Source organism: Synechococcus sp. N26, from assembly GCF_900473975.1.
In the GTDB taxonomy this organism is placed as follows: Bacteria; Cyanobacteriota; Cyanobacteriia; order PCC-6307; family Cyanobiaceae; genus Parasynechococcus.
In genome coordinates, this window is record NZ_UCNM01000010.1 from 1 (window position 1) to 52115 (window position 52115).

68 protein-coding genes and 1 tRNA gene (1 of these 69 running past the window's edge) are annotated in these 52115 nt (G+C 60.7%); 27 read left to right on the forward strand and 42 right to left on the reverse strand.

The genetic code is table 11. The features are described 5' to 3' along the window. Positions 1 to 86 precede the first annotated feature (86 nt). Positions 87 to 248, reverse strand: coding sequence for a hypothetical protein (locus DXY33_RS12320; RefSeq protein WP_156915511.1), 162 nt, complete (start codon positions 246 to 248; stop codon positions 87 to 89). Between the two features lie 232 nt (positions 249 to 480). Between DXY33_RS12320 and DXY33_RS12010 the strand changes: the two genes are divergently transcribed. Both DXY33_RS12010 and DXY33_RS07590 read left to right on the forward strand, forming a co-directional pair. After that, complete coding sequence (locus tag DXY33_RS12010; RefSeq protein ID WP_170950989.1) at positions 481 to 768, forward strand: hypothetical protein; 288 nt, start codon at positions 481 to 483, stop codon at positions 766 to 768. A gap of 78 nt (positions 769 to 846) precedes the next feature. Then, positions 847 to 927, forward strand: a complete 81-nt coding sequence (locus DXY33_RS07590; protein WP_244276022.1) for a DUF1651 domain-containing protein — start codon at positions 847 to 849, stop codon at positions 925 to 927. Positions 928 to 931: 4 nt separating this feature from the next. Here DXY33_RS07590 and DXY33_RS07595 read toward each other — a convergent pair whose 3' ends face one another. Continuing rightward, a complete protein-coding gene (locus DXY33_RS07595; protein WP_115132395.1) occupies positions 932 to 1111 on the reverse strand; it encodes a hypothetical protein in 180 nt (59 codons plus the stop codon). A gap of 1400 nt (positions 1112 to 2511) precedes the next feature. Here DXY33_RS07595 and DXY33_RS07600 point away from each other — a divergent pair. Beyond that, complete coding sequence (locus DXY33_RS07600) at positions 2512 to 2688, forward strand: hypothetical protein (RefSeq protein ID WP_170950990.1); 177 nt, start codon at positions 2512 to 2514, stop codon at positions 2686 to 2688. Positions 2689 to 3902: 1214 nt separating this feature from the next. On the opposite strand, the gene DXY33_RS07605 is transcribed toward DXY33_RS07600, so the two are convergent. Next, the gene (locus tag DXY33_RS07605; protein ID WP_115132397.1) at positions 3903 to 4283 is read right to left on the reverse strand and encodes a hypothetical protein; all 381 of its coding nucleotides are present in this window, start codon (positions 4281 to 4283) and stop codon (positions 3903 to 3905) included. Positions 4284 to 4313: 30 nt separating this feature from the next. On the opposite strand from DXY33_RS07605, the gene DXY33_RS07610 reads away from it, so the two are divergent. Further along, the gene (locus DXY33_RS07610; protein ID WP_115132398.1) at positions 4314 to 4574 is read left to right on the forward strand and encodes a hypothetical protein; all 261 of its coding nucleotides are present in this window, start codon (positions 4314 to 4316) and stop codon (positions 4572 to 4574) included. A 5-nt stretch (positions 4575 to 4579) separates the two neighbouring features. Here DXY33_RS07610 and DXY33_RS07615 read toward each other — a convergent pair whose 3' ends face one another. Both DXY33_RS07615 and DXY33_RS12020 read right to left on the reverse strand, forming a co-directional pair. Further along, on the reverse strand, positions 4580 to 4759 hold the full coding sequence (locus tag DXY33_RS07615; protein WP_136975440.1) for a hypothetical protein: 180 nt from the start codon (positions 4757 to 4759) through the stop codon (positions 4580 to 4582). 3 nt (positions 4760 to 4762) lie between these two features. Next, positions 4763 to 4975 carry a hypothetical protein gene (locus tag DXY33_RS12020; RefSeq protein WP_136975441.1) on the reverse strand — a complete coding sequence of 71 codons (213 nt, stop codon included), beginning with the start codon at positions 4973 to 4975 and terminating at the stop codon, positions 4763 to 4765. 118 nt (positions 4976 to 5093) lie between these two features. On the opposite strand from DXY33_RS12020, the gene DXY33_RS07620 reads away from it, so the two are divergent. Continuing rightward, positions 5094 to 5285: a hypothetical protein gene (locus DXY33_RS07620; RefSeq protein WP_115132400.1), complete on the forward strand. Its 192-nt coding sequence runs from the start codon at positions 5094 to 5096 to the stop codon at positions 5283 to 5285. A 195-nt stretch (positions 5286 to 5480) separates the two neighbouring features. On the opposite strand, the gene DXY33_RS07630 is transcribed toward DXY33_RS07620, so the two are convergent. From DXY33_RS07630 to gloB, 5 genes are all read right to left on the reverse strand, one after another. Then, a complete protein-coding gene (locus DXY33_RS07630) occupies positions 5481 to 5723 on the reverse strand; it encodes a hypothetical protein (RefSeq protein WP_115132402.1) in 243 nt (80 codons plus the stop codon). A gap of 51 nt (positions 5724 to 5774) precedes the next feature. Further along, positions 5775 to 6035, reverse strand: coding sequence for a hypothetical protein (locus DXY33_RS12325; RefSeq protein WP_170950986.1), 261 nt, complete (start codon positions 6033 to 6035; stop codon positions 5775 to 5777). Between the two features lie 187 nt (positions 6036 to 6222). Then, positions 6223 to 6450 (reverse strand): DUF3136 domain-containing protein, encoded by a 228-nt coding sequence (locus tag DXY33_RS07635; protein WP_006850228.1) that lies wholly within the window; start codon positions 6448 to 6450, stop codon positions 6223 to 6225. A 45-nt stretch (positions 6451 to 6495) separates the two neighbouring features. Next, entirely contained in the window at positions 6496 to 6888 is a 393-nt protein-coding gene (locus DXY33_RS07640) for a RidA family protein (RefSeq protein WP_114988626.1), read from the reverse strand. A 64-nt stretch (positions 6889 to 6952) separates the two neighbouring features. Further along, a complete protein-coding gene (gloB, locus tag DXY33_RS07645; RefSeq protein ID WP_115132403.1) occupies positions 6953 to 7702 on the reverse strand; it encodes a hydroxyacylglutathione hydrolase in 750 nt (249 codons plus the stop codon). Between the two features lie 40 nt (positions 7703 to 7742). On the opposite strand from gloB, the gene hisG reads away from it, so the two are divergent. The 3 genes from hisG to DXY33_RS07660 are packed head-to-tail and all read left to right on the forward strand — an operon-like array spanning position 7743 to position 10671. Next, a complete protein-coding gene (gene hisG, locus DXY33_RS07650; protein ID WP_115132404.1) occupies positions 7743 to 8393 on the forward strand; it encodes an ATP phosphoribosyltransferase in 651 nt (216 codons plus the stop codon). Beyond that, positions 8393 to 10171, forward strand: coding sequence for an ABC transporter ATP-binding protein (locus DXY33_RS07655; RefSeq protein WP_115132405.1), 1779 nt, complete (start codon positions 8393 to 8395; stop codon positions 10169 to 10171). The genes hisG and DXY33_RS07655 overlap by 1 nt, the downstream gene beginning before the upstream one ends. 14 nt (positions 10172 to 10185) lie before the next feature. Beyond that, positions 10186 to 10671 carry a GNAT family N-acetyltransferase gene (locus DXY33_RS07660; protein WP_115009240.1) on the forward strand — a complete coding sequence of 162 codons (486 nt, stop codon included), beginning with the start codon at positions 10186 to 10188 and terminating at the stop codon, positions 10669 to 10671. Between the two features lie 9 nt (positions 10672 to 10680). Here the strand turns inward: DXY33_RS07660 and DXY33_RS07665 are convergent, their stop codons facing one another. Genes DXY33_RS07665 through DXY33_RS07675 form a run of 3 tightly spaced genes read right to left on the reverse strand, consistent with a single transcriptional unit; the run spans position 10681 to position 13128 of the window. Then, on the reverse strand, positions 10681 to 11370 hold the full coding sequence (locus tag DXY33_RS07665; protein WP_115132406.1) for a TIGR04283 family arsenosugar biosynthesis glycosyltransferase: 690 nt from the start codon (positions 11368 to 11370) through the stop codon (positions 10681 to 10683). Next, positions 11358 to 11999 carry a TIGR04282 family arsenosugar biosynthesis glycosyltransferase gene (locus DXY33_RS07670; RefSeq protein WP_115132407.1) on the reverse strand — a complete coding sequence of 214 codons (642 nt, stop codon included), beginning with the start codon at positions 11997 to 11999 and terminating at the stop codon, positions 11358 to 11360. Before DXY33_RS07670 ends, DXY33_RS07665 begins: the two co-directional genes overlap by 13 nt. Before the next feature lies 1 nt (position 12000). Continuing rightward, the gene (locus DXY33_RS07675) at positions 12001 to 13128 is read right to left on the reverse strand and encodes a trypsin-like peptidase domain-containing protein (RefSeq protein WP_115132408.1); all 1128 of its coding nucleotides are present in this window, start codon (positions 13126 to 13128) and stop codon (positions 12001 to 12003) included. Between the two features lie 83 nt (positions 13129 to 13211). Between DXY33_RS07675 and dnaA the strand changes: the two genes are divergently transcribed. Then, on the forward strand, positions 13212 to 14609 hold the full coding sequence (dnaA, locus tag DXY33_RS07680; protein WP_115132792.1) for a chromosomal replication initiator protein DnaA: 1398 nt from the start codon (positions 13212 to 13214) through the stop codon (positions 14607 to 14609). Here the strand turns inward: dnaA and DXY33_RS07685 are convergent, their stop codons facing one another. From DXY33_RS07685 to DXY33_RS07695, 3 genes are read right to left on the reverse strand one after another with little or no spacing between them, the layout of a single operon-like run. Next, positions 14610 to 15278: a ParB-like protein gene (locus DXY33_RS07685; RefSeq protein ID WP_115132409.1), complete on the reverse strand. Its 669-nt coding sequence runs from the start codon at positions 15276 to 15278 to the stop codon at positions 14610 to 14612. It lies immediately after the preceding gene. A 23-nt stretch (positions 15279 to 15301) separates the two neighbouring features. Then, positions 15302 to 16534 carry a glutathione S-transferase family protein gene (locus tag DXY33_RS07690; RefSeq protein ID WP_115132410.1) on the reverse strand — a complete coding sequence of 411 codons (1233 nt, stop codon included), beginning with the start codon at positions 16532 to 16534 and terminating at the stop codon, positions 15302 to 15304. Continuing rightward, positions 16509 to 16754: a hypothetical protein gene (locus tag DXY33_RS07695; RefSeq protein ID WP_244275935.1), complete on the reverse strand. Its 246-nt coding sequence runs from the start codon at positions 16752 to 16754 to the stop codon at positions 16509 to 16511. The genes DXY33_RS07690 and DXY33_RS07695 overlap by 26 nt, the downstream gene beginning before the upstream one ends. 115 nt (positions 16755 to 16869) lie before the next feature. On the opposite strand from DXY33_RS07695, the gene gorA reads away from it, so the two are divergent. Together gorA and DXY33_RS07705 are read left to right on the forward strand one after the other, a co-directional pair. Next, a complete protein-coding gene (gene gorA / locus DXY33_RS07700; protein WP_115132411.1) occupies positions 16870 to 18234 on the forward strand; it encodes a glutathione-disulfide reductase in 1365 nt (454 codons plus the stop codon). An 87-nt stretch (positions 18235 to 18321) separates the two neighbouring features. After that, a complete protein-coding gene (locus DXY33_RS07705) occupies positions 18322 to 18957 on the forward strand; it encodes an alternative oxidase (protein WP_115132412.1) in 636 nt (211 codons plus the stop codon). Here DXY33_RS07705 and DXY33_RS07710 read toward each other — a convergent pair. Further along, entirely contained in the window at positions 18954 to 20066 is a 1113-nt protein-coding gene (locus DXY33_RS07710) for a calcium/sodium antiporter (RefSeq protein WP_115132413.1), read from the reverse strand. The two genes, DXY33_RS07705 and DXY33_RS07710, sit on opposite strands and share 4 nt — an antisense overlap. 81 nt (positions 20067 to 20147) lie before the next feature. On the opposite strand from DXY33_RS07710, the gene DXY33_RS07715 reads away from it, so the two are divergent. From DXY33_RS07715 to DXY33_RS07725, 3 genes are read left to right on the forward strand one after another with little or no spacing between them, the layout of a single operon-like run. Next, positions 20148 to 21797 carry a SulP family inorganic anion transporter gene (locus DXY33_RS07715; RefSeq protein ID WP_115132414.1) on the forward strand — a complete coding sequence of 550 codons (1650 nt, stop codon included), beginning with the start codon at positions 20148 to 20150 and terminating at the stop codon, positions 21795 to 21797. After that, the gene (gene pyrC, locus DXY33_RS07720) at positions 21790 to 22836 is read left to right on the forward strand and encodes a dihydroorotase (protein ID WP_115132415.1); all 1047 of its coding nucleotides are present in this window, start codon (positions 21790 to 21792) and stop codon (positions 22834 to 22836) included. Before DXY33_RS07715 ends, pyrC begins: the two co-directional genes overlap by 8 nt. Continuing rightward, on the forward strand, positions 22811 to 23113 hold the full coding sequence (locus tag DXY33_RS07725; RefSeq protein ID WP_025362365.1) for a thioredoxin family protein: 303 nt from the start codon (positions 22811 to 22813) through the stop codon (positions 23111 to 23113). The genes pyrC and DXY33_RS07725 overlap by 26 nt, the downstream gene beginning before the upstream one ends. A 7-nt stretch (positions 23114 to 23120) precedes the next feature. Here DXY33_RS07725 and DXY33_RS07730 read toward each other — a convergent pair. Continuing rightward, positions 23121 to 23209 (reverse strand) — tRNA-Leu (locus tag DXY33_RS07730). A gap of 39 nt (positions 23210 to 23248) precedes the next feature. Between DXY33_RS07730 and DXY33_RS07735 the strand changes: the two genes are divergently transcribed. Genes DXY33_RS07735 through trpA form a run of 3 tightly spaced genes read left to right on the forward strand, consistent with a single transcriptional unit; the run spans position 23249 to position 24708 of the window. Then, positions 23249 to 23500 (forward strand): NAD(P)H-quinone oxidoreductase subunit L, encoded by a 252-nt coding sequence (locus DXY33_RS07735; RefSeq protein ID WP_115132416.1) that lies wholly within the window; start codon positions 23249 to 23251, stop codon positions 23498 to 23500. A 1-nt stretch (position 23501) separates the two neighbouring features. Further along, positions 23502 to 23858 (forward strand): DUF3007 family protein, encoded by a 357-nt coding sequence (locus tag DXY33_RS07740; RefSeq protein ID WP_115008825.1) that lies wholly within the window; start codon positions 23502 to 23504, stop codon positions 23856 to 23858. A gap of 34 nt (positions 23859 to 23892) precedes the next feature. Next, a complete protein-coding gene (gene trpA, locus DXY33_RS07745; RefSeq protein ID WP_115008826.1) occupies positions 23893 to 24708 on the forward strand; it encodes a tryptophan synthase subunit alpha in 816 nt (271 codons plus the stop codon). Positions 24709 to 24779: 71 nt separating this feature from the next. On the opposite strand, the gene DXY33_RS07750 is transcribed toward trpA, so the two are convergent. Then, positions 24780 to 25151, reverse strand: a complete 372-nt coding sequence (locus DXY33_RS07750) for an AbrB family transcriptional regulator (protein WP_115132417.1) — start codon at positions 25149 to 25151, stop codon at positions 24780 to 24782. A gap of 98 nt (positions 25152 to 25249) precedes the next feature. Here DXY33_RS07750 and DXY33_RS07755 point away from each other — a divergent pair, with 98 nt between their 5' ends. Continuing rightward, positions 25250 to 25519 (forward strand): YciI family protein, encoded by a 270-nt coding sequence (locus tag DXY33_RS07755; protein WP_115132418.1) that lies wholly within the window; start codon positions 25250 to 25252, stop codon positions 25517 to 25519. On the opposite strand, the gene DXY33_RS07760 is transcribed toward DXY33_RS07755, so the two are convergent. Both DXY33_RS07760 and DXY33_RS07765 read right to left on the reverse strand, forming a co-directional pair. Beyond that, positions 25495 to 25851, reverse strand: a complete 357-nt coding sequence (locus DXY33_RS07760) for a c-type cytochrome (RefSeq protein WP_115132419.1) — start codon at positions 25849 to 25851, stop codon at positions 25495 to 25497. The genes DXY33_RS07755 and DXY33_RS07760 overlap by 25 nt on opposite strands. Positions 25852 to 25870: 19 nt before the next feature. Beyond that, a complete protein-coding gene (locus DXY33_RS07765) occupies positions 25871 to 26104 on the reverse strand; it encodes a DUF3136 domain-containing protein (protein WP_114988622.1) in 234 nt (77 codons plus the stop codon). Between the two features lie 90 nt (positions 26105 to 26194). On the opposite strand from DXY33_RS07765, the gene DXY33_RS07770 reads away from it, so the two are divergent. After that, positions 26195 to 26716 carry a Nif11 domain/cupin domain-containing protein gene (locus DXY33_RS07770; protein ID WP_115132794.1) on the forward strand — a complete coding sequence of 174 codons (522 nt, stop codon included), beginning with the start codon at positions 26195 to 26197 and terminating at the stop codon, positions 26714 to 26716. A gap of 483 nt (positions 26717 to 27199) precedes the next feature. Here the strand turns inward: DXY33_RS07770 and DXY33_RS07775 are convergent, their stop codons facing one another. The 5 genes from DXY33_RS07775 to DXY33_RS07795 form a co-directional block, all read right to left on the reverse strand. Then, complete coding sequence (locus tag DXY33_RS07775; RefSeq protein ID WP_114988340.1) at positions 27200 to 27694, reverse strand: phosphate-starvation-inducible PsiE family protein; 495 nt, start codon at positions 27692 to 27694, stop codon at positions 27200 to 27202. A 5-nt stretch (positions 27695 to 27699) separates the two neighbouring features. Further along, positions 27700 to 27894 carry a hypothetical protein gene (locus tag DXY33_RS07780; RefSeq protein WP_115132420.1) on the reverse strand — a complete coding sequence of 65 codons (195 nt, stop codon included), beginning with the start codon at positions 27892 to 27894 and terminating at the stop codon, positions 27700 to 27702. Between the two features lie 86 nt (positions 27895 to 27980). After that, positions 27981 to 28301 carry a hypothetical protein gene (locus tag DXY33_RS07785; RefSeq protein ID WP_114988339.1) on the reverse strand — a complete coding sequence of 107 codons (321 nt, stop codon included), beginning with the start codon at positions 28299 to 28301 and terminating at the stop codon, positions 27981 to 27983. A 38-nt stretch (positions 28302 to 28339) separates the two neighbouring features. Then, positions 28340 to 28705: a YkvA family protein gene (locus DXY33_RS07790; RefSeq protein WP_115132421.1), complete on the reverse strand. Its 366-nt coding sequence runs from the start codon at positions 28703 to 28705 to the stop codon at positions 28340 to 28342. 68 nt (positions 28706 to 28773) lie between these two features. After that, complete coding sequence (locus tag DXY33_RS07795) at positions 28774 to 29700, reverse strand: sigma-70 family RNA polymerase sigma factor (protein ID WP_115132422.1); 927 nt, start codon at positions 29698 to 29700, stop codon at positions 28774 to 28776. A 180-nt stretch (positions 29701 to 29880) separates the two neighbouring features. Between DXY33_RS07795 and DXY33_RS07800 the strand changes: the two genes are divergently transcribed. The 3 genes from DXY33_RS07800 to DXY33_RS07810 are packed head-to-tail and all read left to right on the forward strand — an operon-like array spanning position 29881 to position 31740. Then, positions 29881 to 30372 (forward strand): DUF2214 family protein, encoded by a 492-nt coding sequence (locus tag DXY33_RS07800; RefSeq protein ID WP_011363983.1) that lies wholly within the window; start codon positions 29881 to 29883, stop codon positions 30370 to 30372. After that, entirely contained in the window at positions 30372 to 31037 is a 666-nt protein-coding gene (locus DXY33_RS07805) for a peptidase (protein WP_115132423.1), read from the forward strand. Before DXY33_RS07800 ends, DXY33_RS07805 begins: the two co-directional genes overlap by 1 nt. Positions 31038 to 31083: 46 nt before the next feature. Continuing rightward, a complete protein-coding gene (locus DXY33_RS07810; protein ID WP_115008835.1) occupies positions 31084 to 31740 on the forward strand; it encodes a L,D-transpeptidase in 657 nt (218 codons plus the stop codon). Here DXY33_RS07810 and hisIE read toward each other — a convergent pair. Then, a complete protein-coding gene (gene hisIE / locus DXY33_RS07815; protein WP_115132424.1) occupies positions 31737 to 32405 on the reverse strand; it encodes a bifunctional phosphoribosyl-AMP cyclohydrolase/phosphoribosyl-ATP diphosphatase HisIE in 669 nt (222 codons plus the stop codon). The genes DXY33_RS07810 and hisIE overlap by 4 nt on opposite strands. A gap of 67 nt (positions 32406 to 32472) precedes the next feature. Between hisIE and DXY33_RS07820 the strand changes: the two genes are divergently transcribed. Beyond that, positions 32473 to 32949 (forward strand): 6-carboxytetrahydropterin synthase, encoded by a 477-nt coding sequence (locus DXY33_RS07820; RefSeq protein WP_115082067.1) that lies wholly within the window; start codon positions 32473 to 32475, stop codon positions 32947 to 32949. Here DXY33_RS07820 and clpB read toward each other — a convergent pair. After that, positions 32935 to 35523 (reverse strand): ATP-dependent chaperone ClpB, encoded by a 2589-nt coding sequence (gene clpB / locus DXY33_RS07825; RefSeq protein WP_115132425.1) that lies wholly within the window; start codon positions 35521 to 35523, stop codon positions 32935 to 32937. The genes DXY33_RS07820 and clpB overlap by 15 nt on opposite strands. Before the next feature lie 144 nt (positions 35524 to 35667). Between clpB and DXY33_RS07830 the strand changes: the two genes are divergently transcribed. Beyond that, positions 35668 to 35877, forward strand: coding sequence for a hypothetical protein (locus DXY33_RS07830; protein ID WP_115132426.1), 210 nt, complete (start codon positions 35668 to 35670; stop codon positions 35875 to 35877). On the opposite strand, the gene DXY33_RS07835 is transcribed toward DXY33_RS07830, so the two are convergent. From DXY33_RS07835 to DXY33_RS07895, 14 genes are all read right to left on the reverse strand, one after another. Then, on the reverse strand, positions 35878 to 36156 hold the full coding sequence (locus tag DXY33_RS07835) for a hypothetical protein (protein ID WP_244275937.1): 279 nt from the start codon (positions 36154 to 36156) through the stop codon (positions 35878 to 35880). A 19-nt stretch (positions 36157 to 36175) separates the two neighbouring features. Next, positions 36176 to 36577, reverse strand: coding sequence for a hypothetical protein (locus tag DXY33_RS07840; protein WP_115132428.1), 402 nt, complete (start codon positions 36575 to 36577; stop codon positions 36176 to 36178). Then, positions 36577 to 36864, reverse strand: coding sequence for a Nif11-like leader peptide family natural product precursor (locus tag DXY33_RS07845; RefSeq protein WP_244275939.1), 288 nt, complete (start codon positions 36862 to 36864; stop codon positions 36577 to 36579). Before DXY33_RS07845 ends, DXY33_RS07840 begins: the two co-directional genes overlap by 1 nt. Beyond that, positions 36861 to 37238 carry a c-type cytochrome gene (locus DXY33_RS07850; RefSeq protein ID WP_115132429.1) on the reverse strand — a complete coding sequence of 126 codons (378 nt, stop codon included), beginning with the start codon at positions 37236 to 37238 and terminating at the stop codon, positions 36861 to 36863. Before DXY33_RS07850 ends, DXY33_RS07845 begins: the two co-directional genes overlap by 4 nt. A 133-nt stretch (positions 37239 to 37371) precedes the next feature. Further along, complete coding sequence (gene petE / locus DXY33_RS07855; protein WP_038555756.1) at positions 37372 to 37731, reverse strand: plastocyanin; 360 nt, start codon at positions 37729 to 37731, stop codon at positions 37372 to 37374. Between the two features lie 7 nt (positions 37732 to 37738). Next, complete coding sequence (locus tag DXY33_RS07860; protein ID WP_115132430.1) at positions 37739 to 38758, reverse strand: NAD(P)-dependent oxidoreductase; 1020 nt, start codon at positions 38756 to 38758, stop codon at positions 37739 to 37741. Beyond that, positions 38755 to 39813 (reverse strand): uroporphyrinogen decarboxylase, encoded by a 1059-nt coding sequence (gene hemE, locus DXY33_RS07865; RefSeq protein WP_115132431.1) that lies wholly within the window; start codon positions 39811 to 39813, stop codon positions 38755 to 38757. The genes DXY33_RS07860 and hemE overlap by 4 nt, the downstream gene beginning before the upstream one ends. Positions 39814 to 39894: 81 nt before the next feature. Beyond that, the gene (gene glgB / locus DXY33_RS07870; protein WP_115132432.1) at positions 39895 to 42192 is read right to left on the reverse strand and encodes a 1,4-alpha-glucan branching protein GlgB; all 2298 of its coding nucleotides are present in this window, start codon (positions 42190 to 42192) and stop codon (positions 39895 to 39897) included. Positions 42193 to 42252: 60 nt separating this feature from the next. Then, positions 42253 to 42468 carry a hypothetical protein gene (locus DXY33_RS12685; protein ID WP_244275941.1) on the reverse strand — a complete coding sequence of 72 codons (216 nt, stop codon included), beginning with the start codon at positions 42466 to 42468 and terminating at the stop codon, positions 42253 to 42255. Positions 42469 to 42471: 3 nt separating this feature from the next. Continuing rightward, a complete protein-coding gene (locus DXY33_RS12690; protein ID WP_244275943.1) occupies positions 42472 to 42918 on the reverse strand; it encodes a hypothetical protein in 447 nt (148 codons plus the stop codon). Between the two features lie 55 nt (positions 42919 to 42973). Continuing rightward, on the reverse strand, positions 42974 to 44578 hold the full coding sequence (locus DXY33_RS07880) for a CocE/NonD family hydrolase (protein ID WP_115132433.1): 1605 nt from the start codon (positions 44576 to 44578) through the stop codon (positions 42974 to 42976). Beyond that, positions 44568 to 44879: a hypothetical protein gene (locus tag DXY33_RS12695; protein ID WP_244275945.1), complete on the reverse strand. Its 312-nt coding sequence runs from the start codon at positions 44877 to 44879 to the stop codon at positions 44568 to 44570. Before DXY33_RS12695 ends, DXY33_RS07880 begins: the two co-directional genes overlap by 11 nt. A 16-nt stretch (positions 44880 to 44895) precedes the next feature. Then, entirely contained in the window at positions 44896 to 45297 is a 402-nt protein-coding gene (locus DXY33_RS07890) for a DUF4332 domain-containing protein (RefSeq protein WP_115132434.1), read from the reverse strand. Then, entirely contained in the window at positions 45297 to 45734 is a 438-nt protein-coding gene (locus DXY33_RS07895) for a Ycf51 family protein (protein ID WP_115132435.1), read from the reverse strand. The genes DXY33_RS07890 and DXY33_RS07895 overlap by 1 nt, the downstream gene beginning before the upstream one ends. A 66-nt stretch (positions 45735 to 45800) precedes the next feature. Between DXY33_RS07895 and DXY33_RS07900 the strand changes: the two genes are divergently transcribed. The 3 genes in view from DXY33_RS07900 to DXY33_RS07910 are tightly spaced (at most 8 nt apart) and all read left to right on the forward strand, a layout consistent with a single transcriptional unit that may run on beyond the window. Next, complete coding sequence (locus DXY33_RS07900; RefSeq protein ID WP_115132436.1) at positions 45801 to 50237, forward strand: translocation/assembly module TamB domain-containing protein; 4437 nt, start codon at positions 45801 to 45803, stop codon at positions 50235 to 50237. Positions 50238 to 50240: 3 nt separating this feature from the next. After that, entirely contained in the window at positions 50241 to 51149 is a 909-nt protein-coding gene (locus DXY33_RS07905) for an ROK family protein (protein WP_115132437.1), read from the forward strand. Between the two features lie 8 nt (positions 51150 to 51157). Continuing rightward, positions 51158 to 52115 carry the 5' portion of a glutamate-5-semialdehyde dehydrogenase gene (locus DXY33_RS07910; protein ID WP_170950991.1) on the forward strand. It continues 350 nt past the right edge of the window, so 958 of the gene's 1308 nt are visible here — the first part of the coding sequence; its start codon is at positions 51158 to 51160; its stop codon lies beyond the right edge, outside the window.

Sequence of the window (52115 nt, forward strand, 5' to 3'; positions counted from 1 at the left end):
CTTCTTTGATTCGGTTAAGGCTGTTGGAAGTCAGCCCCGCCGATAGAGGGGGCTGCGCCACCTAAAGATGACGAGTGGCTCGGAAATCACCGCACATAGCGGGCGTAGCTGGGCAGTCGTTTCAATCGAATCTGAGTCGAGTAACCCGTAGGCGTGATGATGTTCACCACTTCAGGAGCAGGACGACTCAGCGTGTAACCGCGTTCGGTCAACTTCTCCCAGGATTCTTTGAGTAATTCAGTGTCCATGATTTCTGGATAACACATCTACTGAGCATTCCGCCAGTTGTGATGTGTGCCACTTGATGCAATTAAAAACAGGTTGTTAGCCGACACTTAGAAAAATTGGAAGAGAGATGATCCAAGACTTCAGCAAGATTTCTCGGCCGCCGCCGATGGTGCATCAGCTCGGCGACAAGCGCTTTGTTGTGTGCGTATCGAGTGGCCTGTGCTTGGAATTTTCTGACCGATGGGATGCCGAGTGCTGCCTGAAGAGCCTTCAGGTTTCAAGTGTTTTGCCTGGGTAGCGATTTATACATTCGGTGGGCAAAGATTAAGCATTTTTGGCTACGGCCCAACTTCAGGATTGCGGCATTATTCGCTAACTAATCACTGGCAGATGTCTCCAGAAGAGAAGTACATCCTTCTGATGGAAGCCGCGTACACCACCGAAGACAAGAATACCTACTACAAGCTGATGCAGAAGGCTGATCAGGTCTTGAAAGACGCACAGGCAGCCGTAGACAGAATCGATTCAGAGGCTGCTTAAGAGCTCCATTACTCAATGTCCCGGGCTTAAGAGCCTTCTATTGTGCTCAGACTGCCTGAGCCGATGACTCTGCGGCGGATGCTGCGGCACAACACTATTGAGGCTTGGCAGACGATGCAGAAGACGGGTTGGAGGCGCTGCCCCCCGCCTGTCAGGTGAGGACTCAACAGTCGTTGTGAACTTCGTCTGCTTCGTCGAGATCGATGCAAGTTTGTTTGTCGACTTGGCAGAGCAGTGCCATCAGGTTCTTTTGATCTAAAGCTGAAAGCTCACCATTGATTTCCCACTTCAAGCAGGTTCGACGCTGGCAGCTACCCGTGTGGCCTTTGAGGACTTCGAACATGCAGCCTCCTGTTGGCTGATGAGCTAACGCTTGCGACAAATAAGACTTCCGAGTCCAGTCGATATGCCTAGTTTTTGGTGGTGCTTTCTCCGTCCCCAATGCAGCAACGTCTCGGCTGTCGCGCCGACCTCTGCTGGAATCGGTAGTAGTTGACCTAATTTCTATCCCTGGTCCAGGGATAAAACCAAAGTGCCGGCTGGGCGTTCGAGGGCACAACGGTGGCGGAGTCGCATCCCTCATCGCTCGACGCGATGCGTCTCCTTCCGTTTGCTGAAGAATGAGGGAGACGCGGGCGAGGGAACCCGCTGGATTTCATCTCCCAAGGCGTGGCAGTGGTGCTCGCGCCAAGCCCATTTTTTAGTAGGCCCCAAATCCAGCTCAATGAGGCTTAATGCCTAATTGGTGTTTAGGGGGGTTACATATCGGCATCTGATGCACCACGGTTGACGAGAGGCAGTGGTGCCTTAAACGCGTCGAGCATTTTTTTGAGGGGGGATGGCTGAGGGGCCAACCCACTTATTTTGTTGCCGCCGGTGCGCTGATCAGCGGATCACGACCTTCTGAATCAGGGCTTGCTGCAACGTCTCAAGCAATCCCTAAACGGCAAAGCAAAGCGCGGCAGGCCGTCATGCGTCTACGGCTTGGATGATTTTTCCTGTGTCACGCACACCCCCCCCTCTAACAACAGTTCCGTACATAGGTGGTGAAGACGATCCGGCATGGGGACCACGCCCAGAGGTCATTTAACAATCCGCCAATACTCGCCTGATAGCTCGTAGCGGTTGCCGTCTCGTCACCATGTAGGGCGTCAACTTGATCAGCTACGCCGCTTACGGCATGTAACTACAGCCACAGTTTATGTTGTTGAGTTCAGCACATTGTCCGACTAGCACAAAAGGTTTTTTGAAATTCGTGCAAAGTCAACATGTCCTCCGCTCCAATCGCGGTGACTTCATATTCTTGGTCTGAGCATTATCAGGCCCAAGTTGCATTGCGGCAGCTTGAAGATTGTGGCGTTCCCTGTGAATGCCCTCGTTGCGCAACTGCATATCTCCGCTTGCAGAGGATTCAGCATGAAAAGGAGGAACGCGAGCTTCGTAAACCTTCACGAGATTATGTCCAGTACGACTGAAATTCGCACATCCTTGCTTTCCCTCTAGGCTTTTATGTGCCATGAATGATTCCAGATCAGACGAGAACGAGATAATTCAACTGATGCTGTATCGGGAGGCATTCCTTCCTCAAAGCCCCAGTACCAGAGAGCTTTATGGGCCACTTTTAAGAAAAGTAGAGTCATTAGAAAAGAAGCTTGCTGATGCTGAATCCCGAACATTTGACGATTTTGATGATGCAAATCCCAAATGAACTTGCCAGAATCTTGGGACCTGTCCTTATATGTTGTGGGCTCTTACCGTGATTTTCTAAAAGAAGAGATCGATATCAATCGACTCATGCTTTATCGAGAGGATTCCCTCCCTTCAGGCGGCAGAATCTGCCTGCACAATGAAAACATTTTGAGCAAAATCAAGCAGTTAGAGATCGAGCTTTCTGATCTTGAAGATCAGCTTGCTGCCTAGCCTGTATAAGCGATTCTCCTTGCTAACGCCTTGCGGATTGTTGGTAACAGTACTGTGGCGGCCCCCTTCGCTGACAGGACTGCAGCAGGTGACCCTACAAAATGTGATTGAGCTGGTAGAGGACAGCTTGCGTTCAACGTAATCGCCGTTAAGGACCTCAAGTCCAAGACTGAGATCCTGCCGTGTACTGCCAGCGTTCAAGCCGCCTTAATTCCATGATTTCTAGCCGTCTTCTATTGGTTTCGACCTCTGCTTCACGCGCCAATTGTTCAAGTTGAGCATTTGTGCGCTTTTGATGCCGTGAAGATACAAAAGACATGGAATTAGTGAATCAGATGAGCAGAAACTAAAAACTGGGGAGAATTAGCGACTTAAAATGTCACTCAGCTACACCTATTTGTGAAGTTGTGTAACGCCCTTGCGCATGTGTTCGAGGCGTAAGCCTGAATATCTCTACGGCGTAGTGGATTTTTCCCACGCTACGCACACTCCCTCCTCCTAGGAGGATCACCCTGTCTGCGATTCGGTAGTAAGTGACTCGATATCTATCCCTTCAGAAGAGATAAAAACGACGTGCCGGTGATAGTCATGAAGGATCACCGGTGGCGGGGTCGCTTCTCTCATCGCTTGACGTAGGCGATGCGGCTCCGTCTACGGATCTAAGTCAACTTTTTGCCTCATAGGCAACAAGTGAGACCAAATGTGACTCGTAAGGTTCCTCTGGCGCTGATCTGCCGTGATCTTTGACGTAATCAGTTTTCTTCTGCTTGTTGCCCTTCTGACGTTTGCTGCCGGGGCTTTGTGGAAACCCTGTAGAGGGCTCTCAGAGCTTATTTTCCGGCGTCAGGCGCTGGATTGGTGGACGCAGAAGCCATATCGGCCAATCTTTCGAGGCAAGCGCCGTGGCCGCTATCAACGCATCTACCTCAAGAGAACACACCGCTCCTTCAAGGGATATGGACGCTTCTAAGTAGCCATAAGGGAACTTGAGACAGTCAGCGCCAGTTGCAGCGCGTAGATGACCTCGACATAGAACAAACCCAAGCTTTGATTAGCTCAGCTTTCCCGTGAGCTGTGGCTTTCATCAAAGCGTTTCGCAACTGGCTGGATTCTTGGAAGCGTCAGCCTCAATCCGAACCAGTTGAATCCAGCTCCGGCAGTGAGGAGAGAGATAGCGGCATCACGATTTTGGGTTGAGCCAAGTTGCACCGTTGTTATCGGCGGTGTGCCTGGTGCGTAAAGCGCCCACGGAAGTGTGCTTCAAATTGCCGATCCAGCTGTGGCTGCACCAACATCGCCCTCAAAGAATTGAGTGCGCCAACCGCTGCTGAGAATTGCTGCGCCTGTTCACACTTGGCGGCTAGGCGTTGATATTGCGTCGCCAACCAACCCACCATGTGCTGAAGCTCAACTGAGTTCAGGGCGTTAGCCAGCTCACTTTGAGCGATTTCTATGTCACACAGGCTTGTTCTGCGGCTGCACCCCCACTTAGCCGTCAACTGCGACGCTGCATCAGTTGGTGGAACACCATCACTGAGCAGTTGAAGAGCCTCGTTACGGCGTTGCTGGCGTTGCTGTTTGGTGGTGATTGCCATTGCTACCTACAGGGCAGTGGATGACTGGTGATGAAGACGGCTTTGGTTGCTGTGGCAGCACTCACGCTTGCAGCGGTCCCGGTGCAGGCTCAAACAGGAGATGAGGTTCAGCTGGTGCTGATCTCTGGCGTCAACGCACAGAAGAAATGGGGTTCTGATGTCATCAGTAAGGTGACGTTCACCATGCCGACGATGCAGGGGTGTGTTGAAGCAGGAAAGCTCTGGACAAGCGTGAAAGACGTTGGCTTCCGTAAGGGCTGGCGCAAGTTCCAGTGCTTGCCCAGGTGGTGACGGCATCACAGCAATCCGTGGGTCTGGAACATCTCCACAACCGCGTCGTATTGCTCTGGAGTCCAGTGCTCTGCAAGGGCAGCGATGCACCGTTGAACAGTGGCCTTGCTGACGCCTTTTGGTCTGGCCATTTCTGCTGACAGAACAGGGCCGTCCTCACAGATGTCGTCCAAAATGTTGGCCATCATTCAGGTGCTGCGTGCGAAGGGCATTGCTGGCGTTGTTGGTGGTGACAACACTCCCAGCGCAGGCTGCAGAACCCATTCGCCTGCAGGTGATTCCTTATCAGGAATGGCCTCAGGCAATACCGGTACTGCCGTATTTGTATGCGCCACCTCCGTCGCTTGTAGAACCGGCCAAGCCCAGGAAACGCAGGCGTAATAGCGGTAGGGATCGGTCATGGGGGAACGATTTGGATTGGCTGATGGAGAACGACTAGCCATTAGCCAGCACCAAGGTTGTCCAACTCGTAAGGATGTGGGCTGGGCACCCGAGGCTGGTTGAGGGCAGGATGGATGGATGGGCAAGACATCCAAGAAATCAAAGAAGCCGAAGAAGCCGAAGCAGACCTGCTCTGTCCTGCTGTGGCATAAGACGTTTATCAAGCGGATCAGACAACGCTTTGGTTTGAGCAAATACCAAATGCTGTGGATCACCTTCGGCAAAGGTCTGCTGATCGGCTACGTCCTGGCATTCCTGGTTCATCGCTGAATGGACTCCACCCAGAAGCTCGTGGAGAAACTGGTTGAGAGGCGGATGCGGGTCACTAAAGAGTCGCAGGCGGTAGCCACTGCCAACGTGATGGCAGCTTTCAAGAAGCTGGGGAAAGACAAGGAGTCGCCAGACCCGCTGCAAGCTTTGGGCTCCAGAACCGGGCTAGGTCGGGCGGCACCGTGGGCTGGCTGATCAAAAACCGCGGCAGTCACGCTCCCGCATTTCCAGGCGGAGTTGTTGGTAACGAAGCAAGGCCCGCTCTTCATCCAACTGAGGAAACAACAAACGAGCCTCCTCCAGGCTCGGCGGCTCCAAGAGCCAGTCATCAGAGCGATCCGGGGCCACTTGCTCAGGCTTGCGTTCCCACAGTTGGTGTCCTGGTGCGACCCAGCCAAACCAGCGACGAAAACGATCGAACAGCTCGAGTGGGTGCATCAAATCACACTAAGGAGATCACGAATCCAAGCGTTGGGATGAGTTCATGGCCTACGGCTTCGGGCGATCTGAAATAACAGACTCGTTCTGGGGCATCAGGCTCTGCGGTTGCCGCTGCCTCGGATCCTCCCCATTGCGCCAGGGGGTGAACATCAGGAAATTTCCAGCCACCAGTCCTGCCGTCACGATCACTGCGGCAATCTGCTCGAGCTGTTCGATCTCCATCCCTGCATTGTCCCGCGTTCTCCCAGCAGGGGTGTCCCCTGCATCGTCGACGGCTTGGGATTCAGCTCGCTCTGCAGTTCCAGGCAAAGGGCAGCTCCCAGCATCACCGTGACTACGCCTAGTCCCTGGCTCAGCTTGAGTCGCCTTCTGGGCTTGCGGAAAATACAGCGGGTCATACCAGGACCTTGCTTTTCAGCCTGGTTTAACGCTTGTTTTCAGTTTAAATTGAAGCGTTGGCCACGAGAACGCTGGGAAAACGCTGAGACAACCCGTCTCAATCCTCTTTTGGATTCTCCAGGTCGCGGCGGATCAGGGCCAGCAGGTAGGAGGGCGATTTGTAGCGGGTGGGCAGGCAGCGGTTCAGCGTTTCCAGATGCCCCCAGCAGACGGTGCGCTCAATGTCTTGAACGGTTTTTCCCTGCTGGAGGAGACGCCGCAGCGCCTTGCAATACATCGGATATCCCGCCTCTAATTCACCGATGGTGAGTTTTGCCTGAGGCATAGGACCACTGAAGCCAGTTCCAACCTATGCCCCCGCGGGCCAGGCTTAGCTGCCGAGCCAGGCGACGCAGTCGATTTCCACCCGTGCTCCCTTGGGGAGGGCTGCCACCTGAACGCAGGCGCGAGCTGGGCTGACCCCCTCGCCGAACACCTCGGCATAGATGCCATTCACGGTTGCGAAATCGCCCAGGTCCGCCAGGAACACCGTGGTGCGCACCACCTGAGCCGGGGTGGCGCCAGCTTCTTTCAGCACAGCACAGAGGTTTTTCAGCACCTGATGTGTTTCCGCTGCCACATCACCGTTCCCCACCATCTCGCCGGTGGCTGGATCCAATGGAATCTGCCCGGAGCAATAGAGCCACTCGCCGGCCAGCACTGCCTGGTTGTAAGGCCCAACCGGTGCAGGGGCGTCTTGAGTGGTGATGGCCTTGGCGCTCATGGGTTGGTTCTCAACAGCATTCATCACGATCATCGCCGTTGGTGATCCCCTACTTCGCCATCGCTCATGCCGGCCGCCACTGGTCTTTGTGCTGGCGCAGCACGGCCAACTCTGCGGCTGAACCGGCCTGCATGAACAGGTTGGTGCGGCGTTCCATGCCGATGCTGCTGGGCAGGCTGAGCTCTCCTTGGGCACGGAGCATCTGCACCTCCCGGTAGCGCTCAGCCAGAGCTGCGTTGCTGGGGCGTTGCTCAACGGCCCATTGCAGGTTGGTCTCGGTGTACTCGTGGGCACAACAAACCCTTGTGGCCTCGGGCAGTTCCGCCAGCTTCTGCAGGGCCTGATGCATCTGTTCAGCGCTGCCTTCAAATAGTCGGCCACAGCCCCCGCTGAACAGGGTGTCTCCACAGAACAACAGGGGCTCGATTTCGCCGCCCTGTGGGTTCGGGATGAAAAAGGCGATGTGGGCCCTGGTGTGAGCTGCCACATCCAGCACCTCCACCGCGTGCCCAAGAACAGTGATCTGGTCTCCATCCCGCACCGGCATGGTCTGGAACGGAATCCGCTCCCTGTCCTCAGCGGAGGCAATCACCGCAGCCTGGGGCCAGCGTTCCAGCAACTCCGGTGTGCCGCCGATGTGGTCGGCGTGGTGATGGGTCTGCAGCACGGCGGCCAGGCTCAACTGCCGTTCGTCCAGCCACTCGCGCACCGGAGGTGCCACGGCGGGGTCGATCACCACGGCCTCCGCGCCCCTCACCCAGATCCAGATCACGTTGTCCTGGAGCACTGGCAGGGCATGAAGTGAAGAATGCATCGTTAAAGTCCTGCCTGGTTAACCGGTCAGCGCTGGACCCATGATCACCGTCGCGTTGGCCAAAGGAGCGCTGCTCAAAGACTCGGTGGCCCGCTTTGCGGCGGCTGGTCTTGATTTCTCCGCTGTTCTGGAAAAGAACAACCGCCAGTTGATGGTGCCCACCCCCTGCGGGCGCGCCCGGGCCCTGCTGGTTCGCAACGGCGATGTGCCCACCTATGTGGCCTACGGCCAGGCTCAGCTGGGGGTGGTGGGTTACGACGTGCTCAAGGAGCATCAACTCCCCGTCGCTCAACTAGTGGACCTGGGCTTTGGCGGCTGCCGCATGGCCGTGGCGGTTCAGGAGAGCAGTGGTTACACCAGGGCTGCTGATCTGCCCGCCCACTGCCGCGTCGCCAGCAAATTCACCCACTGCGCCCGGGAATATTTCGATGCCCTCGACCTCCCCGTTGAGTTGGTTCACCTCAATGGCTCGGTGGAGCTGGGGCCAATCACCGGAATGTCAGAAGCGATTGTCGACCTGGTGGCCACCGGTCGCACCCTGCGGGAGAACGGCCTGATCGCCATCGAAGACCTGTTCCACTCCACAGCTCGACTGGTGGGGCACCCCCTGTCGGTTCGCCTCGACCACGGCCCCTTGGCCTCCATCGTTGATGCGATCCGCGCAGCAACACCCGTCGGGAGCTCCAGCTGATGGGGGCCGTCGCCGACTGGCGCCGGGTCCGTCGTCTGGGCCGTTATCTCGTGCGGGATCGCCGGCGGCTGCTGGTGGCCCTGCTGCTGCTGCTGCCCTTGGCCTTTGCCGGAGCACTGCAGCCCGTTCTGCTCGGCCAGGCCGTCGGCGTCCTGCGCGGAGAGCCCAGTCTTCCCTTCCTTTCGGGGATGAGCCTCTCTGCCTCGATCCGCGTGATCATTGGGCTCTACTTCGTTTCCGTGCTGCTGCGGCTCGGCCTGCAGGGGGTGCAGCAATTCAGCATCCTGGCCGTCGGACAACGGCTCACAGCTCGAATCCGCGACGACCTGTTTGAACATGCGTTGTCGCTGTCCCTGCGGTTTCACGACCGCATGCCGGTGGGCAAGTTGCTCACACGGCTCACCAGCGATGTGGATGCCCTGGCTGAGGTGTTTGGCAGTGGTGCCATTGGGGTGCTCAATGATCTGGTGAGCCTGCTGGTGCTGGCCTCAACGATGTTGTTAATCGAGTGGAGGCTGGGGCTACTGCTGTTGTTCACGCAGGTGCCCGTCACCCTGGCCGTGCTTTGGCTGCAGCGCCGTTACCGCAAGGCCAATTACCGCGTGCGTGAAGAGCTTTCCCAGCTCAATGCCGATTTCCAGGAGAACCTCCAGGGCCTCGAGGTGGTTCAGATGTATGGCCGTGAGACGGTGAACAGCGCCCGCTTCCTGCGAACCGGCATGCACTACCGCAGCGCTGTGAACGGAACGATCTTTTTCGACAGCAGCATTTCAGCCTTCCTGGAGTGGGTGGCTCTGGCCGCCATTGCCCTGGTTCTGGCCCTTGGCGGCTTGATGGTGACCAATGGCGCCATGGGCCTAGGCACCCTCACCACCTTCATACTGGCCTCCCAACGCCTCTTCGATCCGCTGCGTCAGCTGGCGGAGCGTTTCACCCAGATCCAGGGTGGGCTCACGGCGGTCGAACGCATCGGCGAGTTGATGGAGGAGCCCCTCGAGATCGCTGAGGCCAAAGGGGTTCTCCCCCACGTGGGTGGTGGTGGCGGTGAGGTGATCTTCGAGAACGTGAGCTTCGCCTATCGGCCGGACGATCCGATCCTCCGCAACCTCTCCTTCCGCATCGCCCCCGGAGAACATGTCGCCCTGGTGGGCCCCACGGGGTCGGGCAAAAGCACGATCATCCGCCTGCTCTGCCGCCTGTATGAACCCCAGCAGGGGCGCATCCTTCTGGATGGACGGGACATCCGCACGATCCCGATGGCCGATCTCCGGCGTGAGCTGGGCGTCGTGCTTCAAGACACGTTCCTGTTCAGCGGCAATGTGGCCGACAACCTTCGGCTCAATGCGTCGGTGAGTGATCGAGAGCTGGCTCAGGTCTGTGCTGAGCTTGGTCTCAACGAGCTGTTGGCCAAGCTTCCCAACGGCCTGGAGACGGAGCTGCGCGAGCGGGGCGGCAACCTCTCTTCAGGAGAGCGCCAACTGCTTGCGGTGGCCCGGGTGGCGATCCGCAAGCCAACGGTGTTGGTGATGGATGAAGCCACCGCCTTCATGGACCCTTCAACGGAAGCGACGCTGCAGGCTGATCTTGATCGGCTTCTGCAAAAGCGCTCCGCCATCGTCATTGCCCATCGCCTGGCCACGGTGGAAGCCTCGGACCGCATTCTTGTGCTGCGCCGCGGTGAACTGATCGAGCAGGGTACCCATCGCGAGCTAAGGGCCCGTGGCGGGCTCTACGCCCAGCTGGCTGATCTGCAGGAGCGGGGGTTGGCGCGTCTGTGATCGCTCCTCTGCCCATGCCTGCTGATCCTCTGTTGGAGCAGTACGGCCAGGGGGCGCGTCTCTGCCCCTGCGCCAATGACCAGATCACCTTGGTGTTCAGCCAGGAGTACCCCTTCGATCTGGTGGAACTCGAGCAGTTGCTGGAAGCGGTGGGCTGGAGCCGCCGGCCGATTCGCCGGGTGCGCAAAGCCCTCAGCCACAGCCTGCTCAAAGTTGGCCTCTGGCGGCACGACCCACGGGTGCCCCGTCTGGTTGGATTTGCGCGCTGCACCGGGGATGGTGTTTTCGAAGCCACCGTCTGGGACGTGGCCGTGCATCCCCTGTACCAGGGCAATGGTCTGGGCAAGCAGATGATGGCTTACATCCTCGAGGCCCTGGATCAGATGGGAACCGAGCGGGTCAGCCTGTTCGCCGATCCGGGCGTCGTCAGCTTCTATCAGGGCCAGGGCTGGGATCTCGAGCCCCAGGGCCATCGCTGTGCCTTCTGGTACGCCAACTGATCGGATCCTTCAGCGCCGGTAGAGCCGCAACAGCTGCTCCGTTGATCGCCCCTGCCGCCACAGCCAGCGCAGTCGGGCATTGCGCCAGGCCTGCACCAGCACGCTTCGCTTCTGCCAGCGCTCTGCGCTGGTGAGCAGGGCACAGTTCAGTGAACGGAGGGGAGCGACCTGGCTCAGGCGTTCCACCAGGTCCAGGTCTTCCATAAGCGCCAGGGGCCGGTAACCGCCCACGCGTTCATACAGCTGGCGCTGAATCAACAGGCCCTGATCGCCGTAAGGGCGTTGCAGCCAACGGCTGCGCAGGTTCACCATCCGCTCCAGCAGCCACAGCATCGGCCGCCCATGCGCCTCCACCTTGAAGTCGAAGCACCAGGCGCTGAGTTGGCCCGCCGGGCTGCTCAGAATCGCTCCCAGCTTCTGGTGCCAGGTGTCCGGCAGGCGGCTGTCGGCGTGCAGCATCAGCACCCATGCATGGGAGCTGTGGCCAACGCCCCAGCGCAGCTGTGGACCCCGCCCGGCGGTGGGGCTGTCGAGCACGGTGGCGCCGGCCAGCTGAGCCACCGCCCGGGTGTGATCCCTGCTGCCGCCATCCGAGACGATCACCTCCAACTCCCCCGGCCATCGCTGCAGATCCGCCAGCAGCAGCGGCAGCCTGCTGGCTTCATCCAGGGTTGGAATCACAACGCTCAGCCCTGCCATGGCATCAGATCGCTCCAGTGATCCAGATCATTTCGTTGGGGTACGAGGGCCGATGAGAGCTGCCGCCTGCGCGCCGCCTCCAGCGTTGCCTCCAGCACCCTGGGGCCGCCCCAGGGAATGCCGATCAGTGGCCAGAGCTGCGGTCTGCGGATTAGGGATGCGCCGATCCCCAGCAGCCAGTAGCCCCCATCGGAGGCTGGCCCCAGCACCAGGTCATGCTGCTTCAACCGCTCAACGGCCTGCCTCAAATCATCGGGATTGAGTTCGGGCAGATCCGTGCCGATCACGAGGCAGGGCCTGTTGTGGCGATGGCCGTGCATCAATTGCCGTCGCAATCGGGTGCCGAGTTTCCCCCTCCCCTGCAGCCGCACCTGCCCCAGCCCCAGCTGTTGCCCCCAGCGAGTGGCCGCACGGGGGCCGAGTCCGCTCACCGCCAGCACCGGCTCGATCTCCATGGCGCCGGCGAGGCCCCGCACCACCGCAGCGGAGTGCTGCGTGAGCCGCCGTTGGATCCTTGTGGCGCGTTCGCTGCTATTGGCCAAGCCCAGCTCATGGTTGAGATCGCGGCTCAAGCGGCGTTTGCATCGGCCCGGTGATGGCCAGCGGGCCATCACAACGATCTGCACCATCTCAATTGTTGCGAGGCAGTTCCCGCGGGCGCACCTGCACGATCAGCTCCCTTCCGTTGCGTTGAAGGGTGAGCTGCATCGGTTCCCCCACCTGGCCGCGGTCCACGGCGAGTTGCACTTCGGTAGGGGTTTGAACGGGGTTGTCTTCCACCTTGAGGATCAGATCGCACTGGCGGATGCCGGCAGCAGCGGCCGGAGTGCCTTTCACCACTTCCTTCACCAACACGCCATTCAGCTCGGGCACCGTGCAGGCGCTGTTGGTGGCGTTGATTTCCCGCGCCAGCTGCGGCGTGAGGTTCATCAGCTGCACGCCGATGAAGGGATGGGAGGCCTGGCCGGTGCTGACGATCTGTTGCGCGATCCGCTTGGCCAGGTTGATCGGAACCGCAAAACTCAAGCCGCCACCTGGGGCCGTGCGGATCGCCGTGTTGATGCCGATCACCTGACCGGCGGCATTGATCAACGGGCCGCCGCTGTTGCCGGGGTTCACCGCTGCATCGGTCTGGATGTAGGGAACCCGCTGGCCGTCACCGATCGCATTGAGGCGGCCGACGGCGCTGATGATGCCGGCCGTCACGGTGTTGTTCAGGCCGAAGGGATTGCCGATGGCAATGGCCCATTCCCCGGGCTTGAGCTGGTCGGAGTTGCCCAGGGCCGCCACCGGCAGGTTGTCGGCCACCACTTTCACCACCGCCACGTCGGTGAGGGGGTCGGTGCCGAGAACCTTGCCCTTGAAATTGCGTCCATCCGGCAGGGTCACCGCCACCTGATCGGCACCACGCACCACGTGCTCATTGGTGAAGATCAGACCGCTGGCCCGGGTGATGAAGCCGGAGCCCTGGCCCTGCTGCCGCTGGCTGGAGGGACCGATCCCAAAAATCCCTCCGAAGGGGTTGGAGATCTCCTTCACCACATCGATGCGCACCACCGCCGGACCGACGCGATCCACCGCCTTCACGATCACGTTGTCCCCCGGTTGCAGAGGTGCGCTGCGGGGCTGATCGTGCACCACCGGTGGCGCCGTCATCGGTGGCTTGGGGGTCAGACCCAGCTGGTCTCTCACCAGGCTGCAACCGGAGAGTGCGCTCCCGACCAGGGCGATGGCGAGCCAATGCTGGGCGTTGGGCATCGCGACGAGATGTGTGCTGATGCATTTAAGACGGCCTGAGCGGATCGGCATGCGTAGATTCAGCACTCGGGCGATGGGTGGTTTTGGCGCAGACGGGCGAAGAGCTCTGGATCAAGGTGCGGGATGGGTTGCAGGCGAAGCTGAGCAAGCCCACCTTCGAGACCTTCATTCGCCCCACGGGTTGCAGCGGCTTTGCCGATGGAGAGCTGAAGCTTCTGGCCCCGAATCCCTTTGCCAGCGTTCGTCTGCGGGAGCAGCTGCTGCCCACGATCGCCGAGATGGCCAGCAGCATCAGCGGTCAGCCCGTCCAGGTGACGGTGCTGGCGGAAACCGCCTTGCCGCTGCCGGATGCCACCGATGAGGCCTCAGCCGCTGCAGATGCGGCGCCGCCTCCAGCGGCCCAGGAGTCGGCATCGGCTCCAGCGCGGAACGGCTCCCCACGCCGCTATCTGCCCGGGCTCAATCCCCGCTACGTGTTCGGCCGTTTTGTGGTCGGCCCCAACAGCCGGATGGCCCATGCGGCGGCTTTGGCTGTGGCCGAAGCGCCGGGCCGGGAGTTCAACCCCCTGTTCATCTGCGGCGGTGTGGGCCTGGGCAAAACCCACCTGATGCAAGCCATTGGCCATTACCGGCTGGAAATCGACCCCGGGGCTCGGGTGGCCTATGTCTCCACTGAAACCTTCACCAATGACCTGATCCAGGCCATACGCAAGGACGGCATGCAGGCCTTCCGCGATCGCTACCGCGCCGCGGATCTGATCCTGGTGGACGACATTCAATTCATCGAGGGCAAGGAGTACACCCAGGAGGAGTTCTTCCACACCTTCAATGCCCTGCATGAGGCAGGCCGACAGGTGGTGATCGCCAGTGATCGTCCCCCCAGTCAGATTCCACGGTTGCAGCAGCGCCTGATCTCCCGGTTCCAGATGGGCCTGATCGCAGACATTCAGTCGCCTGACCTGGAGACACGCATGGCAATTCTTCAGAAGAAAGCGGAGCAGGAGCGCATGTCGCTGCCCCGTGATCTGATCCAGTACATCGCCGGCCGCTTCACCTCGAACATCCGCGAGTTGGAAGGGGCCCTGACCCGGGCCGTGGCCTTCGCCTCCATCACGGGGCTGCCGATGACCGTGGAATCCGTGGCGCCGATGCTCGACCCCACGGGGCAGGGGGTGGAGGTCACTCCGCAACAGGTGATTGACAAGGTGTCTGAGGTGTTTGATGTCACGGCCGAGGAGATGTGCAGCAGCACCCGTCGCCGTGCCGTGAGCCAGGCCCGTCAGGTGGGGATGTACCTCATGCGCCAGGGCACCGACCTCAGCCTGCCGAGGATCGGCGACAACTTCGGCGGAAAAGACCACACCACGGTGATGTACGCGATCGAGCAGGTGGAGAAAAAACTGGCCTCCGACCCCCAGCTCGCTGGTCAGGTGCAGAAGGTGAAGGATTTGCTGCAGATCGATTCCCGCAAGAAGCGCTGATCAGCGGCAGGCTTTCTTGTCACCTTTCCAGCCCGGCATGTCCTGTGCAGCGGCTGAGCACACCAGCTGGCGGGCTGCTGCGAGTGCCGGCTCCAGGCGCCTGGAGCTGAAGGGGGGCAGGGGCCGGCTGCGCAGCCAGGCACCCCAACGAAACTCGTGATATGGGATTAGGGGCTGAGGCTTGATCCACCCCTCCTGCTTCAGCTTCCACACGAGGCTCCTGTAAGGATCGTCGTCCAGTCCCAGCAGGCTCGTGGGCAGCTGCTCGGCCGGGCGCGGGCCGTTGCCTCGTCCGTCGTAGAGGTAGAGCCAGCCCTGGTTGTGCAGATGGGCTAGCACAGCGTTTCGGTCGGCGGTTGGCAGCTCCTCCACCACGTAACCCCAGGTGGTGGCCCCTGGATCAATGCCGATCAGGCCTCGCAGGCGGTGGTGCCGGTCCAGCATCCACATGGCGCCATCGGCAGATCGGATCAAAGGGACCGGTTTGCCGCGCAGGTAGTCAAGACGTTGCTGACGGGTGTCCTGGGCGAAATCCTTCTCGCGTGACCAGATCTCCGCCAGTCCCACACACCACTGGGTCGGCTGCAGCTGCGCCGCTGACACCTCAATCAGATCGGTCCCCCGATCGGGGGCGGGGATCGGTTGGTAAGCGGGCAGCCGCAGTGGCACGACTCAGCGTTGACGCCCCCGCACTATGACCCAATTAGGAAGGGGCGGGGATCCTGATCAAAGCGATCCCTCACCGGCAAGGGCTTGGCCTGCTCAGGGCCATCCAGCTGGGCGGTGGCTTCAAGGGCTTGACGCAGTAGTCGAGCAGCCGGGAGCGGCATATCCCTTGGCACCGAAATGCGATCGCGCAGATAGCGCAGCCCGGCGGCACTCCCCGCTGGAGGCGGGCAGGGGGTGTTGCGAACCAACCTGGTGAGGGCACAGCGCAGGGGCTGGTCAAAGGCTGCAGCACCCATGGGGTTCACCTCGCGCAGCCGTTGCTGGTGACGCAGCACCCGGCTCAGGGCGATGACGGCCTGATCGGCTTGATGGTCCACATCCCAGCAGGCTTCGTCCTCGCCGAGGCCATCACCTCGGTCGATCCGTTCGGCCAGGCGCTTCGCTTCCGCTCCATCGTCGGGCCAGCAGCCGCCCATCTGGGGCGGCAGGTCATGGGCATGGGTGTGGAAGTCGCTTTGGGTGCCGCGGTAGGTCTCCAGTTGCTCCAGGGCACGGAACCAGCGGTCAATGGCTGGATGCTCAGCCCTCAGCCGGTATCCCTTGTAGTAAGCCAGCGAGGCATTCATCCGTTCCACGTAGGGAACGAAGATCAGATCCACGGTCTGCGGCTCCGGGCCCCGCAGCCACGGGCCTTCTTCCCGGTTCAGCTCCCGTTCGAAGCGCCGGGCGATGTCTTGAAACTGCTCTCGGGCCAGAACCTGTTGCCTCGGACTCAGCCGTGGTGAACACAGCCAGATGCACCAGGCCTGAAACAGCAGCCGTTCAAGACGGCGCAACTCCAGAGCTTCCGGCGCTGTCATCGCCATGCCCAGGGGGCCGAACTGCCGCTCGAGGGCCAGCAGGATGTCGTCGCTTTCGGTGATCGTCCGCCCGTTGAGCTCCAGGGCCGGCAACATCCCTGATGGCACTTTCTCCAGGAACCACGGCTCCTTCGGGCCGTAGCAACGCATGGTGACTTTGCGGACTCGGTAGGGGATGCGATTGAACTCCAGCCACAGCCAGATTTTTTGGCAGTAGGGGCACCAGGCGTGATGGTCGCGGTACAGCGTGACCATCACGTTGGATTCAGGCTGTCCGAACAGGCGCAACGTGGCCTGGGCACTGGTCGGCCCTTCAATCCGATTCGGTTCCGGCATCGCCAGGCTGGCCAGGTCCGACCAGCTCAGGGGTTCAGCTGATTCCGATGAAAGGGGCATGCAGGATCGGCGCAAGCGTTGCCCGTCCATAGGACTGCCAGTCGCCCAGTTCGTGCATGAGCGCCAGACAGTCCTGCTGGCGGCCCTGATCAGCCAACTGCTTCAGCCGCAGTTTCATGTCGTCGCTGGTGATCATCATCACGATCTCGCGGCGTTGCGATCGTTTGAGGCGCAGCTCAGGTTCAGGCAGCTGCCTGCGGCGCTTGGAAGAACGGTTCATGGTTTAAGGACGCGGTTGAAATACGACCGACTCGTCTTGGGCCTTTATGGCCCCCTTCCCCGGACCATAACGCCATCTTTACGATGACGCCCGTCGTCTCGAGCACCCTTCTGTTATGGGCGCTGGTCTGGATTTGGACCTGGTTGTGCTCGGAGCAGGCTCCGGTGGGCTGGCTGCTGCGAAACGCGCAGCCCGTCATGGAGCCCGCGTCGCCATCGTGGAGGGCGATCGCGTTGGCGGTACCTGCGTGATCCGCGGCTGTGTTCCCAAAAAGCTTTTGGTGTACGGCGCCCAGGCCCGCCATCAACTGGCGGATGCCTCGGCCTACGGCCTTGAGATCGGTTCGGTGCGTTCGGATGTGCCTGATCTCCTGCGTCGGGTGCGTGCCGAGGTGGATCGGCTCAATGCCCTCCATCTCGGATTTCTGGAGAAGGCCGGTGTTCAGTTGATCTCCGGTTGGGGACGCTTCACGGCAGCAGATCGAATCGGCATCTCCGATCAACGCGGTGGGCCCGTGCGAGAGGAACTCTCGGCCCCGCGCTTTCTGGTGGCGGTTGGTGGCCGGCCGGCCCGGCCGGAGATTCCTGGGGTTGAACACACCTGGGTCAGCGACGACATGTTCCTTCTGGAGGATGTCCCCTCAGCCGTGGTGGTGGTGGGCGCAGGCTTCATTGCCTGCGAGTTCGCCTGCATCCTGCGGGGCCTTGGTGTTGCGGTCACCCAGGTGGTGCGTGGTCCGCGCTTGCTGCGCTGTTTTGATGCCGAACTGGCCGATGCCGTGCTGGTTGGCATGCGTGAGCAGGGCATCGAGGTGCTGTTGGAGCAAACGGTGGTGGCCGTGGAGGGAGAGCCCGGGGCGCTGACGGCGCGGCTGGGCAATGATGAGTCTTTGGCTTGCGGCGGTGTGTTGATGGCCACCGGGCGTCGCCCCTGGCTTGCGGATCTTGGGTTGGATGCTGCCGGCGTAGCGATCGAGCACGGCCGCATCACGGTCGATGCCAACTCCTGCACCTCGGTTCCCCACATCCATGCCGTCGGCGATGTCACCGATCGGGTCAACCTCACGCCTGTGGCCATTGATGAAGGTCGTGCCTTCGCCGACAGCGTTTTCGGGTCGCGTCCGCGGCAGGTGAACCACGACCTGGTGGCCAGTGCCGTGTTCAGCGATCCAGAGCTGGCGACCGTCGGCCTCTCGGAAGAACAGGCCATCGAACGCCATGGCGTGGATGGTGTTGTTGTGCATCGCGCCCGCTTCCGGTCCATGGCGCGGGCCCTGCCCGCTTCCGGCCCCCGTTGTCTGCTCAAGTTGGTGGTGGAGAAGGCCACCGATCGGGTGCTGGGCTGCCACATGGTGGGCGAGCATGCCGCGGAGATCATTCAGATGGCGGCGATTGCCGTGGGGATGGGCGCCACCAAGGCCGATTTCGATCGCACTATGGCACTGCACCCCTCTGTGTCAGAGGAGTTCGTGACGATGTAGTGATCTGGCAATCCTTTCGACAGTATGAAAGGTGAATGACAGTGCATATCTGGCGATCTAGACCACCATTAGATCGATATATATGACATGGAATCATTCATGCAGAGTCGAGGTCATAAGGCTGATTTTGCTCACTTTTTGATTGAATCAGGCGAGCAGTTGCTCAGCCTTCTTTGGCCTGCAGCTGATGCTCGCCGGGCAGCATCTTTAGAGATTATTGCTCGCACGGCTTATACGGCTGAGGAAAGTGCTTGTCATTACCTTGAAACGATTGGCCTCGATCAGAGTGGTGCTATCCGTAAAACTCTGGAGCTGGCGCGTCGGCAGGATAGTAATGAGCAGACGCATGAAGACATTTTTTCTCGTGACCTTGGTGGATTGTCTTTATGGATAGATCGCTTTGTGGCAAGGCATGTAGCTGTCCTTGTTTATTGGATATTTGCTCTTACTACCTTGTTGGATCACGAGTTGGCCTCTTTGCTTGGAGAAGCTGTTGAGGCCGAAGCTGTCAAAACGTACCGGCGCATGCTTCTGGAGCAGCCAGAGGAATGGTTGCAGCAGCCCGTAACTCCGATTGCAACAGCCTATTGGAGAAAAGAGGGAAATATGTGGGCTTCCCGTGAGGAATGTGAGCCAAAAACTCTTCGAGATGTAATCGAGTTAATTGCCAGAGATGAGTTGGACCATGTGGCGGCTAATAGCCAAAAAGCAATTGCTTTTTAGATATTAATTTTTGTTGTTGGGTTGTTCTGGTTGTCCCGCCAATAAAAAACTGCCTGAGTGAAAATTACGATCATTACGATTGGAATCACAGCGCAGAGCATCACGAGGCGAAATTCATCGGCCCAGCTGGCCATATCCGTTCGGGGCAAAACATTGTCGACCAGATACAAAACATAGAGGCCAAGAAGTAGCCCTCCTTCCAAGCGGGATATTCGACCTTTCGTCCAAAAAATTGGCATGCAGGCCAGGCTAGTGAGCAGCATTATCGGCAGGTCGTCCTGAATCAGTTCCGGGCTGACTTCAAGTCCGTTGCCAGCTGCCGCTATGGCTCCGCCGCCTAGCACCAGCATCAGGTTCAACAGGCAGCTGCCCACCACGTTGCCGATCGCCAGATCGGTGCGCCCGCGCAGGGCGGCCACCAGGGACGTGATCAATTCGGGCATCGATGTTCCGGCTGAAACGATTGTCAGACCGATCACTGCCTCACTAACTCCCAGGAGGGTTGCGGAGCTGACCGCGCCATTCACCAGAACCCTGGATCCGATCGAGAGAACGCTGATGCCGGCAATCAATCGCACTGAAGCTGGGATCAATCCACCTTTGTTTGCTTCGTCACTGATTTCGGGTTCAGCGCTGCCGCTGTCGTCCGGTTCTTCACGGGCGGTGCGGATCTCCCAGACGGTGTTGATCACAAGTCCCAACAGCAAGGCCAGGCCCGCTTGCCAGGTCACCCGTCCTGCGGAGGCCATGCCCCAGACCGCCGCCGAGATGGCAATCATCAGAGGCACATCTCGCCTCACCAGGCGGCTTTCAACCCGCAAGGGCAGCACAAGGGCACTGCTGCCCAGCACCACCATCACGTTGAAGATGTTGCTGCCCACCACATTGCTTACGGCGAGGGCGTCAGCTCCCTGCAGCACCGAACTCAGGCTCACGAACAGTTCCGGGGCGCTGGTGCCCAGCGACACCACCGTGAGGCCGATCACGAGCTGGGGAATCCCGAAGATCACCGCCATGGCGACGGACCCCTGAACGAACAGTTCCCCGCCACCGAACAGCAGTCCGATGCCCAGGAGCACTTGGATCGAGGCCTGCAGAAATTCAGGCATGGGGCGAGCTCAGCTGTACGGGGATTCTGCTTTGAAGCGAATCAACCTAAGGTCACTCACTTGGGTAATAGATAAGAAACCTTGTTGAACCGGATCAGCACCAGCAACCTCCGGGGTGACGCCTTTGGTGGCGTGACCGCCGCGGTGATTGCTCTGCCGATGGCCCTGGCCTTCGGGGTCGCCGCAACGGGTGACCCTGCCCCTGGGCTTTGGGGCGCCGTGATCATCGGCTTGGTGGCGTCTCTTTTCGGCGGAACGCCCACCTTGATCTCTGAACCCACCGGTCCCATGACCGTGGTGTTCACGTCGGTGATCCTGAGCTTCACCGCCACAGCTCCAGACAAGGAAACGGCCATGGCCATGGCCTTCACCGTGGTCATCCTGGCGGGTCTGTTTCAGATCCTTTTTGGCGTGTTCCGTCTGGGTCGATACGTCACCCAGATGCCTTACACCGTGATCTCTGGCTTCATGTCGGGGATTGGAGCCATCCTGGTGATTCTCCAGCTGCCCGCTTTTCTGGGGCAGACCGCATCGGGCGGGGTGATGGGAACCCTGTCCAACCTGCCTGGCCTGATTGCCGGCATTCAGCCGATGGAGCTGGCGCTGGCGTTGATCACCGTTGCGATCCTCTGGTTCACCCCAGCCAGCGTGAAGCGTTTCTGCCCGCCGCAGCTGCTGGCGCTGGTGCTGGGAACGGTGCTGTCGATGACCCTGTTCCACGACGCCGGTCTCAAGACCATTCCGCCGTTCAATGCTGAGCTCCCCAGCCTGCATGTGCCCACCTTTTCGGGTGGCCAGCTGCGTTTGATGTTCGTGGATGCCGCAGTGCTGGGCATGCTCGGCTGCATCGATGCGCTGCTCACCTCCGTTGTGGCTGACAGCCTCACCCGCACGGAGCACAACTCCAACAAGGAATTGGTGGGTCAGGGACTGGCCAACATCGCTTCGGGCGTCTTTGGCGGACTGCCTGGGGCGGGAGCCACGATGGGCACCGTCGTGAACATTCAGGCCGGCGGACGTTCAGCCCTGTCGGGCATTGTCCGTGCGGTGATTCTGATGGTGGTCGTTCTGGCAGCCGCGCCCCTTGCGTCCACGATTCCCCTCGCTGTGCTGGCGGGCATCGCCCTGAAGGTGGGTATCGACATCATCGATTGGGATTTCCTCCAACGGGCCCACCACCTCTCGGTGAAAGCTGCGGTGATCACCTACGGCGTGATTGCGCTCACGGTGCTGGTGGATCTCATCACTGCAGTGGGCATCGGAGTTTTCGTGGCCAACGTGCTCACCATTGATCGGATGAGTGCGTTGCAGTCCAGAAAAGTGAAAACGATCAGCACCGCTGATGACGATGTGGAGCTGACCGATGAAGAGCAGGTGTTGCTGGATCAGGCCTCCGGCAAGGTTCTGTTGTTCCAGCTCGCCGGGCCGATGATCTTCGGCGTGGCCAAGGCCATCTCGCGTGAGCACAACGCCATCGGCAATTGTCAGGCTGTGGTCTTCGACCTCTCCGAGGTGTCCCACCTGGGGGTCACCGCTGCGATCGCCCTTGAGAATGCCGTTAAGGAAGCGATTGAAGAGAGTCGTCAGGTGTTCCTGGTCGGTGCAACGGGCAGCACGGAGAAGCGCCTGCAGAAGCTGAAGCTGTTGGATCGGCTCCCCCAAAGCCACATCACTGGTGATCGCCTCGATGCCTTGCGCCTTGCCGTGAACGGTCTGCAGCTGAATGTCTGATCAGATCTCGATCATCGCCCCAGATGATTGGCACGTGCATCTCCGCGACGGGGAGATGCTCAACCAGGTTGTGGCCCATACCGCCCGCCGTTTTCAGCGGGCCATCGTGATGCCCAACCTGCGTCCCCCGGTGACCACGGTGGCTGCTGCACGGGCATACCGGGACCGGATTCAGGCGGCGTGCCCCGCTGATCTGGAGTTCACGCCCCTGATGACGGCGTACCTCACGGATTCGATCGCTCCTGCCGAGTTGGAGACAGGATTTCGAGAGGGCGTTTTTGCTGCCGCCAAGCTTTATCCCGCCAACGCCACCACCAATTCCGCCGCAGGGGTGACGGATCTGCTGCAGATCGATCCCGTGCTGGAAACGATGGCCCGGATCGGCATGCCCTTGCTGATCCATGGTGAAGTCACGGACAGCGAGATCGATATCTTCGACCGAGAGGCGGTGTTCATCGAACGCCATCTGGCACCACTGCGGGACCGCCATCCCGAGCTGAAGGTTGTGTTCGAGCACATCACCACCGAACAAGCTGTGCAATACGTCAGCTCAGCGGATCGTCATCTCGCCGCCACCATCACCCCCCACCATCTGCACATCAACCGCAACGCGATGTTTGCCGGCGGGTTGCGCAGTGATTTTTATTGCCTCCCCGTGGCCAAGCGGGAATGTCACCGTCAGGCCCTGCGCCGGGCGGCCACCAGCGGTGACCCACGCTTCTTTCTCGGCACCGACACGGCACCGCACGAACGGGCATCCAAGGAAAGTGCCTGCGGATGCGCTGGCATCTTCAATGCGCCCTTCGCCCTGGAGAGCTATGCCCAGGTTTTTGATGAGGAGGATGCTTTGGAGCATCTCGAGGCCTTCACCAGCCTGAATGGGCCGGCCTTCTACAACCGTCCAGCCAACACGCGTCGCATTACGTTGCAACGCCGTGACCATCTCGTGCCGGAACTTGTGAATGGACTGGTTCCTTTCCATGCTGGAGAGATCCTGTCCTGGGCCGTTGCCGATGCACCTGATCAAGTTCAGCTCTGAAGACTGCGGCACCTGTCACCGCATGAGTCACTACGACGGCAAGGTGGCCGAGGAACTCGGCTGCAGCTTCATCTCCGTGATGCTTCAGGACACGGAGATGTATCGGAAATACCGGAAGATCCTGCTCAAGCAGTACCCCAACAAGGAGGGGATGGGCTGGCCCACCTACCTCCTGGTGAACGATCCCGATGGAGATTTTTCGATTGAGGGAGAACTGAAGGGCGGCATGCCCAAGGGAGATTTCCGCACCAAGCTGGCTGAGTTGCTGCCGTCTTGAGCTCAGGTGGTGGGGGCAGGGGGACTTGAACCCCCACAGGCCTTTCGGCCCAAGCGATTTTAAGTCGCGTGCGTCTACCGATTCCGCCATGCCCCCGCCCGGACATCTTAGATTTCCCCCAGATGTCCTCAGGCCTTGGACCTTTCGTCCCTGCTTTCTCAAGTCCCACAGGACACGTTGTTGGTTCTGTTGGCCTACACCGTTCTGGGCGGCCTGTATCTCGTTGTGGTTCCCCTCGCCCTGTACGCGTGGATGAACCAGCGTTGGCATCGCATGGGCAAGCTGGAGCGTCTGGGGATCTATGGCCTGGTCTTCCTCTTTTTCCCGGGGATGATTCTGTTTGCCCCCTTCCTCAATTTCCGGCTGCGCGGGCAAGGAGACGTCTGAATTGACGCGTGGCAAGGTTCTTCTGATCGGACTTGCAGTCCTCCTGCTGGGCGGGCTTGGGCAAGTCGGCTTTCAGGCTGCAGGCTTTGAGGGGTTTTCGGCAGGGATTGCTGCGGAGGCCCTGCTGGTTGTGATTGTGGTGGTGTGGACAAGCTCTTACCTGTTCCGTGTGGTCACCGGCCAGATGACCTACATGGATCAGCGGCGTCGCTACCGCGAGGTCTACGACAAACAGGAAGCTGAGGCGCTTCAAGCCCGTTTTGATGCTCTTCCCGAGGAGGAGCAACAGGCGCTGTTGCGCAAGATTGGAGCGGATGCCTCGGTTCCCGCGGACGGCGATGCCCCCGTCGACTCATAGGCTTCCGAAGTTTGTTCCTGGTCGGTTGACCGAGATGCCCAATCAGCAGTCCTCTTCCATCGCCCAGCGCTTTGAGCAGCTGAAGCAGGACGGTCGCCTCGCCTTGATGCCATTCCTGATGGCCGGCGATCCGGATCTCTCTGTCACCGCTGATGTGCTGCTCAGCCTGCAACGTGCAGGGGCTGACATGGTCGAACTGGGAATGCCTTACAGCGACCCCCTCGCTGATGGGCCGGTCATTCAGGCTGCTGCGTCCCGGGCCCTTGCCGCCGGAACCACGCCAAAGGGTGTTCTGGACATGTTGCGCTCGTTGAAAGGCCAGCTGCAGATTCCCGTGATCCTGTTCACGTATTCCAATCCACTGCTCAATGTGGGGATGGAGGCGTTTTGCCAGTCCGCAGCGGAGGCTGGTGCGGCGGGTTTGGTGGTCCCTGATCTACCCCTTGAGGAAGCGGAGCGGCTGTCGACAATCGCAGAGCGTCATGGCTTGGATTTGGTGCTCTTGGTTGCACCTACCACTCCCCAAGATCGGATGGGTCGGATTGCTACATGCAGCCGAGGTTTCACCTACCTGGTGAGTGTCACCGGTGTCACCGGTGAGCGAGCTCAGATGGAAAGCAGGGTTGAAGGTTTGGTGCAGCAACTCAAACAAACCTCACCGGTTCCTGTTGCGGTTGGTTTTGGGATCTCAGGTGCCGAGCAGGTGCGTCAGGTTCGGGGTTGGGGTGCCGATGGAGCGATTGTGGGCAGTGCACTTGTGAAACGGATGGCAGCAGCATCGCCCGGGGACATTGCTCAGGAAGCTGGTCGTTTTTGCGCTGAGTTGCGTGCCGCTGCCGATCAGCCCTAGGGGCTGCCATCCCGCTCAAGCCACCAAAAACCCCGGCGTTGGCCGGGGTTGCACTGCTTTTTAATGTTGAATCACTCGTCGTCTTCGTCGGTGGCACCCACCGGTGTCAGACGAATTTGTTTGCGACCAAGTTTGATTTCAAATTCATCTCCAGGTTTCAGGTCGAGCAGCGCTGTATAGGCCTTGCCGATGAGAAGATTGCCGTTGCCTTGCACAGTGGCCACATAGCTGAGTTTGCGGCCGCCTTTGCCCACTCCGCCAACTCCACCCACGCCAAGACTGACGCCTTTGGCCTCCAGCAGTGCTTCATAAAAAGCGGTGAAATTCAGACGTTCACCACCATCTTTTTTCGTGGAGACATAGCCACAGGCACGAACAAGGTCAGACTTGCTGATGTCACCCAGGTCTTTGACTTTATTGAGAAGGTCGCTCCCAGTGAGCATCGCTTTCGAGAGATATCAACCTTCACAACATAGCCATGGTTCAAGCGGCTATGCCATCATTTTCTACTGAAAAGTTCGCTGTTATTTCATCCTTCGCTATGGCACGTTTCGTTTTGTGGGGCATTTACTGCGCGGATGCTCTTGAGAAGCGTGCTCCCTATCGGGATGAGCACCTTGCTCGTCTCCAAAGTCTGAAAGAGCAGGGAACGCTGGTCACGCTCGGACCCACCGAGGGAAGCACCCATGTTTTCGGGATCTTCGAGGCCGACAGCATCGACGTCGTCCGCAGGCTGGTTGAGGACGACATCTATTGGAAGCAGGGGATCTGGACGGCGCTCGAGGTTTATCCCTGGGTCCAGGCGTTCTGAGCTTGCATGAGCACCCATTCAGCCACGAGCTGATCTCCATCGCTCCCGAGAACATCGGCGTAACCACTCATCTGGCCTCGCCCTTCCCGGGCGATGTCTGCGATGGCGTCCACAGTTGCGATCTGCTCACGCTCGAGGGTCTTCAGCTTCAGGTTTTTCCCCCTGCGAATGATGTTGCGACCGTTGATGTGGCATCCCGCGCAGTGCTGTTCGAATAACAGGGCGCCGGCGCTGGCGTCAGACCCGGCAGCCAGCGAAGCGCCGGCTGATCCAAGGCTCAGTATCAGAACAAGAAACGCACCAATGCAGCAGCGCAGGAGGTGGCTCAGCACAGGGATGATGTGGCTTGGATCAGTCTGCTTGAGCAGGTGATGCCTCCTTCTGGAACCGCTGGATCAGTTCATCGGGAGAGCGATAATCCTTCGGAAGCGAGGTGTGCAATCGGTTGAGGTAGTCCCAGCAAACCGTCCGGCGAATGGCGTTGAGGTCGCGTCCATCGGCCACAAGGCGACGCAGGGCCTGGCAGTAGGTCGAGAATCCAGCCTCCAGATCTCCGATGGTGAGTGCCTTGGTTGCGGACGGCATGAAACAGAAGGTCAGGATCTTCTGACTTTTGCGTCGATCCCCTGATTGGTCTGTTGTCAGGATCACCGTTGGAGTTGTGCGGTGGTCCCCGTGGCGGAACAGGATCTGATCCGTTTCCTCAGCAAGATCTCCCAACTTCAGGCCCTTGCGGAGCGTGTGCGGAACGACTCCAGCAGCCGCGAAACACTGGCGGCTTGTGCGGACCACAACCAGGTTGTTCAGTTGGCCCGATCCTGGGGGTTCGACATCGGTCGGCGCTGGGGTGAGCGTGACCATCGGCCGGGGGGAGAGGCCAACCTGCTGGCGACCCCGTGCCCTTCACCGGGTGAGGAATCAACCCAGGTGTTGGCGTCTGCCGAAACATGGAGGCTGCTGTTGATCGCCTCCAACGGCTTCAGCTCCCCCCGTGACGAATGGATGGATCAGTGCGATCACGAATGGGTGCTTGTGCTGCGGGGGAGTGCCTGTGTTGCGCTGCAGAACCCCGATCGGATTGTTGATCTCAGTCCAGGGGATCATCTGCTGCTTTCGCCCCATCAACGCCACCGGGTCGAGCGCACTGATCCCGATCCAGGAACCCTGTGGCTGGCCTTGCACTGGGATGCTGCTTAAGCCCGGCGAGGCACGCCACTTCCACGATGGCCCGTGCAGCCCCCAAAAGGCAATGAGCACGACAGCTGATTGCCTTCGGTCGGATCGCTGACGAGAGTGACTGCATCGAGATCGGAGGAGCCCATGACGGCCGACACTCCACCTGAGCAAGCCCCAGAAGCAGACTGACTTGCTGGCCCCTGCTCCAACAGTTTCCACCCATTCGTAAGCGATTCGTCTGGCGCGACAACGAAGAGCGTCAAGCCAGTCGACTCCCCTCTGCATCGTTCGTAGGTGCCCTGCAGGAGAGCCGCTTCACACCTGGACCCGATGGCCCCAGGGTGCCTTGAGCCAGACGCTTCGATCTTCCTGTCTCAGTTCCATTGCTGGAGGCGTTTTTCCAAGGCATCAGACACTGAAGTTGAGGTCGATTGCCATGCGCAAACGAGCGAGTTAGGCCGTCTTTCCATCGGGAAGGGCGGCCTTCCTTTTGTTCGTTAAAGCTCAGTCCTGGAAATCAAGCTTGTTGGCTGATCCTCCGCGGCCCAGTCGTTTGCGGGAGGGAGTGGCGTTCGCACGCTTCACCAACCAGTAAGCCGCTGAAAGTGAGACGACTGCGATCCCGAGGCCCACCAGCAGCTGGGGTTTGTTTTCAGCACCGGAGGGCAGCACGATCACCTTTCGAGCCACAGCCGTCAGCGCGGTGACCAGAACCAGTTCGATCTGCACCACGTGGCGCCTCAGGTAACTGGTGATGTTTTGCAGCACCTCCAGCGCGATCAACACGGTGAGCAGATCGCCAAGAATCTTGATCAGGTCATCGCCCAACCACGTCGCCGCTGACCCAGTCAGCAATTTGGAGCCCAAGGAAACAATCAGCTGGATGATGGCGGCGCTGATCACCACGGCCGTGATCAGGGTGAGCAGTCGGGCGACCTCGCGCTCACCTGCATCAACGAAACCGAGAAAACTTCTCTTGGAACGCGTGGGTTCACTCACGGGCTTCAGTCGTTGAAGGGGTTGTAGTAGGGGCGAGCCTTGGTGTCGCTGGCTGGGTTGACCACTTTGGTGTCGCAGGTGACGGAGCCATCCTCCGCCTTGATGCAATCGGCTTCGATCTTGCTGTCTTTGCCCGTGGCGCTACCCGGTCCCCGCAGCCACCCCTCGGTTTGCGAATGGGCCGAGGCGACGCCGAACACCGTTCATCAACAGAACGGAGGCGCTGAGGAGGTTATTTCGCGTCATCGGGGCGATGTCTGAGCCACCACTTTGCCCGTGTCGGCCGTTAATCGGTGCAGTCGTCTCGAATTTCCTGCAAAAGCAGATCAAGTTGCCCGAACGGATCGTCGTCGGCCGTCGCCACACCGGCAGGTTCGCTGGAAGGCTGGCCATGCCATTCGGCTTCAACGCTGCAGAGCCGATCAGCCAGTCCAGCCAGTCCACGCATGTTGTGTTCGCGCTCCAGCACCTCAAGCAGGGCAGGCATTCGGGTCGACACAGCGCGCAGGTTTCGACGCAGGTCGGCCTGGGTGCGCCCTTGCTGCTTCAACCAGTCCTTCAGCAGCAGAGTGAGATCCGCTTCAAATTCAGGGGTCCAGCCAGACATTGATCAGCGATTCAGTTCAGCGGTTTCAGTTCAGCGATTCAGTGCGCCAGGGGAAACCAGCGATCCAGTTTGCGGCGAGCTCGCATCCGGATGGCTGGAGTGACGTGATTGCTCCACAGACCCACCATGGCCGTCAGCGCCACCAGATCATCACTGAAACCGGCCACCGGCAGCAGGTCTGGAATCAGGTCGGCCGGCATCAGTAGATAACTCAGGGCAGCGAGCATCGTCAGCCGCGCGGCTGAGGGGGTTCCGGGGTCAAGCATCAACTCCAGGCCTTCCAGGGCTGGGGCGGCAAGACCTCTGCCGGTCCGCTGCAACAGGCGCCGCAGCAGGTTTTCGTCGATCACCTCCCCTTCAAGCACATCCGCTTCAACGGTGGTTCGCGCAGCCTGGTCAGTCATGCGGAGGGAACTGGTTGGATCCACTCTCCCCAGTTCCTCCGCAAGACGCCAGCGGGTCGTGCCGATCTTCAGGGTGTGGATTCCACGAGTCCGCTTTGAATGCCCGTCTTGCGCAGTTTGCGCAGGGCCCGCTGCACCACCTGACGGCAATACTCCCGTGAACAGTTCATGTGGCGTGCCACCTCGGCAAGGGTGGGCCATTCGTTGGTGCCATCCAGCCCAAAGCGCAGGGTCACAACGGTGTGTTCTTTCGGGGTGAGATTGGCTTTGGCCAGCAAAGACCACACGGACGCGGTGCGTTCAGCGATCTCGGCCCGTTCCAGCGGCGGGAGCTCCTCGCTTGGCAGCACATCCACCAGCTCGGAAGGATCCGATTTCGATTTCACAACCCCCTGCAGGCTCACGGTGACGCTGCGCAGTTCACAGGCCAGCAGATCTTCCACCTCAGCGATGGGGATCTCCATGAACTCCGCGAGTTGCTCTCCGCTGGGGCTGAGGCCATTGCGCTGCATCAAGCGTGCCTTGGCAGCCCGCAATTTGGTGAGCTTTTCGTTCACATTCACGGGAATGCGAATCGTGCGGCTTTGGGTGGAGAGCGCTCGATTCAGCCCCTGTCGAATCCACCAGTAGGCATAGGTGGAGAAACGATGGCCGCGGGTGGGGTCGTATTTCTCAACGGCTCGGGTGAGGCCAAGGGTGCCCTCTTGAATCAGATCGAGAAGATCCAGGCCCTTGCCCTGATAACGCTTGGCCAGATTGACGACAAGACGAAGGTTGGACGTGATCATCTGATTCTTGGCCCGTTCACCACGGCGAATCACGCCTTTTTCTTCATCGCTGTACTCACAGGCTGGGCCACTCCCGCCAGCCAGATGACAGCGTTCTGTGATGGCGACCATCGCCTGAACCTTCCTCCCCATCATGAGTTCCTGCTCTGGAGTGAGCAGTTGATGGCGACCAATTTCGCCGAGAAAAGCACTCAGAGAACTCGTCATCATGACGATACGGCTGAATTGAACCTAGAACCAAAGTGTTTTTTTCTGGCGGTCATAATAAAGACTCCCGAATTAATACTTTGTGCGCTATTTCACTCTTTCTTCCTGTTACTGAAGTGAATCTTTCATTGTTAATTCAATTGGGTGGCTAAGGTCGCCGCACCTTCCGCCGCCACGCCCATGCCCCTGGCCGTCGCTCTCACGTCCGACATCGCCAAAAACGCCGGCGTTGCCTACGTTCATTACCTCAGTTTCATGCTCTGCTTTGGCGCTCTGGTGCTGGAGCGGAAGCTGATCAAAGCGGATCCGAATCGCCAGGAAGCCACGGCGATGGTGATCACCGACATCGTTTATGGCATCGCTGCTCTGGCTCTTCTGGTCAGTGGGATCCTGCGGGTGATCCACTTCGGCCAAGGGGCTGAGTTCTACACCCAGAATCCGCTGTTCTGGTGGAAGGTTGGTCTGTACCTCTCCGTGGGAGGCCTGTCGCTGTATCCCACGATCACCTACATCCTCTGGGCGATTCCGCTGCGCAAGGGTGAGCTGCCGAAGGTGAGCGAAGCCCTGGCCAAGCGTCTGGCATGGATCATCAACATTGAACTGGTCGGCTTCGCCAGCATTCCGTTGATGGCGACCCTGATGGCCCGCGGTGTGGGTCTTCCCGCCGCCTGATGCAGCCCGAGCTCTGTCCTCCACAACAGCAGGTTCGAACCCTGCAGGTGGCTTTGGAACGCCAGCCTCCAGGCCAAAGGCCGGGCTATGCCTCCTCCATCGCCACCACCTCCATGGGCCCTCCGGTGTTGAAGCACTGGTGCGTGTGGGTTCAGCCCGCCGCCGCCACGCCGGCCAACCGCTGGGACCAACGCTGGCTTGATCAAGTGTCATCGGCGCTGACCACCTGGCGTGCACTGGTTCCGCTCACGCTGGTGGACAATCCGGACCAGGCGAACGTGTTGATTCATCGGCAGCGTCCGGCCCGCCGGCAGGTGGCTGGGGTGTGGCGCGCCAGCAACGGACGCACACAACTTCAGGTTGTGGACGTGCAGCGCCAGGGCCGCCGAAGGCTTGAACCCCTGGTGAAGGTGATGGTGTCACCAGGGCTGCGAGCGGAAGCACTGCAGGCCACCGCTCTGCATGAACTGGGTCATGCCTTTGGCCTCTGGGGCCACAGTTCGGTTCCTACTGATGTTCTGGCGATCAGCCAGGGCGAGCGTCCGGTGTTGGTGCCATCGCAGCGGGATCGCCTCACGCTGGCGTGGGTCATGCAGCAGACCACCCGTTTCGGTTCAACGCTTCGGAAGCCCATCGAACCGGCCGAATCTGAATCACTTGAGTGACGTCACCATGCGGGCGCGGCATGCTGCCGGCAGTCATGCTTGATCGATGCACCTGGTCCGTTCTCTGGCGCTGGCTGGTCTGCTGCTGAGTCTGGTGGGTTGTCGTTCCAACAACAGCCTGCCCCAGCAGAACCCACAGGTTCGAGCACCGATTCGGATTCAGCTGGACGGCAGCAATCCAGCAGCCAGTGAAGGTGTGTTGGATCGTGCTGAGGGGCCGTTGCGTTTCACCGTTGGCCATGGTCGTCATGGGATTGCCTGTGAAGGCACCACCTTTGAAGAGGGCATCACTCCGCTTGGAACCTTTCAGGTCAACGCCATCCTCAGCAACGACCGCTTCGAGATGGATCCCGCACTGGTGGAGCAATCCGGCAAATCAGAAGAGGAGCTGCGCGAGAGCCTCTTCACCAACATGAACTCCATTGACTTCAAAGGTGATGGGGAAACCGGGGAATACGGCGTCGGCTACATCAGCCTGGCTCCTGTGCCCGCCACCGATCAGCCCTTCCGTTTCAACACCTACGACGGCGTCTTCCGCTGGTACAGCTTCGCCATTCACGGCACCAATGACGAGTCCCGGATCGGCAAGGCGGTGACTGGCGGTTGCATCAACGCCGGAAAGCTCACCATGGGGGTGTTGTTGGACACCGTGGAGCTTGGCGATGAAGTTGTGATCAGCAGCGACAGCCCCTGTCTGCCTTAGTGCCGGCGCGGGGCACCACGACGTGCGGCCAGCACTTCCTGCACCTGCCGCCAGCTCACGCCGTGATGGGCCAGGGCCACCTGCATGTGGAAGATGATGTCCGCCGCTTCGCCGGCGATCTCGGCGGCATTGTCGTCTTTGCAAGCCATCACGAATTCAGCACTCTCCTCGCCGATTTTCTTGAGGATGCTGTTGTCTCCCCCCGCCAGCAGCTTGTTGGTGTAGCTGCCCTCTTCCGGTTTCTCGCGTCGCCCTTCGATCACCCGGAACAGTTCGGTGCAAGCATCCGTTGGTGGCGCTAGGGCCTCGGTGCCACCTGTGGTTCGTGCATCGCTGTTTTCGTAGAAACAGCTGCGGGAGCCGGTGTGGCAGGCCACATCCCCAGCCTGCTCCACGGTCACCAGCAGCACGTCGGCATCGCAGTCGTAGCGGATCTCCCGCATCGTTTGAACGTGACCGCTGGTGGCCCCCTTGTGCCAAAGCTCCTGGCGTGAGCGGCTCCAGTAATGCACTTCACCACTGCGCAGGGTGGCTTCGATGGCCTCCCGGTTCATCCAGGCCACCATCAGCACCGCCCCGTCCAGCCAGTCCTGGGCCACAGCTGGAATCAGCCCCGCTTCGTTAAAACGGAGTTGGTCAATGAAGGCGGGGCTGAGGGGCTGCATCAGGCCTCGGACATTCGGGCAACGCCTGAATCTTCCCGCAGCGTGCTCCATTCCGCGTTTTCACCCCTTGCTCGTTTCTCCGACCCCCTACAGCTGCAGCAAAGCCTTCAGCGGCTATCCCTGCTGTCACCGGCAGTGGCGCCACCAGGGCCATTGCCGCTTCGTGCATGGGTACAGCCGCAGTTTCAACCTCTGGTTCGCCGCAACGGAGCTGGATGCCTGCGGGTTTGTTGTTGATTTTTCCAGCCTTCGCCCCTTCGAAGAACGCCTGAGGCAGCAGTTCGACCACACCTTTCTGGTCAATGCCGACGATCCACTGCTGGCGGAATGGCAGCGGTTGCATGACCTCCAGGCCATTGATCTCCGCGTGATGGAGAACGTAGGCATGGAGGCAACGGCGGCCTTGATCTGGACCTGGGCCAATGAGCTGCTGCGGGAGCGGGACGGCGGTCGCACCTGTTGCTTTGGCGTGGAGGCGCGGGAGAACAGCCGCAATGCCGCCACCTACAGCGCTGTTCCCGCCTGGTTTTCAGCGCAGGGCTAACGCGTCCGCTTCCAGCTCCACGCTGATCGCCTGCCCTTCGCTGTAACGACCCGCCAGGATTGCTTTGGCAATGGGTGTCTCCAGTTCCCGCTGCACAGCGCGTTTCAGCGGTCGTGCCCCGTAGACGGGGTCATATCCGGCATTGGCGAGCCAGTCGGCGGCCCCATCGCTCATGCTGAGCTCCAGCTTGCGCTCAGCCAGCCGCTGGCGCAGACGTTCCACCTGAAGGGTGACGATCTGGCGCAGTTCCTCCCGCCTGAGGCTGTGGAAGATGATCTGATCGTCGAGGCGATTGAGGAATTCCGGCCGGAAATGGGCCCGGAGAGCGTCATTCACCCGGCTTTCCATCGCTCCATGCTGCTCGGGATCGCCGGCCAGCTCCAGGATCGACTGGCTGCCGATGTTGCTCGTGAGTATCAGCACGGTGTTGGTGAAGTCCACGGTGCGGCCCTGCCCATCGGTGACACGGCCGTCATCGAGGATCTGCAGCATCACGTTGAACACATCCGGGTGGGCTTTCTCCACCTCGTCGAACAGGATCACGGCGTAGGGCCGACGACGCACCGCTTCGGTGAGCTGGCCACCTGCCTCATAGCCCACGTATCCGGGAGGTGCCCCGATCAAACGGCTCACGGTGTGCTTCTCCATGTACTCCGACATGTCGATGCGCACCATGGCGTCGTCGCTGTCGAACAGCCGGTTGGCGAGGGCTTTGGAGAGTTCCGTCTTGCCCACACCGGTGGGGCCGAGAAACAGGAAGCTGGCGATGGGGCGATTCGGGTCGCTCAGGCCAGCCCTGGAGCGTTGAATCGCATCCGCCACGGCGGTCACGGCCTGGTGCTGGCCGATCACCCGCTGATGCAGGTCATTCTCCAGCTGCAGCAGCTTTTCCATTTCGCTCTGCACCAGCCGCGCCACAGGGATTCCGGTCCACTTGGCGATCACCTCGGCGATGTCGTCTTCACACACCTCCTCCCGCAGCAAGCCTTTCTCGCCTGGCTCCTCTGAGGCGATCTGGGTTTCCTGTTCGAGCAACTGCTTCTGCAGCGAGGCCAGGGTGCCGTATTCCAGTTCCGCCGCTTTGTTGAGGTCGTAGCTGCGTTTGGCCTGTTCCACCTGCAGCTGCACCCGTTCGATCTCCTCCTTGAGCGAAGACAGCTCATCGATTGCGCCTTTCTCCTGCTGCCACTGGGCATTCAGGGAACTTTGCTGTTCCCCCAGCTCCGCCAGTTCCCGCTCGATCCGTTGCAGCCGCTCCTGGCTGGCACTGTCGGATTCACGGCCGAGGGAGAGCTTCTCCATCTCCAGCTGGAGGATCTTGCGATCGATTTCATCGATCTCCTCCGGTTTGGAGGTGATCTCCATCTTCAGGCGAGCGGCTGATTCATCCACCAGATCGATTGCCTTGTCCGGCAGAAAGCGGTCGGCGATGTAGCGGCTGCTCAACACAGCCGCTGCCACCAGGGCACTGTCGGCAATGCGCACGCCGTGATGCACCTCATAACGCTCTTTCAGACCCCGCAGGATTGAAATCGTGTCTTCCACCGTGGGTTGATCCACCAGCACCTGCTGAAAGCGACGCTCCAGGGCGGGGTCTTTTTCGATGTGCTGGCGGTGCTCATCGAGGGTGGTGGCGCCAATGCACCGCAGTTCCCCCCGGGCCAGCATCGGCTTGAGCAGATTGCTGGCATCCATGGCTCCACCGGTGGCGCCAGCGCCCACCACCGTGTGGATTTCATCGATGAACAGCACGATCTGGCCTTCCGAGGCGGTGACCTCCTTGAGCACAGCTTTGAGCCGTTCCTCGAACTCACCGCGGTATTTCGCACCGGCGATCAGGGCTCCCATGTCGAGCGCGATGAGTTGACGGTTCTGCAAGGCCTGTGGCACATCGCCATTCACGATGCGCTGCGCCAATCCCTCAACAATGGCGGTCTTTCCAACCCCTGGTTCGCCGATCAGCACGGGGTTGTTTTTGGTGCGCCGGCTGAGGATCTGGATGGTGCGCCGGATCTCCTCGTCGCGACCGATCACCGGGTCTAGCTTTCCGTCACGGGCGGCGGCCGTCAGGTCCCGTCCGTACTTTTCAAGCGATTCATAGGTCCCTTCCGGGTTCTGATCGGTCACCGTCTGGTTGCCTCTCACAGCTGTAATGGCTTCGTTGAGTTTGCTGGTGTCAACGCCCGCTTGGCTGAGCAGTTGCCTCCCGCAGCGGTCATCGTCGGCCAGGGCCAGCAACAGATGTTCGATGGCGATGTAGCTGTCACTGAATCCATCGCGGGCTGTTTCGGCGCGATCCAGGCAGCTGTTCAGGGAGCGTCCCAGAAACACCGATTCCGGTGGAGAGCCAAGACTGGGCTGCTGCCTGAGATGGTTGTCGACGGCCGCCTGGAACGTGCCAATGTCGACCCCTGCTTTGCTGAGAATGCGTCCAGCCAGACCGTTCTGCTGCAACAGCGCAAGCAGCAGATGCTCCGTTTCAAGTTGCTGATGCCTGGCGCTCTGCGCCAGTTGCTGGGCGGCGACGATGGCGGCCCAGGCTTGTTCAGTGAACTGTTCCGCCGTGGGTTGCATCTCGGATGCGTTTCAAACTGGGTTCACCGTATGGGGCTTGTTCCGTCTTCAGTGGGGGCAAACCGAAGCCTTGGGATCGGTCCTCACGCCAGGGGGCGGCAAACCGTGGTGTCTTTTTAGAGTTTGCCGAACTCCTGGATGCCCATGCCTGATCAGCCGCTGGTGAACTCCCTCGTCCAGCAGGGTTTGGCGCTGGCAGCAACGGCTGGCGGTGAGCTGGAACGCAGCTGTTGGATGGTGGTGCATGAGCACCACCATGGGGTGAAACCCACTGAGTACGACATCCGGGAAATTGACGAGGATCTCTATCTGGCTGTGTTGCAGGCGGCCAAGCAGGCCCAGTCCGCCGCTTGATCAGCCGCTGAGCAGCTCCCGTAGGAGCGCGCGGTGAGCGTTTTCGGCTTCGATGCTCTCCCGCATCTCTTTGGGGAGGTGGGCTTCAAGGATGTCCTGTTTTTTCATCTCCGTTGCATAGCGGCTGCTGAACGCGCTGAAGCGATCGAGATACGACCTTGCGACCTTTGGGGTGAGGGCAATCACCTCCAGAGCGTGTTTGAAGTGGAGGTAGGACACGGTCCACTCCACCAGCTCGTCAAAACTCTGCAGGCCAAGCGGGTTCTCAGGAAGCGTCATCGATGCATCGCCCATGGCTTCAACCAAAGCCCTTGGCTTTGGCCTTGGCCTGGGCCGTTAGGTCCTTCAACCGGCCGTTGAGCAGAACATCGCGTTCACGGTCTGCTCCCACATGGGGTGCGATCTCCACCCCAGCGCTCCGCATGGCCTGCAGCGCTGCTGCTTCCTCAGCTGAGCCCGTGTCACTGGCGAGGTAGCGCTCCACGGCCGCAGCCCCTGGGGCGTCAGCAGCGAAGTAGACCGTTCCCGGACCTCGCCGCTCGATGGTTTGCTGCCGCTGCCGGCGGCGCTGCTGCACGCTCGCCCAGAGCCGGCCTTGATTGGCGGTCATGAAGGCGTTCAGATCCGCGGCGTCGGTGTCTTCCGCCAGGGCCATGCTGGTGCCGTCGATGAAATCACTGAGCAGGGTGACAACGGCCATCAGGTCTTTGGTGGTTGCGGGGCTGTTGATTGGGAGGCTGTTGATTGCGAGGGATTTGATTGGAAGGGTGGTGATTGAAACGAGCGCTGGATTCGGCTGGTTTCGAACCAACTGGTGATGGCTGATTCGCGGGCGTCGTCGCAGAGATCCCGCTGGATCACATTGAAGCCGTGGCGGCGTGCCAGGGCCAACAGTTGATCGTTATCACGGCATTGGGCTGCATCACGCCGCAAGCCCTGGTGGTGCTCCACAGCCCGCAAAAAATCGCGAAGAGCTTCACGACTCATCGCCTGGACCAGCCCAATTCGGCCCGTTGTTCCACGTAGGTGGCCACCGCCATGATCTCCTCTTCACTCAGTTTGTCGGCATAGCTGGGCATGGCATTCAGCCCATCCTCGATCTCATGCTCCAGGGCCTCTAGCGGGGAGCTGGAGTAGGCCTCCACATGGTCGTTCAAGTCTCTGATCTTCAGTGTTCTGTTGGCGCGGATCACATTGCCGCCCCCCATGTGACAAGCCGCACAGTTGCTGTTGAAAATCTGCTCCCCTCGCTCCAAGGCGGAGCTTTCGATCGTGTCGATCGCCATCGCCGGAGCAGACAGCAGGCCTGTTGCGCCAACGATCAACAGCAACGTCAGCATCAGGCCTGATAGGCGTGCCATCGCAACCCCCCTCAATGCCCCAAGCTATCCATCGTTGCCGGCAAAAAAAAGAACCCCGGACTGTGGTTGATACACAGCCCGGGGCTTTCAGTTCAGTTTGAGATGTTCAGAGATTTCCTCAGAAATCCAGATATCACTCAACGATCACCTTGCCGACCATGCCAGCACCGCGGTGGGGCTCGCAGTAGAAGTCGTAGGTGCCAGCGGTGGCGAAGGTTTCCTCCCAGGATTCGCCGGGGTTGAAGGCGAGGTCAGAGTGGCTGTACTCGTCGTGGCCTTCGAAAACTGCGTTGTGAGGAGCCAGTTTGTTGTTGACGAACTTGACGGTGTCGCCGGCCTTGATGTTCACGGTGGCCGGCTCGAAAGCCAGCATGCCGCCATCGGTGCCGAGCTTCACTTCAACAGTGGCGGCTTGAGCGCTGCCGACGTTGAGGCCGATCAGCATCAGGAAGGCGCAGCAGGCGGCTGCAATGGTGCGGATGACGGAGCGCATGAAAGTGCTAGGTCGATGCATTGACCATACGCGCGGGTCTGGGGGTTCCGCGGTTGGGCAGGCCGGAATCGCTAAGAACTGTTGCCAAGTCAGGAGCATGGCTGCTGCCACCGAAACGTTCCGGTTGCGTCACCGGGTCATGGATGAAGTGGCGCTGGCGAATGCTGAACCGGTCCCATGCATTCACTTCGATGGGCAGCACGCTGATCAGGGTCTCAATCAGCCATGGCCAGAGCGGAATGCCGGGCGTTCGGGCCACACCGCGCCAGCGGCAGAGGGTTTTCACGGTGTCGTTCACCGAGATGGCCGGTTGTCCCATCACCACCCGACGCAGGGCGCCTTGCCCGGGTTCTCGGTTCGGTTCATGGGGGCGGGTGGCCAAGAGGCCGCAGATGCGGGCGATGTCTTCCGCATGGATGAAGTGGAAGCTCGCATCCACCCGAAGCCAGCGGGCCAGCCAGAGCCAACGGCTGACTTCAGCCAAACCTTCGGTGAGGTAGCTGGTGGGGAAGGGGCTGGTGCCGTCGACCCGTCCACCGAACACCAAGGTGGGAAACACCGCCACGACTTTGCTGGCCAGAGGGTGCTGCTCAAGATCCCTGAGGCAGCGAGCCTTGGTTTGGATGTATTCCGTGCCGTAGGCCAGAGCTTCCGGCAGGGGGCGCAGGTGCCGATCGAGCACGCTGGCCGTGGAGAAATAAATGACCTGCTCCAGTTCGCTGGGATCCAGAAGCGCCAGCATCCGTTTCACCGCTACCACATTCACCTGTTCGGCTCGCTCGGGGTCACCCCAGGCCGTGGCGGTGTGAATCACCCGGTTCACCGAGGCCAGTTCTTTGGCAAAACGGTCGGTGTCCCGCAGGTCCCCGACCAAGAGGCGGATGCGGGGATGGTCTGTTGGAACAGCGGTGAGTTTGGCCGGGTCCCTCAGCCAGAGCAGCAGCTCGGCATCTGAGTGGTCCAGAAGCCAGCGGGAGATGTACTGACCGACGCATCCGCTGGCGCCGGTCACCAGGATGCGGGTCAAACGACAGCCCCGAGACGGTCCATCACGCTCTTGCCGGCCCGGAAGAAGGCTTCACCGTTTTCTTCCGGTGTACCCGGCAGGATTCCATGGCCGAGGTTGAGGATGTGCTTGCGGCCGCGGGCCTTGCGCACGCAGTCATCAATGCGGGCCTCAATTGCCTCTGGGGTGCCGAACAGCAGGCCGGGATCCACGTTGCCCTGAACACCAATGTGCTCCGGCAGACGTGCCAGGGCTTCGGCCATGTCCACCGTCCAATCCAGCGAAACGATGTCAACTCCGGTGTTGGCCATCCGCTCGATCACGCCGGCGCTGCCGGAGATGTAGAGGATGAAGGGGGTGTCGGGGTGTGTCTGCTTGACCAGATCCACCACCTTCTTCTGATAAGGCGCAGCGAAGGTGTCGTAGTCCGCTGGGCTCAACTGGCCCGCCCAGGAATCAAACATCTGCACCACCTGGGCGCCGGAATCAATCTGATAGCGCAGGTAATTGGCGATCGACTCAGCGAAGTGGTCGAGCAGCTTGTGCAGGATCTCGGGCTCGCGGAAGGCCATGGCCTTGATCACCGCGTAGTTCTTGCTGCTCTTGCCCTCCACCACGTAGGCGGCCAGGGTCCAGGGGGCACCAACGAAGCCGAGAACAGCTGCTTCGTTGCCGACGCTTTGGCGCAGACGACCCAGCACTTCACCCACAAAGGGCATCGACTCGGCGGGGTTGAGGGGGCGCAGGGCATCCACCTGGGCCATGCTCCGGATTGGATCGCCGATCTGGGGGCCTTTGCTCTCGATGATTTCGAAATCGATTCCCATCCCCGGCAGGGGCGTGAGGATGTCGGAGAACAGGATCACGCCATCGGGCTTGAAGGCGTGAAACGGCTGCATGGAGATCTCATAGGAGAGATCAGGGTTTTCGGAACGCTCACGAAAGCTGGGGTACTTGTCCCGCAGGTCCCGGTAGATCTTCATGTAGCGACCGGCCTGGCGCATCATCCACACCGGAGGACGCTCCACCGATTCACCGCGCGCAGCACGCAGGAGCAGGGGTAAAGAGTCGCTCATCAAGCCCGGTCAGGTCAGCCGGAAACCTACCCGAATCGAGGCCTTGGCTAGAGCTTTACCCCCTCTTTGTCATCACGTTCGTCACACGATGTTGTCCGGCTCGCTGCTGCTCAGGCTGCGTTTCGGGTCGTGCTTGAACACCATCAGGCTCAGCGGCGGCAGGCAGAGATCCAAGGAGTTCTCGTAGCCGTGGATGCCCCACTCGTCCGTTGGTTTGCCGCCCATGTTGCCGAGGTTGCTGCCGCCGTATTTGGCTGCATCGGAGTTGAAGATCTCCTCGTAGAACCCAGAGAGAGGAACGCCCACGCGGTAGTGGGAGTGACTTTGGGGTGTGAAGTTCGCCACCACCACCAGCCAGGTGCCGCTGGCGCTTTCCCGACGCATGAAGCTGATCACGGAGTGGCGGTTGTCGTTGCAATCGATCCACTGGAAGCCGAACTGGTCGAAGTCGTCCCGCCAGAGGGCCGGTTCTGCCTTGTAAAGAACGTTGAGGTCATCCACCAAACGCTGGATGCCCTTGTGGGGTTCGTAGTTGAGCAGATCCCACTGGAGATCGCCCCACACATTCCATTCAGCCCGCTGGCCGAATTCCATCCCCATGAAGATCGTCTTCTTGCCGGGGTGCGTCCACATGTAGGAGAGCAACGCCCGGGTGTTGGCGTACTTCTGCCAGTCATCTCCCGGCATCTTGTGCAGGAGATGGCTCTTCCCGTGCACCACTTCATCGTGGCTCAGGGCCAGCATGAAGTTCTCGGTGTAGGTGTACCAGATCGAGAAGGTGATGTTGTTCTGGTGGAACTGGCGGAACCACGGGTCCAGCTCGAAGTAATCGAGCATGTCGTGCATCCAACCCATGTTCCATTTGAGGTTGAATCCGAGGCCGCCGCTGTCCGTGGGCTGCGTCACCATCGGCCAGGTGGTTGATTCCTCCGCGATCGAGAGGGCCCCTGGGAAGTGCTGGAACAGCACGTGGTTTGCCTGCTGCAGGAAGCGAACGGCTTCGGTGTTCTCCCGACCACCGTTCTCATTGGGCAGCCATTCCCCGTCGGGACGCAGGTAGTCGCGATAGAGCATCGAGGCCACAGCATCCACGCGAATGCCATCGATGTGAAACTGCTCGAACCAGAACACCAGGTTGGCGACGAGGAAATTACGAACCTCGTTGCGGCTGTAGTTGAAGATCAGCGTTCCCCATTCCTTGTGTTCCCCGATCCGGGGATCACTGTGTTCATAGAGATGGGTGCCATCAAAGAAGGCCAGGCCGTGGGCATCCTTCGGGAAGTGGCCCGGAACCCAGTCGATGATCACGCCGATGCCTTCGGCGTGACAGCGATCCACGAAGGCCCGGAATTCATCGGGCGTTCCGTAACGGCTGGTGGGGGCATACCAACCCGTCACCTGATAGCCCCAGGAGCCGTCGAAGGGATGCTCGGTGATCGGCATCACCTCGATGTGGGTGAAGCCCCTCTCCTTGACGTAAGGAATCAGCCGATCGGCGAGTTCGGCGTAGGTGAGCAGGCGAGCACCGGGTTTCATCTCCGCGGCGGGAACGGGCGTCCGAGGGGTGCCGTCGGGTTGAATCCAAGGCTCATCCGCTGAGGCGTGGATCCAGCTGCCCAGGTGCATTTCATACACCGAGATCGGTTGATCGAGCGCGTTGCTGCTGTCGCGCTTCTGCATCCAGCCCTGATCGGACCATTGGAATCCGCTTAGGCGAGCCACAACGGAGCTGTTGTCCGGGCGAACCTCGTGCTGGAAGCCGTAAGGATCAGCCTTTTGGTAGCAGTGGCCCTCTTGGGTACGGATTTCGTACTTGTAGAGATGTCCCTCCTCGAGGCCGGGGATGAATAGTTCCCAGATGCCCCCGACGCGTTGCTGCATGGGGTGGTGACGTCCGTCCCATGAATTCAGATCTCCAATCACGGAGACGGTGAGAGCGCTGGGCGCCCACAGACAGAACATCACCCCCTTGACCCCGTCACGCTCGGTGAGGTGGGCACCCATCTTTTGCCAGATGTGGTGATGGTTGCCTTCAGCAAACAGGTGGCGATCCATTTCGCCCATCCATTCGCCGCGGAAGGCCCAGGGGTCGTGTTGTTCGTGCACGATCCCGCCCCGCTCAACTCTGACCCGATAAGTGCAGCCGGGGTCTCTGTTGAGCTGTGCCTCGAACACCCAGGGGTGGTTCGGCGTTGTCATGGCGATCTCGTCGCCAGCCTGCAACAGGGTGACTGTTTGGGCTTCCGGCATCCAGATCCGCACGGTCCAACCCTGATCCGAGGGTTGAGGACCAAGCACCGCAAACGGGTGGTCATGGCGACAATTCGCCAACCGTTCGCCGTCCTGCACCATCCAGTCGAGGACTGCGGCGACACCCATGGGAGATCTGTGAATTGGGCGAGATGTTAAGCCCGATTTACGAAACAGATCCGCTGTTAATCAGACGAAGTCTCGGGAAATGTCGACGTTGATGATCCGACCGCTTGCGTCAAAGATCACGAACAGGTTGGTGGTGGCCTGGCCGAAGGCGACAGCCACCAGCACGAGCTGCTGATCGCCGCCTTGATGGGCGATCACAGCGTCCTTGACCTTGCGGAACCCACCTGACACCTGGCTGAGCTTGGTCCATTTGCGTTCCAGATCTCCCGGGGCCAACTCCTACTGGAGTTGGAGGGACATCTTGGATCGCGCGGCAATCCAGCGTCCTGCTGCCAGGTCGCGGGTGAAGTCGAGGGCCGTTGTCTCGATCGGCTGGATCCTGTCGCTCCACTTCCAGGCGAGCAGTTTGCCGTCCTCATCCAGCACCATCAGCACCCCTTCGTCACCGAATGCAGTGGTCACCACCGCATCGATGGTTGTTGTGTTGTAGCCAGGGGTCACGCTGACAACGCGGGCTGCATCAATGGCCGCGCGTTGGTTCAGGCGTGCCTGGACGCTCTTCACATCAACACTGGTCTGAACCGGGGCTGCGAGAGCGTCATGCATGACGTCTCCCTGGCGATTTTTGAGCGCCTCCAGCAGCAGTTCAGCCGCCGTTGTTGCTTGGGCTGGGGTGAGTTCGGTTCTGGTGAGTTGCTCCGCTGCTGCGGGACTGATCAACCCCATGGGAGCCGACAGAGCGATGGCCAGAAGGGCAGCGGAGAGCTACAAAGCACAAACGTCAGTCGAGCTTCAGTCTGCCGGAATCAAAGGGGTTCAGCTGCAGGGTGGAGCCAGCAAGTTTCAGTGTCAGCGTCACCACAAGATGCTCTGGACTTGGTGCTCCGCAGGGAACGGCATCGTGGCCAGGGTTGACGCCAATGGCGGGCCACGCTGCTGCGGCAACGGAGATCCTCAGTCGATCGCCACAAGCCAGGCTCGCGTGCAGCGGCTGGAGGGTCACGCTGCGCCTGGCTGGCTGTAACGCCTCCTCTCCGCGAACCCGTGCGACTCCCGTGCTCAGTTGTTCAACGCTGTGGGTTTCCGCGGGCAGGCGCGAGAGGCTGATGCAGAGATCAAACCCGGGCTGGTCCGCTTCGGCGTCCAGCAGGAGGTGCGGTTGACCTGACAGCAGCAGCTCATCAACCAGGGGTGCGGTGGTGAATGTCGCAACGTCGCTGCGTTGATCCACGGCCGTGCGCTCCGCCGGCCCAGGGGTTGTTCCGAGGTGTCCACCTATGGCCGGAACCGGTCGCCAGGGGTCATGAACGATGACCACGCTTCCTACTCCCTCTCCATCCGCCACAAGGGCACCGTCGCTTGGGTCGATGCAGCCCAGTCCATGGCTGCGCAGTCCCCATGACGCTGATCTACCCGTGTCCGGTGCGGGGATCGCATCCCACTGATGCTGGGTGATGTTCCAGAGCTGGTGGCTGGGCTGCGGTTCCTGCGGGGGGCGATCCTGCAGATGCTGTTGGAAGAACTGAAGCATCAGCTGCTGGGTTTCCGGCCACCACTGCAGATGGGAGGCAGGCCCGATGTGCAGGGATGGCTGCCCGCCGGCCGCTTGGCTGCGATGCCAGAGGTCCAGCAGACCCACCAGATGCGGATCCCACCATCCACCGATCAACAGCATCGGCCGCTGGAGCCAGCTCTCCGGGGCGTGATGAACCGTCCACTGCTGATCGTTGCTGGGGTCGTTGTTCAACCAGCTCCAGGCCATGCCTTCGGGGTCATGGCGCTCCAGCAGGGTTGGTCCGTCCCGCAAATAGCGGTTGTCTTCAAGGCTGCGGCGGATCTCCAGCCAGGCCGTTGCATCTCCGCGTCGCAGGGCCTGGAGGGCCGCCAGCTGCAGCCCCCATCCCAGGCCGAGGTGCCACCAGTGGGCACCGCCTTCACAACTCCAATGGCGTCGTTCGTCCAGGCCGGTCATCGCCGGAGCGGTGCACTCCGGCGGTGGGGCCGATTCCGCTGCGGTGAGCTGGGTCAGACCCTGATACGAAAACCCGTAGACCCCCAGGCGTCCATTGCATTCCGGTAGCTGGCGCACCCAGGCATGGGTGGCGGGGGTGTCGGCTGCTTCCTGACCAAACCCCCGGAAACGTCCTTCCGACTCTCCTTGTCCTCGGACGTCCTGAACAACCACCAGGAAGCCATGGGACGCCCACCAACTGGGGTGGGCGTAGGTGACGGTTGAGGCGATGCGGCTCCCGTAGGGCTGCCGCATCAGCAGGGCAGGCCAGGGGCCTTCGCCGCTGGGATGCCACAACCGTGAACGCAGCTCGACGCCATCGGCCGTCCTCAGCGCTGCAGACCGGCAGACAATTCCGCTGGTCTCAGCGGACATCGGCGCAATGCATCCCCACGATGTAGGTCATGAGGATTTCCGCATCCTGAAAACTCAGCTTCTCGCTGGCGGCGACCTGATTGATGTAGGGATTGGAGAATGGCGATCGGCCGTTGGCGTTCATTTGCCGGAACGAACGGCACATGGCCTTTGCTTTTTCAGGATTGCGTTTGACGCTGTTGAGCAAGTCCGAGTCAGCGGCAACCACGAGCAATGGTGAGCCCAGGAGCGCCAGAGCGATCAAAGCTGTGCGTAGGAGTTTCAAGCCCATAACAGGTTCATACGCAGGATTGGATGCCAAGGCAGGGTGACTAGGGTCAGTTCGCCAGTTGCCTGGCGCGGCGGATCCAATCGCCGGCCACCCGCAGATCCACCACGGCAGGCCGTTTGGTTCCAAGGCTGCGCTCCAGCCTTCCGGTCTGGCGCACGAGACGTTCAGGGGTGCATGCCGCCAGAGCGGCGGGCGTGGCGATGCCCGCATGCATCAGCAGCGCGGCGTCCTGGGGAGGCAAATCCAAGCGGCAGACCAAATCGGCTATGCCTCGCAGCCGCTTGAGGTTTCGGGCCGAAGCCTGGCCACTGCGGGCGAGTTGGCTCAGTTGCAGATCCGTTAGATCACGAATGCTGGACCAGCGCTGGATACCGGCCCGATCCAGTTCCTGTTGTTCCCTGCGAAACGACTGGGGGAGCTCCTCGATCGCATCGTTGAAGTTCGTCATCAACGCAAGGTCTTGCTCGCCTCGCCCAGGATGACGGGGCGTCCCAGCCCATCGCCCTCCGCCTTGATGCCCCGCAACCGCACCAGCACGGTGCTGCTGGAGCGACCTGAGCCGCGCAGGTTGCCCTCCAATTGCTCCAGGGTGGCTTGAACTGTTGTTGGGGCCAGGTCGGCAGGAACCTGTGCGACCACCAGGTCGTTGCCGTTATCGAACACGATCGGTGCCCGCACCGCACCCTCCACCACCACTGGCGGTGTGTAGCTCACGCCGAATGCCCAGCAACTCACGGCCAGCAGCAGGGTGAAGCTGCTCACGCCGACCAGTCGAAACCGAATGCCCCACTTGGCGAGAAAGGCAACTGCCGTTAGCGCTCCAAGCCCAAGCCCAGACCAACCCAGCCAGGGAGCGGCAGTAAGCAGCAGCTGATCGAAGGCCATGGGGTCTGGTGGACTGAAAACAGTCTCCTTATATTGCGCGAGATTCCGGGGAGACCGCCGCGTCTGATGGGGAAAACGCGGCGCAGGACCTGGTTGTTTGTTCTGGTCGGGGCTGGAGCAGCAGGCTTGATCGCCCTTGACCGCGCTGCCGAAGGCATCCTGAGCCGGGCGCGCCCCAGCTTGGAGCGCACGTTGTCGGGTCCTCTGGGCCACGACGTGGATCTTGGCCCTTACGAAGGACTTCGCCCCTTGGGCCTGGGGATCGCCATCGGGCCGAGTCGAATCTTGCCGTCGGCGGCGGATCGTTCTGAGCTGAGCCTGGCGGGGCTGGAGGTGGGCCTGGCCCCCTTGGCGAGTCTTCGGCGTCTGCAGCCGGTTCTGCAGATCACGGTGCACAGGCTGCGCGGTCAGTTTCAGGCCAATGAGGCTGGTCGGTACTGGACCTTTGGGCCACTGAGCGGTGACGGCACCCTGCCGCGACTTGGCGTGCAGTACCGGTTGGCCGATCCTGCATTGCTCCGTTTCGGTCCTGAGCAGCAGACCCTTGAACTCCGCAGTCGGGGCGCAGTGCGGCTCGGGGAGGCTTTTTTCAGCACCGCATCGGAACTTCGCTGGCTCGACGCTGAAGGGGTGCTGCGGCTCGATGGACAAGGGCATTGGGATCGCCCTCGCTTCAGGCTTCGAACGCGGCTGGATCGGCTCAACCTGAAACCGCTAGGGGCCGTCATCGCCCCTGCTCAGGATCTGGATGCCTCTGGAACCTTGGAGGGAGATGTTCAGATCGGCTGGGCCGATGGGTCGTTGAGCTGTCGAGGTGGGCTCAGCCTCAAGCGTCTCGAACTTGCTGCGCTGAACAGCAATCGCCTCAGGGTCGCTTGCAAGGGCGATCAACTCACGCTGCAGCCCGCAACATTGCGTTTTGGAGCCTTTGAGGCGCGGGCCTCAGGATCCGTTGCCTTGAACAGGAGCTTTGATCTCCAGGCTGACGTTCGCCATACAGACCTCAGCCCTGCAAACCGGGACCGGTTGAAGCTCAGGATCCAGGGCCCCTGGGGGGAGCCCCGGTGGAATGCCGATGGTGAGATCCAGCTGCCTGAGGCCACAGGGCTCAACACAGCCCTGAGGCTGGACGCTCAGTTGCGCACCCCCTGGTTGCAAGACCAGCAACCGTCTGTTGCCGTGGACAGACTCCGCCTCAGTGCCCCGGGACTGCGCTTCGGGCTGGCCGGGACGATTGGATCCCAATTGGATCTGCTCAGCACGGAGCTGCAGATCGATCCCCGCTTCTGGTCTGCGCTGCCGACGCTGCAGGCCGGACTGGGCCAAACCGCTCCGCTCCTTGGAAGCGTCGACGTCAGTGGTGGGTTGGCGTCACCGGAGCTGAGCCTGAAGCTTGGCCAGGCGTCCAACCCGTTGCTGGATGAGTGGTCGTTTCAGACCCGATGGTCCTCGCAGGATTCCGCTCTGGTGCTGGATCACTTCACCAGTCCGCTGTTGCGGGCGGAAGCGCGCCTTCCTGTGCAACTGGCACAGGGGCGGTTGCAAACCGGTGAGCTTCAGAGCGGCTTTGACCTCCAACCTTTCAGCCTCAGCCGTTTAACCCCCTTGATCGGTACGCCGCTGGGCGGGCAGCTGGCGGCGCGGGGTCGCGTGAAGGGTCCCCTGTCGGGGCTTCAGCCCGACATCAGCCTGATGCTGAATCAACCCCGGGTTGGTGCCTTGCAGGTTCCCGAACGCTGGCAAGGCAGCCTCAACGGTGAACTGGGCCGTGGTGCTCGTCTTGCGATGGCGGCCCAGCAGCCTGTCGTGCCCGGCTCGCTCGTGGCTGAACTCGATGCCGATGCTTGGCCCAAGACCGTGCTCTTGCGCCGGGGGGAGGGGCAGTTGCGGTTGCACGAGCTGGCTCCGGCTGGAGAGCAACGCCGCTACCGCTGGCGTGCAGCGGACCTCAACATCGATGGACTTCGTTTCATCGTGCCGCCGGTCAACCAGCCCAAAGCGGTGGCAGGTCAGCTCTCGGCTTTAGGGAGCCTTGCCATGGGCCCCCTCGCGATCCGTGGATCTGCCGCCATTTCGGACGCCTCGATGGCGGGGGTTGCCGTGCAGAGCCTCGAGCTGGAGGGTTCCCTCGGGGATGGGCGTTTTCAGGCCGATGCAGCACTGACGCCACTGCAGGGCAGCATTCGGCTGAAGGCCCATGGCGATCTGGGTGGCTGGATGCACAGCGGCATCGAGGCCGAAGGTCTGGATGTGACCTGGCTGACGCTTCTGGCCCGTCAGTTGAGAGGGAGCGATCTCCATCCGGGCTTGGCCCCAGGCCGTGCCGAGGATCTCGGAACCCTGTTCATCAACACCTTTGGTGGATCGCTTGATGGTCAGTTGCGAGCTCTGGCGGCATCGCGGCGGGCGCTTGAGGCCTATGCCCTGGCTCATCCCCGCAAGGGCCCTGAGCTGGAGCGTCTGGAGGGGCGGGTCAATCTGTCGGGAACGATCGACGGTCCTGATCCAAAGCGCCTGAAGGCCGATCTGATCGCCAAGGCCTATCTTTGGGTTGAGGGGGATGACCAGGCCAAGGCACTCCAGCTTGAACCGATGGTCGCCACGCTTCGCGGCCCGCTGCTCGGTGGTTCCGGTGAACTCTCCCTGCTGCAGGTTCCGATCTCTCTGCTGGTGTTGTTGGCTCCTGTGCCGCAGCAGCTCCGCGGCAGTGTTGGTATCCGCGGCCGCTATGACCTCAGCGGAACGGCTCCACTGCTGGTTTCCGATCTGATACTCGACTCCGCCAGTCTGGCGGGCCAGCCTCTGCAGCTGGAGCAGCAATCGGTTGTCGTTGAGCGTGATTTGATCCGCCTGAACCTGGCCCTGAAGGGAGGCGAGAGCAAGGAAGCCGTCACCGTGTCAGGAACGGTTCCCTTCAACCCCGATTCGGATTTGAACCTGAAGCTGGAAAGCCATGGGGATGCACTTGGCGTTTTGACGCCTCTTGTCGGGGATTCTTTGGCCGTGAAGCGGGGGAGCACCAATCTGCGGCTGTTGCTGCGCGGGCCGTTGAGCCAACCGCAAGCCAATGGCTTTGTGGTGGTCAGCAATGGAGATCTCAGCATCGGTGAACAGGAGCTGAGTCGGATCAACGCCTCGATCCTGTTCGATTTCGATCGCGTCTTGGTGCAACGCCTTGAAGCTGAAGTGGGCCGCGGCGGCTCGCTGCGCGGTTCAGGAACCCTTGGCTTGTTCACCCCCCAGAGCGGCGCTTCACCGCTCACCCTGCAACTCAGCCAAGCTCAGATTCGACAGCCGATCGTGCAGTTCCATGCCGATGGCGAACTGCAGGTTTCTGGAGCTGTGGTGCAGCCCGTCCTCTCCGGAAATCTGGAACTGTCGCGGGGCACGCTTCGACCCCAGTCAGGTTCTTCCGGACGTGCTCGGAGAAAGCAACCTCAAGGATTGATCCCCAGCGTTGAAAAGGCTCCTTCTGCTGCTGTGCAAGGTACTCAATCTTTCAAAACCCTTCTGGAGGAGGAGTGGGATTTCAAGGATCCTCTGGTCCTGATGGGACCAAACACACCCATCAATGGCCCAGATCAGCCGCAGCGGTTCATGCCAACGCTGCCCGCCATCCGCTTTGAGAACCTTCGGCTAGCCCTCGGGCCGGACACCAGGGTGCTGATGCCTTCGATCAGTTTCCAAGGGGGTGGTGTGGTGACGTTGAATGGCCCTCTCGACCCCTCTCTGCAGGCAAGAGGGGTGATCCGGCTTAATGCCGGCAGGATCTGGATTCCCCCTCTCGCTCCCCTCCGTTTGGATCCGCAGGAGGAGAATGTTGCTGTGTTCACGCCCTCGTTGGGACTGATTCCCTACGTGGATGTCGCTTTGCAAGCCAGGGTCTCCGACACCGTCAGCGCGGGCAACAGCGATCAGCTCACAAGCGCCAACCTTTTTGCTTCAAATGGCACTGGCAGCGCTCACGCCGCGGTTGGCCAGCTTCGACTGGTGAAGGTCATGGTTCAGGCCACTGGCCCGGCCAACCGTCTGGGTGACAAAAACAATCTTGTTTTACGGAGCTCACCTCCGATGAGCGAGCAGCAATTGCTGGGCTTGATCGGTGGCAATTCCCTGTCTTCTTTAGGCAGTACTGGTGGAGCCACGTTGGCCACGATGCTGAGCCAATCATTGCTCTCACCTGTGCTGGGTACCTTGACCGATGCCATGGGTCAGCGGCTGCAGGTGGCAATTTTCCCCACCTATGTCACCCCCGTTGTGAAATCAGAGAAGGAACGCACCTCCGGCCAGGTTGCACCAACACTTACGTGGGTCACGGAATTTGGTGTTGCTCTGACTGATCAGCTCGACCTCTCCCTACTGATGGCACCGAACACAACCGATGTTGATGTTCCTCCACAAGGAACTGTTTCCTATCGGCTGACACCGACCACGTCAGTCTCCGCGGCCATGGATGCCAATCGCACCTGGCAGAGCCAGTTGCAGGTGTTCTTCCGGTTCTGAGCCATGCCTACCGCGCAGGTGATTGGAGTGGATCTCGGGGGCACGGCGATCAAGCTGTCCCGGATTCGTGCTGATGGAACTGTGCTGGCAGAGGCGCAGTGGCCCACACCACAGCCCGCTGTACCTGGCGCCGTGACGATGGCCCTGTGTGAAGCCATTGAACAGATTGATCCTGAGCATGCAGCTGAGGCGGTCGGCATCGGCCTCCCCGGCCCAATGGATGCGGCGGCTCGGGTGGCCCGGGTTTGCATTAACTTGCCCGGCTGGGAGGACGTGCCGCTGGCGGATTGGCTGGAGTCCAGGCTCAACCGCCGGGTCACCCTCGCTAATGACGGCAACTGTGCGGTGGTTGGTGAGGCCTGGCTCGGCGCAGCCCGTGGTGTTGATGATGTTGTGCTGCTGACCCTCGGAACCGGGGTTGGAGGGGGGGTGCTTCTAAGGGGTGAGCTGTTTACTGGCCATAACGGCGCTGCAGCGGAACCTGGTCTGATCGGGGTTCAGCCCGATGGTCCGGCCTGCAACAGCGGTAACCGTGGCTCCCTGGAGCAGTTCGCCAGCATCACAGGTCTGCGGCGCTTGTGTGATCGCGATCCCCGCGAGCTCAGTGCAAAGGCAGATGGTGGTGATCCGGAGGCCCTGGAAGTTTGGAGCCGTTACGGCGAGCGCCTGGGCTGTGGCGTTGCTTCTCTGGTGTACGTGTTCACGCCGCAGTTGGTGTTGCTGGGTGGCGGTCTGGCGGGTGCCGCCCGCCACTTTTTGCCAGCGGTGCGCCGCGAGGTGGAGTCGCGGGTTCAGGCCGTCTCAAGGGAGGGGTTGCGGATCGAAGCAGCCTGTCTGGGGAACGGCGCTGGACGCCTGGGGGCTGCGCGACTCGCTCTGCAGCGGCTGAACGGGATGATGGCTCCAGATTGATTGCCTTGATGTCCAGCGTTCCAGAGCCTTCTGCTGCGTTGCTGCAGCGTGCCGCGGCTGTCCGCCGTGCTGCTGTTGATCTGGGGCAGACCGATGACGGCCAGAGAGCTCAGGCTCTTCAGGCGATGGCGGACGCGCTGACCGACCGTGCGGAAAGCATCCTCGCGGCCAACCGTGAAGACCTTCAACGCTCTGCAGCCGAGGGGTTGGCGCCGGCTTTGATGGCGCGGCTGAAGCTGGATGACAGCAAGTTGGCGGCGGCCATTGATGGCGTCCGCAAAGTGGCCAGCCTCAGTGACCCGCTGGGTTGTCGTCAGTTGCATCGGGAGCTGGATCAGGGCCTGGTGCTGGAACGGGTCTCCGTTCCGCTCGGGGTGGTGGGTGTGATCTTTGAAGCCAGGCCGGATGCGGTGATGCAGATCGCCTCGCTGGCGATCCGTTCGGGCAATGGTGCTCTGTTGAAAGGGGGCAGTGAGGCTCGCTGCACCAATGAGGCTGTGATGGATGCCCTGCAGGCAGGCCTGGCGGCCAGTCCGGTGTCTGCCGATGCCCTGGCTCTGCTCACCACCCGTCAAGAAAGCCTGGCCTTGTTGCGTCTCGATGGCCTCGTGGACCTGATCATTCCCAGGGGAAGCAACGAACTGGTGCGCTTCATCCAGGACAACACCCGCATTCCGGTGCTTGGCCATGCCGATGGGGTGTGCCACCTCTACGTGGATGCGGCTGCCGACGTCGACAAAGCCGTTCGGGTGGCGGTGGACAGCAAGAGCCAGTACCCCGCCGCTTGCAATGCCATTGAGACCTTGTTGGTGCACCGCTCGATTGCGCAGCCTTTTCTCGCCGCTGCGCTGCCGGCCTTCGCTGCTGTCGGGGTGCAGCTGCGGGGCGATGCCGAGAGCGTGGCTCTCGGGGTGGCGGAAGCGGCCACGGAAGAGGACTGGAGCACGGAGTATCTGGATCTGATCC

What these genes read in the sequence shown, in the direction of transcription:
- DXY33_RS12320 (WP_156915511.1), bottom strand. Translation starts at nt 248, where the DNA reads ATGGACACTGAATTACTCAAAGAATCCTGGGAGAAGTTGACCGAACGC.
- DXY33_RS07590 (WP_244276022.1), top strand. Translation starts at nt 847, where the DNA reads ATGCTGCGGCACAACACTATTGAGGCTTGGCAGACGATGCAGAAGACG.
- DXY33_RS07595 (WP_115132395.1), bottom strand. Translation starts at nt 1,111, where the DNA reads ATGTTCGAAGTCCTCAAAGGCCACACGGGTAGCTGCCAGCGTCGAACC.
- DXY33_RS07605 (WP_115132397.1), bottom strand. Translation starts at nt 4,283, where the DNA reads ATGGCAATCACCACCAAACAGCAACGCCAGCAACGCCGTAACGAGGCT.
- DXY33_RS07610 (WP_115132398.1), top strand. Translation starts at nt 4,314, where the DNA reads ATGAAGACGGCTTTGGTTGCTGTGGCAGCACTCACGCTTGCAGCGGTC.
- DXY33_RS07615 (WP_136975440.1), bottom strand. Translation starts at nt 4,759, where the DNA reads ATGGCCAACATTTTGGACGACATCTGTGAGGACGGCCCTGTTCTGTCA.
- DXY33_RS12020 (WP_136975441.1), bottom strand. Translation starts at nt 4,975, where the DNA reads ATGACCGATCCCTACCGCTATTACGCCTGCGTTTCCTGGGCTTGGCCG.
- DXY33_RS07620 (WP_115132400.1), top strand. Translation starts at nt 5,094, where the DNA reads ATGGGCAAGACATCCAAGAAATCAAAGAAGCCGAAGAAGCCGAAGCAG.
- DXY33_RS07630 (WP_115132402.1), bottom strand. Translation starts at nt 5,723, where the DNA reads ATGCACCCACTCGAGCTGTTCGATCGTTTTCGTCGCTGGTTTGGCTGG.
- DXY33_RS07635 (WP_006850228.1), bottom strand. Translation starts at nt 6,450, where the DNA reads ATGCCTCAGGCAAAACTCACCATCGGTGAATTAGAGGCGGGATATCCG.
- DXY33_RS07640 (WP_114988626.1), bottom strand. Translation starts at nt 6,888, where the DNA reads ATGAGCGCCAAGGCCATCACCACTCAAGACGCCCCTGCACCGGTTGGG.
- gloB (WP_115132403.1), bottom strand. Translation starts at nt 7,702, where the DNA reads ATGCATTCTTCACTTCATGCCCTGCCAGTGCTCCAGGACAACGTGATC.
- hisG (WP_115132404.1), top strand. Translation starts at nt 7,743, where the DNA reads ATGATCACCGTCGCGTTGGCCAAAGGAGCGCTGCTCAAAGACTCGGTG.
- DXY33_RS07655 (WP_115132405.1), top strand. Translation starts at nt 8,393, where the DNA reads ATGGGGGCCGTCGCCGACTGGCGCCGGGTCCGTCGTCTGGGCCGTTAT.
- DXY33_RS07660 (WP_115009240.1), top strand. Translation starts at nt 10,186, where the DNA reads ATGCCTGCTGATCCTCTGTTGGAGCAGTACGGCCAGGGGGCGCGTCTC.
- DXY33_RS07665 (WP_115132406.1), bottom strand. Translation starts at nt 11,370, where the DNA reads ATGGCAGGGCTGAGCGTTGTGATTCCAACCCTGGATGAAGCCAGCAGG.
- DXY33_RS07670 (WP_115132407.1), bottom strand. Translation starts at nt 11,999, where the DNA reads ATGGTGCAGATCGTTGTGATGGCCCGCTGGCCATCACCGGGCCGATGC.
- DXY33_RS07675 (WP_115132408.1), bottom strand. Translation starts at nt 13,128, where the DNA reads ATGCCCAACGCCCAGCATTGGCTCGCCATCGCCCTGGTCGGGAGCGCA.
- DXY33_RS07690 (WP_115132410.1), bottom strand. Translation starts at nt 16,534, where the DNA reads ATGCCCCTTTCATCGGAATCAGCTGAACCCCTGAGCTGGTCGGACCTG.
- DXY33_RS07695 (WP_244275935.1), bottom strand. Translation starts at nt 16,754, where the DNA reads ATGAACCGTTCTTCCAAGCGCCGCAGGCAGCTGCCTGAACCTGAGCTG.
- gorA (WP_115132411.1), top strand. Translation starts at nt 16,870, where the DNA reads ATGGGCGCTGGTCTGGATTTGGACCTGGTTGTGCTCGGAGCAGGCTCC.
- DXY33_RS07705 (WP_115132412.1), top strand. Translation starts at nt 18,322, where the DNA reads ATGGAATCATTCATGCAGAGTCGAGGTCATAAGGCTGATTTTGCTCAC.
- DXY33_RS07710 (WP_115132413.1), bottom strand. Translation starts at nt 20,066, where the DNA reads ATGCCTGAATTTCTGCAGGCCTCGATCCAAGTGCTCCTGGGCATCGGA.
- pyrC (WP_115132415.1), top strand. Translation starts at nt 21,790, where the DNA reads ATGTCTGATCAGATCTCGATCATCGCCCCAGATGATTGGCACGTGCAT.
- DXY33_RS07725 (WP_025362365.1), top strand. Translation starts at nt 22,811, where the DNA reads ATGCACCTGATCAAGTTCAGCTCTGAAGACTGCGGCACCTGTCACCGC.
- trpA (WP_115008826.1), top strand. Translation starts at nt 23,893, where the DNA reads ATGCCCAATCAGCAGTCCTCTTCCATCGCCCAGCGCTTTGAGCAGCTG.
- DXY33_RS07750 (WP_115132417.1), bottom strand. Translation starts at nt 25,151, where the DNA reads ATGCTCACTGGGAGCGACCTTCTCAATAAAGTCAAAGACCTGGGTGAC.
- DXY33_RS07755 (WP_115132418.1), top strand. Translation starts at nt 25,250, where the DNA reads ATGGCACGTTTCGTTTTGTGGGGCATTTACTGCGCGGATGCTCTTGAG.
- DXY33_RS07765 (WP_114988622.1), bottom strand. Translation starts at nt 26,104, where the DNA reads ATGCCGTCCGCAACCAAGGCACTCACCATCGGAGATCTGGAGGCTGGA.
- DXY33_RS07785 (WP_114988339.1), bottom strand. Translation starts at nt 28,301, where the DNA reads ATGTCTGGCTGGACCCCTGAATTTGAAGCGGATCTCACTCTGCTGCTG.
- DXY33_RS07790 (WP_115132421.1), bottom strand. Translation starts at nt 28,705, where the DNA reads ATGACTGACCAGGCTGCGCGAACCACCGTTGAAGCGGATGTGCTTGAA.
- DXY33_RS07795 (WP_115132422.1), bottom strand. Translation starts at nt 29,700, where the DNA reads ATGACGAGTTCTCTGAGTGCTTTTCTCGGCGAAATTGGTCGCCATCAA.
- DXY33_RS07800 (WP_011363983.1), top strand. Translation starts at nt 29,881, where the DNA reads ATGCCCCTGGCCGTCGCTCTCACGTCCGACATCGCCAAAAACGCCGGC.
- DXY33_RS07805 (WP_115132423.1), top strand. Translation starts at nt 30,372, where the DNA reads ATGCAGCCCGAGCTCTGTCCTCCACAACAGCAGGTTCGAACCCTGCAG.
- DXY33_RS07810 (WP_115008835.1), top strand. Translation starts at nt 31,084, where the DNA reads ATGCACCTGGTCCGTTCTCTGGCGCTGGCTGGTCTGCTGCTGAGTCTG.
- hisIE (WP_115132424.1), bottom strand. Translation starts at nt 32,405, where the DNA reads ATGCAGCCCCTCAGCCCCGCCTTCATTGACCAACTCCGTTTTAACGAA.
- clpB (WP_115132425.1), bottom strand. Translation starts at nt 35,523, where the DNA reads ATGCAACCCACGGCGGAACAGTTCACTGAACAAGCCTGGGCCGCCATC.
- DXY33_RS07830 (WP_115132426.1), top strand. Translation starts at nt 35,668, where the DNA reads ATGCCTGATCAGCCGCTGGTGAACTCCCTCGTCCAGCAGGGTTTGGCG.
- DXY33_RS07835 (WP_244275937.1), bottom strand. Translation starts at nt 36,156, where the DNA reads ATGACGCTTCCTGAGAACCCGCTTGGCCTGCAGAGTTTTGACGAGCTG.
- DXY33_RS07840 (WP_115132428.1), bottom strand. Translation starts at nt 36,577, where the DNA reads ATGGCCGTTGTCACCCTGCTCAGTGATTTCATCGACGGCACCAGCATG.
- DXY33_RS07845 (WP_244275939.1), bottom strand. Translation starts at nt 36,864, where the DNA reads ATGAGTCGTGAAGCTCTTCGCGATTTTTTGCGGGCTGTGGAGCACCAC.
- DXY33_RS07850 (WP_115132429.1), bottom strand. Translation starts at nt 37,238, where the DNA reads ATGGCACGCCTATCAGGCCTGATGCTGACGTTGCTGTTGATCGTTGGC.
- petE (WP_038555756.1), bottom strand. Translation starts at nt 37,731, where the DNA reads ATGCGCTCCGTCATCCGCACCATTGCAGCCGCCTGCTGCGCCTTCCTG.
- hemE (WP_115132431.1), bottom strand. Translation starts at nt 39,813, where the DNA reads ATGAGCGACTCTTTACCCCTGCTCCTGCGTGCTGCGCGCGGTGAATCG.
- glgB (WP_115132432.1), bottom strand. Translation starts at nt 42,192, where the DNA reads ATGGGTGTCGCCGCAGTCCTCGACTGGATGGTGCAGGACGGCGAACGG.
- DXY33_RS12690 (WP_244275943.1), bottom strand. Translation starts at nt 42,918, where the DNA reads ATGGGGTTGATCAGTCCCGCAGCAGCGGAGCAACTCACCAGAACCGAA.
- DXY33_RS07880 (WP_115132433.1), bottom strand. Translation starts at nt 44,578, where the DNA reads ATGTCCGCTGAGACCAGCGGAATTGTCTGCCGGTCTGCAGCGCTGAGG.
- DXY33_RS07890 (WP_115132434.1), bottom strand. Translation starts at nt 45,297, where the DNA reads ATGACGAACTTCAACGATGCGATCGAGGAGCTCCCCCAGTCGTTTCGC.
- DXY33_RS07895 (WP_115132435.1), bottom strand. Translation starts at nt 45,734, where the DNA reads ATGGCCTTCGATCAGCTGCTGCTTACTGCCGCTCCCTGGCTGGGTTGG.
- DXY33_RS07900 (WP_115132436.1), top strand. Translation starts at nt 45,801, where the DNA reads ATGGGGAAAACGCGGCGCAGGACCTGGTTGTTTGTTCTGGTCGGGGCT.
- DXY33_RS07905 (WP_115132437.1), top strand. Translation starts at nt 50,241, where the DNA reads ATGCCTACCGCGCAGGTGATTGGAGTGGATCTCGGGGGCACGGCGATC.